The organism is Halonotius sp. F2-221B (genome assembly GCF_046719765.1).
Classification (GTDB): domain Archaea; phylum Halobacteriota; class Halobacteria; order Halobacteriales; family Haloferacaceae; genus Halonotius.
The window spans coordinates 1-41,056 of the sequence record NZ_JABEBY010000020.1 but is presented as its reverse complement, the minus strand read 5'-3'; the positions used below and the strand labels follow the sequence as shown (position 1 = coordinate 41,056).

General features: G+C 62.5%; 45 protein-coding genes, 1 tRNA gene and 1 pseudogene. 32 read left to right on the top strand and 15 right to left on the bottom strand.

What is annotated here, in order from left to right; translation table 11 throughout:
• The first annotated feature begins 599 nt into the window (after positions 1-599).
• The gene (purF, locus tag HKK80_RS13520) at positions 600-2,117 is read left to right on the top strand and encodes an amidophosphoribosyltransferase (RefSeq protein ID WP_411800116.1); all 1,518 of its coding nucleotides are present in this window, start codon (positions 600-602) and stop codon (positions 2,115-2,117) included.
• A gap of 124 nt (positions 2,118-2,241) precedes the next feature.
• Entirely contained in the window at positions 2,242-2,859 is a 618-nt protein-coding gene (locus HKK80_RS13515; protein ID WP_411800115.1) for a glycosyltransferase family 2 protein, read from the top strand.
• Positions 2,860-2,864: 5 nt separating this feature from the next.
• Here HKK80_RS13515 and HKK80_RS13510 read toward each other — a convergent pair whose 3' ends face one another.
• Positions 2,865-3,422 (bottom strand): DUF420 domain-containing protein, encoded by a 558-nt coding sequence (locus tag HKK80_RS13510; RefSeq protein ID WP_411800114.1) that lies wholly within the window; start codon positions 3,420-3,422, stop codon positions 2,865-2,867.
• Between the two features lie 170 nt (positions 3,423-3,592).
• Here HKK80_RS13510 and HKK80_RS13505 point away from each other — a divergent pair.
• From HKK80_RS13505 to HKK80_RS13490, 4 genes are all read left to right on the top strand, one after another.
• A tRNA-Leu gene (locus HKK80_RS13505) sits at positions 3,593-3,677 on the top strand.
• A 155-nt stretch (positions 3,678-3,832) separates the two neighbouring features.
• Positions 3,833-4,390, top strand: a complete 558-nt coding sequence (locus tag HKK80_RS13500) for a helix-turn-helix domain-containing protein (RefSeq protein ID WP_411800113.1) — start codon at positions 3,833-3,835, stop codon at positions 4,388-4,390.
• Positions 4,391-4,426: 36 nt separating this feature from the next.
• Entirely contained in the window at positions 4,427-5,413 is a 987-nt protein-coding gene (locus tag HKK80_RS13495; protein ID WP_411800112.1) for an AIR synthase family protein, read from the top strand.
• Positions 5,410-5,931: an HAD family hydrolase gene (locus HKK80_RS13490; protein ID WP_411800111.1), complete on the top strand. Its 522-nt coding sequence runs from the start codon at positions 5,410-5,412 to the stop codon at positions 5,929-5,931. Before HKK80_RS13495 ends, HKK80_RS13490 begins: the two co-directional genes overlap by 4 nt.
• On the opposite strand, the gene HKK80_RS13485 is transcribed toward HKK80_RS13490, so the two are convergent.
• Positions 5,928-6,224: a DUF5822 domain-containing protein gene (locus tag HKK80_RS13485; RefSeq protein WP_411800117.1), complete on the bottom strand. Its 297-nt coding sequence runs from the start codon at positions 6,222-6,224 to the stop codon at positions 5,928-5,930. The genes HKK80_RS13490 and HKK80_RS13485 overlap by 4 nt on opposite strands.
• Positions 6,225-6,378: 154 nt before the next feature.
• Here HKK80_RS13485 and panB point away from each other — a divergent pair, with 154 nt between their 5' ends.
• The 3 genes from panB to HKK80_RS13470 all read left to right on the top strand — a co-directional run bounded on the left by panB (position 6,379) and on the right by HKK80_RS13470 (position 9,859).
• Positions 6,379-7,191, top strand: a complete 813-nt coding sequence (gene panB, locus HKK80_RS13480; RefSeq protein WP_411800110.1) for a 3-methyl-2-oxobutanoate hydroxymethyltransferase — start codon at positions 6,379-6,381, stop codon at positions 7,189-7,191.
• A gap of 149 nt (positions 7,192-7,340) precedes the next feature.
• Positions 7,341-7,589: an Hsp20/alpha crystallin family protein gene (locus HKK80_RS13475; RefSeq protein WP_411800109.1), complete on the top strand. Its 249-nt coding sequence runs from the start codon at positions 7,341-7,343 to the stop codon at positions 7,587-7,589.
• The gene (locus HKK80_RS13470) at positions 7,586-9,859 is read left to right on the top strand and encodes a CDC48 family AAA ATPase (RefSeq protein WP_411800108.1); all 2,274 of its coding nucleotides are present in this window, start codon (positions 7,586-7,588) and stop codon (positions 9,857-9,859) included. Before HKK80_RS13475 ends, HKK80_RS13470 begins: the two co-directional genes overlap by 4 nt.
• Here HKK80_RS13470 and HKK80_RS13465 read toward each other — a convergent pair.
• From HKK80_RS13465 to HKK80_RS13445, 5 genes are all read right to left on the bottom strand, one after another.
• Positions 9,801-10,355, bottom strand: a complete 555-nt coding sequence (locus tag HKK80_RS13465; protein WP_411800107.1) for a response regulator — start codon at positions 10,353-10,355, stop codon at positions 9,801-9,803. The two genes, HKK80_RS13470 and HKK80_RS13465, sit on opposite strands and share 59 nt — an antisense overlap.
• A gap of 117 nt (positions 10,356-10,472) precedes the next feature.
• Entirely contained in the window at positions 10,473-11,630 is a 1,158-nt protein-coding gene (locus HKK80_RS13460; protein ID WP_411800106.1) for an MFS transporter, read from the bottom strand.
• Positions 11,631-11,724: 94 nt separating this feature from the next.
• Complete coding sequence (locus tag HKK80_RS13455; RefSeq protein WP_411800105.1) at positions 11,725-12,066, bottom strand: type II toxin-antitoxin system PemK/MazF family toxin; 342 nt, start codon at positions 12,064-12,066, stop codon at positions 11,725-11,727.
• Positions 12,063-12,419, bottom strand: a complete 357-nt coding sequence (locus HKK80_RS13450; RefSeq protein ID WP_411800104.1) for a MarR family transcriptional regulator — start codon at positions 12,417-12,419, stop codon at positions 12,063-12,065. The genes HKK80_RS13455 and HKK80_RS13450 overlap by 4 nt, the downstream gene beginning before the upstream one ends.
• 137 nt (positions 12,420-12,556) lie before the next feature.
• Positions 12,557-13,132: a hypothetical protein gene (locus tag HKK80_RS13445; RefSeq protein ID WP_411800103.1), complete on the bottom strand. Its 576-nt coding sequence runs from the start codon at positions 13,130-13,132 to the stop codon at positions 12,557-12,559.
• A gap of 132 nt (positions 13,133-13,264) precedes the next feature.
• On the opposite strand from HKK80_RS13445, the gene HKK80_RS13440 reads away from it, so the two are divergent.
• Entirely contained in the window at positions 13,265-14,986 is a 1,722-nt protein-coding gene (locus HKK80_RS13440) for a glutamate--tRNA ligase (RefSeq protein ID WP_411800102.1), read from the top strand.
• Positions 14,987-14,994: 8 nt separating this feature from the next.
• Here HKK80_RS13440 and HKK80_RS13435 read toward each other — a convergent pair whose 3' ends face one another.
• Positions 14,995-15,255, bottom strand: coding sequence for a MarR family transcriptional regulator (locus tag HKK80_RS13435; RefSeq protein ID WP_411800101.1), 261 nt, complete (start codon positions 15,253-15,255; stop codon positions 14,995-14,997).
• A 132-nt stretch (positions 15,256-15,387) separates the two neighbouring features.
• Here HKK80_RS13435 and HKK80_RS13430 point away from each other — a divergent pair, with 132 nt between their 5' ends.
• A complete protein-coding gene (locus tag HKK80_RS13430; RefSeq protein WP_411800100.1) occupies positions 15,388-15,951 on the top strand; it encodes a thioredoxin family protein in 564 nt (187 codons plus the stop codon).
• Between the two features lie 34 nt (positions 15,952-15,985).
• Here the strand turns inward: HKK80_RS13430 and HKK80_RS13425 are convergent, their stop codons facing one another.
• From HKK80_RS13425 to HKK80_RS13415, 3 genes are all read right to left on the bottom strand, one after another.
• On the bottom strand, positions 15,986-16,405 hold the full coding sequence (locus HKK80_RS13425; RefSeq protein ID WP_411800099.1) for a transcriptional regulator: 420 nt from the start codon (positions 16,403-16,405) through the stop codon (positions 15,986-15,988).
• Positions 16,406-16,418: 13 nt separating this feature from the next.
• Positions 16,419-16,733 carry a DUF6516 family protein gene (locus tag HKK80_RS13420; protein ID WP_411800098.1) on the bottom strand — a complete coding sequence of 105 codons (315 nt, stop codon included), beginning with the start codon at positions 16,731-16,733 and terminating at the stop codon, positions 16,419-16,421.
• 99 nt (positions 16,734-16,832) lie between these two features.
• Positions 16,833-17,276 (bottom strand): RNA-binding protein, encoded by a 444-nt coding sequence (locus HKK80_RS13415; protein ID WP_411800097.1) that lies wholly within the window; start codon positions 17,274-17,276, stop codon positions 16,833-16,835.
• 91 nt (positions 17,277-17,367) lie between these two features.
• On the opposite strand from HKK80_RS13415, the gene HKK80_RS13410 reads away from it, so the two are divergent.
• The 6 genes from HKK80_RS13410 to HKK80_RS13385 all read left to right on the top strand — a co-directional run bounded on the left by HKK80_RS13410 (position 17,368) and on the right by HKK80_RS13385 (position 22,632).
• Positions 17,368-18,234 (top strand): NOP5/NOP56 family protein, encoded by an 867-nt coding sequence (locus tag HKK80_RS13410; protein ID WP_411800096.1) that lies wholly within the window; start codon positions 17,368-17,370, stop codon positions 18,232-18,234.
• Positions 18,231-18,863 (top strand): fibrillarin-like rRNA/tRNA 2'-O-methyltransferase, encoded by a 633-nt coding sequence (locus HKK80_RS13405; RefSeq protein ID WP_411800095.1) that lies wholly within the window; start codon positions 18,231-18,233, stop codon positions 18,861-18,863. The genes HKK80_RS13410 and HKK80_RS13405 overlap by 4 nt, the downstream gene beginning before the upstream one ends.
• A 76-nt stretch (positions 18,864-18,939) precedes the next feature.
• Positions 18,940-20,286 carry an NRAMP family divalent metal transporter gene (locus tag HKK80_RS13400; RefSeq protein WP_411800094.1) on the top strand — a complete coding sequence of 449 codons (1,347 nt, stop codon included), beginning with the start codon at positions 18,940-18,942 and terminating at the stop codon, positions 20,284-20,286.
• 59 nt (positions 20,287-20,345) lie between these two features.
• Positions 20,346-21,419 (top strand): glutamate--cysteine ligase, encoded by a 1,074-nt coding sequence (locus HKK80_RS13395; protein ID WP_411800093.1) that lies wholly within the window; start codon positions 20,346-20,348, stop codon positions 21,417-21,419.
• Between the two features lie 64 nt (positions 21,420-21,483).
• Complete coding sequence (locus tag HKK80_RS13390) at positions 21,484-22,122, top strand: helix-turn-helix domain-containing protein (protein WP_411800092.1); 639 nt, start codon at positions 21,484-21,486, stop codon at positions 22,120-22,122.
• Positions 22,123-22,146: 24 nt separating this feature from the next.
• On the top strand, positions 22,147-22,632 hold the full coding sequence (locus HKK80_RS13385; protein ID WP_411800091.1) for a phosphopantetheine adenylyltransferase: 486 nt from the start codon (positions 22,147-22,149) through the stop codon (positions 22,630-22,632).
• Between the two features lie 8 nt (positions 22,633-22,640).
• On the opposite strand, the gene HKK80_RS13380 is transcribed toward HKK80_RS13385, so the two are convergent.
• Positions 22,641-22,949 (bottom strand): transcription initiation factor IIB family protein, encoded by a 309-nt coding sequence (locus tag HKK80_RS13380; protein WP_411800090.1) that lies wholly within the window; start codon positions 22,947-22,949, stop codon positions 22,641-22,643.
• A 58-nt stretch (positions 22,950-23,007) separates the two neighbouring features.
• On the opposite strand from HKK80_RS13380, the gene HKK80_RS13375 reads away from it, so the two are divergent.
• The 7 genes from HKK80_RS13375 to HKK80_RS13345 all read left to right on the top strand — a co-directional run bounded on the left by HKK80_RS13375 (position 23,008) and on the right by HKK80_RS13345 (position 28,378).
• Positions 23,008-23,733, top strand: coding sequence for a nucleoside phosphorylase (locus tag HKK80_RS13375; protein WP_411800089.1), 726 nt, complete (start codon positions 23,008-23,010; stop codon positions 23,731-23,733).
• A gap of 49 nt (positions 23,734-23,782) precedes the next feature.
• On the top strand, positions 23,783-24,247 hold the full coding sequence (locus HKK80_RS13370; RefSeq protein WP_411800088.1) for a hypothetical protein: 465 nt from the start codon (positions 23,783-23,785) through the stop codon (positions 24,245-24,247).
• A 147-nt stretch (positions 24,248-24,394) separates the two neighbouring features.
• A complete protein-coding gene (locus HKK80_RS13365; RefSeq protein WP_411800087.1) occupies positions 24,395-24,877 on the top strand; it encodes a hypothetical protein in 483 nt (160 codons plus the stop codon).
• Between the two features lie 84 nt (positions 24,878-24,961).
• Positions 24,962-25,519, top strand: coding sequence for a hypothetical protein (locus HKK80_RS13360; protein ID WP_411800086.1), 558 nt, complete (start codon positions 24,962-24,964; stop codon positions 25,517-25,519).
• A gap of 56 nt (positions 25,520-25,575) precedes the next feature.
• The gene (locus HKK80_RS13355; protein WP_411800085.1) at positions 25,576-26,454 is read left to right on the top strand and encodes a hypothetical protein; all 879 of its coding nucleotides are present in this window, start codon (positions 25,576-25,578) and stop codon (positions 26,452-26,454) included.
• Complete coding sequence (locus HKK80_RS13350) at positions 26,451-27,422, top strand: hypothetical protein (RefSeq protein ID WP_411800084.1); 972 nt, start codon at positions 26,451-26,453, stop codon at positions 27,420-27,422. The genes HKK80_RS13355 and HKK80_RS13350 overlap by 4 nt, the downstream gene beginning before the upstream one ends.
• A gap of 170 nt (positions 27,423-27,592) precedes the next feature.
• Positions 27,593-28,378: a hypothetical protein gene (locus HKK80_RS13345; RefSeq protein ID WP_411800083.1), complete on the top strand. Its 786-nt coding sequence runs from the start codon at positions 27,593-27,595 to the stop codon at positions 28,376-28,378.
• Here the strand turns inward: HKK80_RS13345 and HKK80_RS13340 are convergent.
• Positions 28,375-29,139, bottom strand: coding sequence for a hypothetical protein (locus tag HKK80_RS13340; RefSeq protein WP_411800082.1), 765 nt, complete (start codon positions 29,137-29,139; stop codon positions 28,375-28,377). The genes HKK80_RS13345 and HKK80_RS13340 overlap by 4 nt on opposite strands.
• Before the next feature lie 204 nt (positions 29,140-29,343).
• Between HKK80_RS13340 and HKK80_RS13335 the strand changes: the two genes are divergently transcribed.
• The 5 genes from HKK80_RS13335 to HKK80_RS13315 all read left to right on the top strand — a co-directional run bounded on the left by HKK80_RS13335 (position 29,344) and on the right by HKK80_RS13315 (position 32,711).
• Positions 29,344-30,054, top strand: coding sequence for an HD domain-containing protein (locus tag HKK80_RS13335; protein ID WP_411800081.1), 711 nt, complete (start codon positions 29,344-29,346; stop codon positions 30,052-30,054).
• Positions 30,055-30,150: 96 nt separating this feature from the next.
• Positions 30,151-31,449, top strand: coding sequence for a M48 family metallopeptidase (locus tag HKK80_RS13330; protein ID WP_411800080.1), 1,299 nt, complete (start codon positions 30,151-30,153; stop codon positions 31,447-31,449).
• Positions 31,449-31,865, top strand: coding sequence for a GIY-YIG nuclease family protein (locus HKK80_RS13325; RefSeq protein WP_411800079.1), 417 nt, complete (start codon positions 31,449-31,451; stop codon positions 31,863-31,865). Before HKK80_RS13330 ends, HKK80_RS13325 begins: the two co-directional genes overlap by 1 nt.
• Before the next feature lie 88 nt (positions 31,866-31,953).
• Positions 31,954-32,229 carry an AbrB/MazE/SpoVT family DNA-binding domain-containing protein gene (locus HKK80_RS13320; RefSeq protein ID WP_411800078.1) on the top strand — a complete coding sequence of 92 codons (276 nt, stop codon included), beginning with the start codon at positions 31,954-31,956 and terminating at the stop codon, positions 32,227-32,229.
• Positions 32,230-32,231: 2 nt separating this feature from the next.
• Entirely contained in the window at positions 32,232-32,711 is a 480-nt protein-coding gene (locus tag HKK80_RS13315) for a type II toxin-antitoxin system VapC family toxin (protein ID WP_411800077.1), read from the top strand.
• Between the two features lie 44 nt (positions 32,712-32,755).
• Here HKK80_RS13315 and gltB read toward each other — a convergent pair whose 3' ends face one another.
• On the bottom strand, positions 32,756-37,303 hold the full coding sequence (gene gltB, locus HKK80_RS13310; RefSeq protein ID WP_411800076.1) for a glutamate synthase large subunit: 4,548 nt from the start codon (positions 37,301-37,303) through the stop codon (positions 32,756-32,758).
• Between the two features lie 244 nt (positions 37,304-37,547).
• Positions 37,548-39,032: a proline--tRNA ligase gene (proS, locus tag HKK80_RS13305; protein WP_411800075.1), complete on the bottom strand. Its 1,485-nt coding sequence runs from the start codon at positions 39,030-39,032 to the stop codon at positions 37,548-37,550.
• 113 nt (positions 39,033-39,145) lie between these two features.
• Between proS and HKK80_RS13300 the strand changes: the two genes are divergently transcribed.
• From HKK80_RS13300 to HKK80_RS13290, 3 genes and pseudogenes are all read left to right on the top strand, one after another.
• Positions 39,146-39,892, top strand: a complete 747-nt coding sequence (locus HKK80_RS13300; protein WP_411800074.1) for an SHOCT domain-containing protein — start codon at positions 39,146-39,148, stop codon at positions 39,890-39,892.
• A 77-nt stretch (positions 39,893-39,969) separates the two neighbouring features.
• Positions 39,970-40,164 (top strand): cold-shock protein, encoded by a 195-nt coding sequence (locus HKK80_RS13295; RefSeq protein WP_021038510.1) that lies wholly within the window; start codon positions 39,970-39,972, stop codon positions 40,162-40,164.
• A gap of 338 nt (positions 40,165-40,502) precedes the next feature.
• Positions 40,503-40,982 (top strand): annotated as a pseudogene (locus HKK80_RS13290) (IS110 family transposase); the annotation flags it as partial.
• Positions 40,983-41,056: the final 74 nt, after the last annotated feature.

Below are 41,056 nucleotides of genomic sequence, written 5' to 3'. Positions count from 1 at the left end.
TGAACTTCCTCAGCCTCACACTCAACACTGATCGCTGGTTCGAGAAAATCTTGAGTACCGACTTCTACAGATGAGCGATCTTCTAATTGATGCAACTTTAATACTATTTCGCGCAGGAGCGGACATTCCACGCTGCAGTTTTTCGATTTTGGAGGCCTAACTACACAGGCAGCCCCGGTATCATACGGCTCCGACCGAGCTAAGGCACCGCAAAGCCATCGCACACGTCGGAGTCGCGCGCGGGTCGGCGCGGAGCGGGCAGGATAAGAATAAACAGCACCACAACAATGATAATCAAGTTATTTTGTAAGATATGCGCCCTCCATCTTGCACCGCCTATTCTGATTGAAATCCGATAAGCCTGTTTCGCTATCTATGGCAAGAATCAACTGTGTATACAGACGAGACGTTGTCGGCCAGTAGTTAGCAGTTTCAACACGATTCCGCCCGACTGAGATGATTCTGATATGGCCACCACAGAGAGGTGTGTCAGCCTGCTGTCCGACACATATCCATGATCGTGTATATATTTGAACCTATACAACGCCGAGATAGCACAAACACGGGGCTTTTTAGCGACTGAGTACGGTATGGGAGATATGGAACACGGCCGGGAGTCGACCCACCATGCGTCCGAGGGCCCAACCGAGAAATGCGGGGTCGTCGGGATCGCACTGGAAGATCGCTCCGTCGCACGACCGCTCTATTACTCGCTGTACGCGCTCCAACACCGCGGCCAGGAGTCCGCCGGCATCGTCACCCACGATGGCTTCCAACAGTACAGCCACGTCGACATGGGCCTCGTCGGCGACGCCTTCGACGAAGACGACCTCAGCTCGCTCAACGGCGCGACCGGCATCGGCCACGTCCGCTACCCGACCGAGGGCTCGATCGGCACCTGCTGTGCCCAGCCGTTTTCGGTCTCGTTTAAATCCGGCTCGCTGGGCCTGTCGCACAACGGCAACCTCGTCAACGCCGACGAGATCCGCGACGAACTCGCCAATCTCGGCCACGCCTTCACCTCCGACGGCGACACCGAGGTGATCGCCCACGATATCGCCCGCAACCTCCTTGATGAGGATCTGATCCAGGCGGTCAAACACACCATGGAGCGACTGCATGGCTCCTACTCGCTGACGATCATGCACGACGAGAGCGTGATCGGCGTCCGCGACCCACAGGGCAACCGCCCACTGTGTATCGGCCAGCTTGATGATGGCTACGTGCTGGCCTCTGAATCGACCGTCATCGACACCCTCGGCGGGGAGCTGATTCGGGATGTGAAGCCGGGTGAGCTGATCGTCCTCGACAACGATGGCACCGGCTATGACTCCTATCAACTCGTCGACCGACCCAACACGGCCCACTGCTTTTTCGAACACGTCTACTTTGCCCGGCCCGACTCAGTCATCGACGGCAGCCTCGTCTATGAAGTTCGTCGGGAACTCGGCCGCAAACTCTGGGAGGAAAGCGGTATCGAGAGCGATGTCGTCCTTCCGGTGCCGGACTCCGGCCGCGCCTTCGCCTCCGGCTACGCTGACGCCGCCAGCGAGACAACCGCGGATGGCGAGCCCCGCGCCGAAGACGACGGCGGCGTCCGCTTCGCCGAGGGCCTGATGAAAAACCGCTACGTTGGCCGGACGTTCATCATGCCGACACAGGACGAACGCGAACGCGCCGTCCGCCTGAAGCTCAACCCGATCAAATCCACTATTGAGGGCAAAACCGTCACCATAATCGACGACTCGATCGTCCGCGGGACGACCTCAAATCAGCTGGTCGATCTGCTGAAAGACGCCGGCGCGGAGGAAGTCCACATGCGCGTTGGCTCCCCACCGATCGTCGCGCCCTGCTATATGGGGATCAACATGGCGACCCGCGAGGAGCTGATCGCCGCCGACAAATCCATCGAAGAGATCCGCGCGGAGATCAACGCCGACAGTCTCGCCTATCTGTCGATCGATGCTATCGCCGAGAGCCTCGACAGCCAGCAGATCGATCTCTGTTTGGGTTGTGTAACCGGCGAATACCCCTACGACATCGAGGGCGAAACAACCGACCGAGAGGTAAATCGACCGGTCATCGGCGGGCAGGAAGCGTTCGCGGCCGACGACTAAGAGCGCTGGATCGTCCGCGGTGCGTGGTCGCACTCCGACACTACTGTTTGCTCTGCGATAAGCAACGGAGATAACACGCACTCCGTTGCATCACAGTAATGTGTGAGTAAGACAATTTTATTCTATGGGCGAGCCAACGGTCGTTGTTCCAGCATACAATGAAGCCGATCGGATCGAAGAACCACTGGAAGCGCTCGTAGAGCGGTATCCCGTTGTTGTGGTCGACGACGGATCAACCGATGATACAGCAGCAGTAGCTGAGAGTACAGGCGCAACAGTGGTTCGTCAGCCCGAGAACAAGGGGTATATCGCCGCGCTGAAACGGGGATTTCAGGAAGCATCGTCAGAGATCGTTGTCACGTTTGATGCCGACGGGGAACACCGGCCAGCTGATATCCAGCGACTCATTCGACCGATCAGAGATAACGAACTGGATCTTGTGCTTGGAGCCCGGTCGACGATCCCCCGGCCCTCTGAACGGTTTCTCAACGCACTCACACGGCTGCGGGTTGACGTTTCGGATTCGGGCACTGGACTGCGTGCGCTCCGTCGCTCACTGGCGGTTGAACTCAACCTCGACACAGCGTGTACGTGTGGGACATTCGTCCTGGAGGCAGCCGCGAAGGGCGCACGGATCGGCGAAATTCAGATCGAAACGCAAGCGGTCGAAAAGCCGCGTGGAGTTGCGTGGCAACACGGCAAACAGTTCTTCGATGTGCTTCGATATCTGCTTGTCCGTTAGTCCGATCAGTACACCACGTACAGCATCGCGTAAACGACGACCCCGAGGCTAAAGGAGATCAGCCAGAGGACGGCCGCGATCTGGCCGACACTCCGGTGCCGGCTGGTGTAGATCTCCTCGATGGGCCGACTAACCGCCAGCAACAGGGTGTAGATCACCAACGGCACACAGATGATCGCCAGCAGGATGTGCACCGCGAGGATCGGCAGATAGACGAACTGCTCGATCACCCCCGGGCCGCCGAAGTCGGTCGTCCCCGCAAGTGTGATGCGGTAGAGGTAGAACACGAGAAACGCGGCAAACAGTACCGTCGAGGCGATCATGTAGTTGCGATGGGTCGTCACCTCGTTGCGACGGATCGCCCGCCAGCCGGAGACGATCGTGCCGATCGCGGCGAGGCTGATAACGACGTTGAGCTCCGGAATCCAGGTGATCAACCCCTCGATTCGTGGAATCATTTGCGCCGGGATCACACCGCCAACGGCGGCGAAGACCGCCCCGAGGGCGAGGGCGGATAACACAACGGTCAGCAACGGCACATTGTCGCGGGCCTGCAGTTGCATACCCCTGCTTTGAGAGCGACAATCAAAACCGTTTGTTTGTCTGTCGCCGCCACGGACAAATCGAGCGTCGGCACCGGGATCGATCCGGTAGCGGCGACCCCGAAAAGAAAGGGCTTTTATTCAACCCCGGTGAACAGACGAGTGCGCGAAAGCGTACAAAACACCCGCGAGCGTGGGTAGCCAAGCTAGGCCAACGGCGCAGCGTTGAGGGCGCTGTCCTGTAGAGGTCCGAGAGTTCAAATCTCTTCCCACGCATCGCAGGCGGTTCAGCCGCCACGATGTGGTGTTGTCTCTACGACAGCACCCACGCATCATTCTCCCGAGATACCGACTGATGAGCGGCGGAACCGTACCAGCGACCAGCAGGACGCGCGTGAAGAGTTAAACCATCGACGGCCCAACCGGGAAACATGGCGAAATATTCGACCGGCGACAGCAGCGGCGGTGGTGACGGCGACAGCTGCGAGCTGTGTGGCACCGCCAGCAACCGCCTCAGCAAAGCCAACGTCGAAGGCGCGGTGTTGTTGGTCTGTCCCGACTGCGCGCCACACGACGACGCGAGAAAGACGACCGGCGACAGCGGTGGCTCGGGCGGCCAGGGGAGCCAAAGCGGTGCCAGCGGCTCCGGCGGCGGTGGCAGCGACGGGCCCAAAGACCGCAAGAAACGCGCCGCTCAACGACAGGCCGAGGTCTACGACGCCGCCAAAGGCGACTCGACCCACTGGGAGGAAGAAGGCACAAACTACGAGGGCGACCGCCTTCCGTATCTCGTCGCCGACTACGGCGACCGCGTCGCCGCCGCCCGTGAGGATGCCGACCTCTCGATTGCGGATCTCGCGGCCGACCTCGAGGTCGACGAATCGGATCTCGAAGCCGTCGAAGCCGGCCGGGCGACCCGGGCGGGCGTCGGCGGCTCGGTCGTTCGCGCGCTGGAAGACGAGTTCGACATCGACCTCGTCGATGAGTAGCCGCTCGCTCCCGCCACGGCGTTCCACCACCGCACGATGATCGGCAAACTCGATCCCGACACGCTCGGCCGCGTCCTCGAACACACGGGCGCGTCGAGCCCAGATCTGCTGACCGGCGCGGCCTACGGCGAGGACGCCGCCGCCATCGACCTCGGTGACGGCGAAACGCTCGTCGTGAGTAGCGATCCGATCTCGCTGGCGGCCGACCGCGCCGGCACGCTCGGCGTCTACGTCGCCTGCAACGACGTTGCCGCCTCGGGTGCCGACCCGGAGTTTCTGACGAACGTGATCTTCCTGCCCGAGGAAAACGACGCGACGCTGGCGACGCTGACCGACCAACTCGACGCCGCGGCCGACGACCTCGGCGTCACCATCGTCGGCGGCCACACCGAGTACGTGCCTGCCCTCGACCGGCCACTCCTCAGCCTGACGGCGTTCGGCCGCACCGACCGCTACGTTCCGACCGGCGGCGCGCAGCCGGGCGACAAACTCCTGCTCACGAAGGGTGCGGCCATCGAGGGCACCGGCATCCTCGCGACGGATTTCGCCGCCGACGCACGCGAAGCCGGCATCGACGACGCGACGCTCGACCGCGCCGCCGAGTTCTTCGAGGAGATCAGTATTCAGCCCGAAGCGACGCACCTGCGCGCGGCGGCGACCGCGATGCACGATCCGACCGAGGGCGGCGTCGTCACCGGCTGTGTCGAGTTGGCGGCGGCCTCGGGTGTCGATCTCGCGGTCGACAGCGAATCGATCCCGATCCGCCCCGAAACCGAGGCGATCTGTGCGGCGATGGGCGTCGACCCGCTTCGGATCTTCGGCTCGGGCGCGCTGTTGGCGACGGTACCGCCCGCCGCCGTCGACGACGCGCTCGATTCGCTCGCCGACGCTGGCATCGAGGCGGCTGTGATCGGCGAGGTACAGGAACGCGCCGGCGAGCCGGGCGCGCTGGTGTTGGATGGCGAGCGCGTCACCGACGCGCCGACCGACCAGCTCTACCCGCTCTGGGAGGGCGATTCATGAGCGACGAGTACGCCGCCGTTGTCTACGATCTCGACGGCACACTGGTCACGCTTGCTGTCAACTGGGACGCCGTCGCTACCGACGTGATCGGGGTCTACGACGATGCTGGGATCGACGCCACCGGAGCGGGGCTGTGGTCGCTGCTGGAGAACGCCGCCGACCACGGCATCGCCGACCGCGTCGAAGAGGCGATCAGCCGCCACGAGCGCGAGGGCGCGCGTCGCTCGCGCCGCTGTGGGCTGGCAGACGAACTCTCAACGCGAACCGTGCCGGTCGGTGTCTGCTCGCTCAACTGCGAGGCCGCCTGCCGGATCGCGCTGGAAACCCACGATCTCGCCGAGTACGTCGGCGCGACCGTCGGCCGCGATTCGGTGGCGACGCACAAACCCGATCCCGAGCCGTTGCTGGCAACGGTTGACGCGCTTGATGCCGACCCTGAAAACAGCCTCTTTGTTGGCGATTCGCCGCGCGACAAGGAAACCGCCGAGCGTGCGGGTGTCGACTTTGAGTACGTCTAATCCTCGTCGCCTGCGACTGCTTGCGTGTCTTTGTCGTCGCCTGCGGTCGCCGTGGTCTCGTTGGCTGTCGCCATCGCTCCCGCGTCGCTCTTGCCGTCGTCATCGTCGCCGGATTCCTCGCGCTTGTATTTCGCATACAGGAAGGCGGCGACGTTCGTGGTCAGCCAGATCGGCGCGCCGACCCGAACCGCGAAGTTGGCGCGTGCTCCCCACGTCGCCAGATCGACCGTCGTCGACAGCAGGGCGACCAGCGGCGCGCCCACGAGGATCGTCACGACGAAGGTGACCTGCATCACCCAGCCGAAATCAACGCCGTCGGGGTTTGTTTTGGCTACGGGATCGGCCACATGCGGGGGTTCGGTGCGGTCGGCTAAGAGGTGACGGTTCGGTGCGGTCGATCCAACGTCGGACACAGCCGATTTACCGACGCGGCGTTCACACTGACGTATGACCACGACGCGCGACCTCCGCGAGCGGGCCGGCGAGGAGCCGATCACGATGCTGACGGCCTACGATGCGACGACCGCCCGGCTGATTGATGACTGCGGGATCGACATCCTCCTTGTTGGCGACAGCATGGGTACCGAGGCGTTGGGCTACGACTCGACGCTGCCGGTCACCGTCGAGGAGGTTGAGAGCCGAACCGCCGCCGTCGCCCGCGGGAGCGATGACGCCCTCGTCGTCGCCGACATGCCCTTCCTATCGGTTGGCGTCGACGAAAGCGAGACGATCCGCAACGCCGGCCGGATGTTGAAAGAGGCCGGCGCTGACGCGGTCAAACTCGAAAGCGGGCCACACACAGTCGATGTGACCGAGCGGCTCACCCAACTCGGAATTCCCGTGATGGCACACCTTGGACTCACGCCACAGCACGTCAATCAGCTCGGCGGCTACACCCGCCAGGGAACGACCGAAGCTGCCGCCGAGGAGATTCTCTCGCTCGCTCGCGCACACGAAGAGGCCGGTGCGTTCGCGCTCGTGCTCGAACATGTTCCGGCCAATGTCGCCGCGCAGGTGACCGACGATATCGATATCCCGACCATCGGCATCGGGGCCGGCGGCGACTGCGACGGGCAGGTGCTCGTGATCGACGACGTGCTTGGGCTCAGTGAGGAGGCCCCGCCGTTCGCCGAGCAGTTCGGCGACGTGCGGGCTGCGATGACCGACGCCATCGAGGCGTACAAAGCCGCCGTCGACGACGGCGAGTTCCCGACCGCCGACCACAGCCACATCGAAGCCGGGCTTGATGACCTTTCGTGAGTCCGCTTTGGTCGCACTCCGAACCGCTCGCTAACCGGCCACCATCGCCGTGTGAACCGCAACCCCACCACTATTGTGTCAAACACTGCCGTCTTGCGGTTTTTTAGCAAAGGTTTATATAGAAGCGCATCTATTCATGTAATAGAGCGATGAATAATACCCAGATAGCAAACCGCGACGACCGGTTGCTGCGACAGTACGACTACGAGGACACGTGGGTACTCGCCGCCGACCTCCCTGTCGATGACGACAGCGTGGAGTACGACACGATCGGCGAGACGTTGATCCTCGTGATCGACGAAGCCGGCGAGGTGAGCGAGACGGAACTCGATCTGCCTGGCCCCGATGCGGACGTGACGGTGAACAACGGTGTGTTGACCGTGGAGGTAGCAAAATGAAGCTGACGGTCAAACCGATCAAACAGAAGGACGCGGGCCGACGGCTGGCAGCGATCGATCGCGTTGCCGCCGACGAACTCGATCTGTCCGGCGGCGATTTTATCCGGCTCGACAGCGACGAGGGCACCGCAATCGCTCGGGTATGGCCGGGCTACCCCGAGGATGACGGCACCGGCGTCGTCCGGATCGACGGCCGCCTCCGCAGCGAAGCTGGCGTCGGCATCGATGACACCGTCGCGGTCGAGAAGGCTGACATCCAGCCGGCCGACCGGATCACGATCGCCCTCCCCCAACGGCTCGGCATCCGTGGCAACATCGACTCGCTGATCCGCCGTGAGCTCGGCGGCCAGCCGGTCACACAAGGCCAGAGCGTCCGGCTCCCGCTGGGCTTTGGCTTCATGGGTGGCCAATCGCAGGCCGTGCCGCTGAAGATCGCCTCGACGACGCCGTCGGGAACGGTCGTCATCACCGACGACACGGCCGTCGAGATCGCCGAACAGCCGGCCGAGCAGATCGCCGACGCGCCGCCGGCAGCCGGTGAGGGATCCGCAGAGGCTCCGAACGTCGCCTACGAGGACATCGGTGGCCTCGACGAGGAGCTCGAACAGGTTCGAGAGATGATCGAGCTGCCGATGCGACACCCCGAGCTGTTCAAACGCCTCGGTATCGATCCGCCGAAAGGCGTCCTGCTGCACGGGCCGCCGGGCACCGGGAAAACGCTCATCGCCAAGGCCGTCGCCAACGAGATCGACGCCTCCTTCCACACGGTTTCGGGCCCGGAGATCATGTCGAAATACTACGGCGAAAGCGAAGAACAGCTCCGTGAAGTCTTCGAGGAGGCCTCCGAGGAGGCACCCGCGATCATCTTCATGGACGAACTCGACTCCATCGCGCCCAAGCGGGAGGAGGCCGGCGGCGACGTGGAGCGCCGCGTCGTGGCCCAACTCCTCTCGCTGATGGATGGGCTCGAAGAGCGCGGCGAGGTCGTCGTCATCGGCGCGACCAACCGCGTCGACGCCATCGACCCCGCCCTGCGCCGTGGTGGCCGGTTCGACCGAGAGATCGAGATCGGCGTCCCGGATCGGGAGGGCCGCAAGGAGATCCTCCAGGTGCACACCCGTACCATGCCGCTCGACGAGGAGATCGATCTCGACGTCTACGCAGAGAACACCCACGGCTTCGTCGGGGCCGACCTCGAAAGCCTCGCCAAGGAGGCCGCGATGAACGCCCTCCGGCGGATCCGCCCGCGGCTTGATCTCGAAAGCGACGAGATCGATGCCGAGGTACTGGAATCCATCGAGGTGTTGGAATCCGATCTGAAGGCCGCGCTCAAAGGCATCGAACCGAGCGCGCTGCGTGAGATCTTCGTCGAGGTTCCCGACGTGACCTGGGAGGATGTCGGTGGGCTCGAAGACACCAAAGAGCGGCTCCGAGAGACGATCCAGTGGCCGCTTGAGTACCCCGAGGTCTTCGAGGAGCTCGATATGGCCGCCGCGAAAGGCGTCATGCTCTACGGCCCACCGGGGACTGGCAAAACGCTGCTCGCCAAGGCGGTCGCCAACGAGGCCGAATCGAACTTCATCTCGATCAAAGGCCCCGAACTGCTCAACAAGTTCGTCGGCGAAAGCGAGAAAGGCGTCCGCGAGGTCTTCAGCAAGGCTCGGGAGAACGCCCCAACGGTGGTGTTCTTCGATGAGATCGACTCGATCGCCAGCGAGCGCGGCCAAAACTCCGGTGACTCCGGTGTCGGCGAGCGCATGGTCAGCCAGCTGCTGACCGAGCTTGACGGACTGGAATCGCTAGAGGACGTGGTCGTCATCGCCACCTCGAACCGGCCTGACCTGATCGACTCCGCGCTGTTGCGCCCCGGTCGCCTGGATCGCCACGTCCACGTGCCGGTGCCCGACGAAGACGCTCGCCGGAAGATCTTCGCCGTCCACACGGCCGAAAAGCCGCTGGCCGACGAGGTCGACCTCGACAAACTCGCCCGCAAAACCGACGGCTACGTCGGCGCGGATATCGAAGCCGTCTGCCGGGAGGCCTCGATGGCCGCCAGCCGGGAGTTCATCGACAGCGTCCCCCGCGAGGAGGTTGGCGAATCTGTCAGCAACGTCCGGGTGACGATGGCCCACTTCGAGCACGCACTCGACGAAGTCCAACCCAGCGTCACCGAGGAGACGAAACGTCACTACGAGGAGATCGAGCGCAAGTTCAACCAAAGCGACGTTGGCGACGCCAGCGATGGCGTGGTCGGCGAAGCGTTCCAGTAACCCCGTCGCCCGGACTCGATTTTGATTGTTTCGGGGCCGTGTGATCTACTGGTTCTGTGATGTGAGTACACCGCCGGTGTCCGCGGAGCGCGCGCCGGTCGACGTGGGTAGCGACTGTGTTGGCCAACAGCGTGTACTGCTCCCTGATCCGGTGTGTGATCACGTCATCGGAGCCACCGGCGGAGATGGCTTCGGTGGCGATAGATCCACTGCCGCTGTCGGTAGAGCGGATAGGGAGATGCGGGTCAACCCCGTGAACGTCGTCGAGGACATCCAACCCGGTCTTCTCCAGCATCCTGTGGTCGCTGATGACGCAGTCGACGGTGCGGTCGGCGACGATGTCGGCAACCTCGTGGATATCAGTCGCCCGCGCAACGGTAACCCGATCGTGTTTACCCCCGAGATTCTTCGTCACCATCCGGACGAAATCTGGCTCGTCGTCGGCGTGAAGAGGATGGATTGCCTTCGTTTGGGTGGTCGATGAGAGATCGATCATACTGGTGAAGTTGCTCACTGCCGATCGGCGGTGTTGCGGAGAGGGTGAACACAGGGTAGATATCTTGATGGGGTTGACACGGTGAAAACACGGGACAGCTCCTTATCCAGGTGACAGTTACGCCGGCAGCCGGCCAGCGCGTTCGAGCCCACCGAGCACAATGACCGTCACAATAAGCACGAGTGCCGCGGCGGTGAAGACCGTCCCGTAGGCGAACCCACGTTCGATCAGCTCACCGACAACCGAGGAGCCGCCCGACTGGGAGAGCATCCACGCGGAGCTGAAGACGGCATACGCGCTCCCGCGAGCCGAGTCCGGCAGCGCGGTCAGGATGTAGGCGTCAGTCGCCGGGAACAGCGCGTGGATCACGAAGCCGATCAGCGCGGAGCTGATCGCCAAGGCGACGAGCCCGTCGAAGGCAACGACAAAGAGTAGACACCCCGCAAAGGAGGCGACGATGCCGAGCAACAGCGGCACCGACGGGAGGTCGTCGGCCAACTCGCCGGCGATAAAGAAGGCGGGGACACCAGCCGCAAATACGATCGTCAGCATCGTCGAGGCCTCGTTTGGCGAGAGCCCCCGGGACTGCATATACAGCTCGTAGAAGTTGAACACGCCCTGCCAGACAAAGACCGCGACGCCGGCGAGTCCGAGCGCGGCGAGGATGATCCGCCACTCCGAGCGCGCGCCGGCCAGCAACGACCGGTCGTTTTCGCCCGCCGCGGGCATCTCCGTCCCCCGGGCGACGATCACGGTGGCAACGGTGACGACAGCGGTGCCGACGGCGATCGCCCACAGCGCGAACCGCCAATCGACCCACAACGAGACGGCGACCAGCGGCGCGGCCGCGACAGCCGCCACCTGGTTGGCCGCGCCGTGAATCCCCATCACGCGGCCGACCCGATCCGGGAACAGCTCGCTCAACAGCGGGTTCGCCGACACGAAGTAGACGCCGGAGGCGGTGCCCATGAAGAACGCGCCGATCATCAGTTGGCGGACGGTTACCGCCGCGCCGGCACCGGCGGCCGACAACGCGAGGATTGTCCCCGAGATGATGACGAGATAGTGTCGTGGGACTTTGGTGAGCAGCCAGCCCGCCGGTAGCCGGAGCGACGCGCTGCCGACCCACGCGAGCGTGACGATGAGGCCGGCGGTCGCCTCGCCGATGCCGAACTCGGCGATGAACACGTCCAACAGCGGCGCAAAGACGATTCTGGCGAGATTGAGGAAGAAGACGAGCCCACACAGCGAGCCGAAGAGGCGTCGGCGACTCACAGCGAGGCTTTGCTCGTGAGGGTTTCAAGCGTTCCGGATGCAGGATGCGTCACTACGACGACGTGTCTTCTCTCGGCTACTAATACTGCTCACATCAGTCCTCAGTCGGTGGTTCAAGATAGGTTTCTACCGCAGCAACAACGCGCTGGACGAACGATTCGGTGAGTCGGCCCTGTCGGCGGACGAGTGCGGCGTGTTTCGGCGAGGCAACCGTCCACGGGGAGGCGTAGCTCTGGCGTGGCATCCCACCCTCGATCCAGTCGGTGTCGTCGATCGGAATCCCCGCATCGTGTGCGGTCGTGGTCAACGTGACGGTCATGTACTCCTCGTCGCCGAACGGGTGGCGGTCGTTGTTCAGAATGAGCCACGGGCGGGGGTTTTCGACTGATTTGAACGGGTCTGGGCCCCAGACAACATCGCCCCGCTGGTAGCTCATTCAGGCTCCTCCTCGACAGCGTGTTCCAACCATTCGTCCATCTCCTCGGCACCAAAGCGGTCGTTCGCGGTTCGCGTACTCTCGGCGAAACTGGTGTAGGCCGCCACGTCGTCGGCCTCACCCAGTGCCCAGTAGGTGCCCCGGTGTCGAACGAGCCCGCGATCTTCGAGCCGCGAGAGCACGACGCTGATGCTCCCGGCTTTGACCTCGGTCGCCTCGCGGATCTCACTCTGGGTGAACGCTTTGTCGGGATGGGCGGCGAGAAATTCCATGACGCGGTCGGCGTTGGTCTTGCCGTCGTGCTGGAGGCGGTCGTCGGGTGCTGATTCGAACGTCTCGATGTCGATTGGCATATGTATTTCTTTGTCATTTTGTGTATTAGCTGTATTGGTCACGGAGCAGTTCTTCGAGGGTACTGTGATACGTCGCCCGATGTACTTCGAATGCCCACAGCCAACAGTGAACAGTCGGCCACGGACGACTTCCGAACTCAGCGCAGTGAGCGCTCGTACAGATACCCCGATAGTAGCCCGGCAGGAACAGTTGCCCAGACGGTATAGGCAGAGATGAAGCCCAGCAGCAGGACGAACTCTAGCATTGATCCGGCGACCGTGCCCACCGAGGGGTCGACGGCGATACTATAGACGCTGGCGGGCAGGAGGAGCAGTGCCCAACTGAACAGATATCCGACGAGTGTTGCCAGCAGCCCGCCGACGAACCCACCGAGGCGGAGCGATTCGGGAACGATCCGCCAGACGGTGACGCCGCCAACGAATCCACCGGGGACGACGACAGCGAGCGACATGCCTGCTGCCGACAGCCAACTCAGCCCGGCCGCCACACCGATCGCCACAACAGCGAACGGATTCGTGATGTTGCCAACACTGAAGAACAACACCGCGACAGCCACGCCGGTGAGCAGTCCTGTGATGATCCCGAAGCCGACGGCGGCGATTGTGGCGGCGGCTGCCATCACATACCCCGCACCGATGGCAGGATGGTCGCCCTTCGGGAGGTGGTCGAGAATCTGTGTGAGCCGCAGCTCGACCTGCGTCAGGAGGGCCATGGATTCGCGTTACGTGTCAGTTGATTTTGTATTTCCGGCTCATTTAGACCAAACCCGATAGCCGATTCGGTGCGTCGCACCGATACCACCGATCCACGCCGCTTTTGACGAGTCACGCGAAACCAACGCACAATGGATGACGAACTCCGCGAGCGCGTCAAACAGGAAGCCGAGAAGCACGCCCTGTTCAACGCGCTCAAACACGACAGCGACCCCGACGTGGGCGCGATCATGGGCCCACTGATGGGCGAGAATCCCGATTTTCGCCCTCACGGCGACGAGATCCCGGGCGTCGTCGGCCAGGTCGTCGGCAAGGTAGGAAATCTTGACCGCGAGGCCCGCCGCGAGCGACTCGCCGAACTCGATCCCTCACTCATCGACGAACTCGACGCCGACGACGAGGACGACGAGCACACACTACCCGATCTACCGAACGTTGACGACTACGATACCGTCCGCTTGCGCGCCGCGCCGAACCCCAACGGCCCGTGGCATCTCGGCCACGCCCGCATGCCCGCGGTCATCGGCACCTACTGCGACCGCTACGACGGCGAGTTCGTCGTCCGATTCGACGACACCGACCCCGAGACCAAACGCCCCGATCTCTCCGCCTACGACGCGATTCTCGACGATATTTCCTATCTCGGTTTCGAGCCCGACGAGGTGCTGCGGGCCTCCGACCGCGTCGAGACCTACTACGAGTACGCCCGCGAGCTGATCGAGATGGGCGGGGCCTACACCTGCGATCTACCGGCCGAGGAGTTCTCGGAGCTCAAACGCGAGGGCACGCCCTCGCCCAACCGCGACAAGGATCCCGACACCGTCGCCGAGGAGTTCGAGGCGATGATCGACGGCGAGTACAGCGCGGGCGAAATGGTGCTCCGCGTGAAAACCGACATCGAACACAAAAACCCCGCCCTGCGCGACTGGGTCGCCTTCCGCATGATCGACACGCCGCACCCTCGCGAGGAAGCTGAAGACTATCGCTGCTGGCCGATGCTCGATTTCCAGTCCGGTATTGACGATCACCTGACGGGGATCACGCACATCATCCGCGGCATCGACCTGCAGGACTCCGCGAAACGCCAGCAGTTCCTGTATGACTACTTCGACTGGGAGTACCCGGAGGTGCTCCACTGGGGCCACGTCCAGATCGACGCCTACGATATCGACATCTCGACCTCAACGATCAAGGAACTCATCGACGCCGGCGATCTCGACGGCTGGGACGACCCGCGCGCGCCCACCCTCCAGTCGATCCGCCGCCGCGGGATTCGCGGCGAGGCGGTCGTCGAATCGATGATCGACCTCGGGATGTCGACCTCGGATGTCGATCTCGCCATGTCGTCGATCTACGCCAACAACCGTGATCTGGTCGACGAGGAGGCCAACCGCTACTTCTGCGTCCGCGACGGCCAACAGGTTCCGGTCGTCGGCGACGAGAAACCGGCTGCCGGCAGCCCGCCGCTGCATCCGAACCACGAGGATCGCGGTCGACGAGAGATCCCCGTTGCCGACGCCGTGCTCGTCGAACCGGACGACCTGCCGAGCGACAGCGAGCGAATCTGGCTGAAAGGCTACGGCTGCGTGCGGTACGAGGACAGCGCGTTCGTCGCCACCGGCGACGACATCGACGCAGTACGTGAGGAGGGTGTCGATGTGATCCACTGGGTGCCGGCCGACGACACCGTCTCGGTGGCGATGCGAACGCCCGACGGCGACGTGAAAGGCGAGGCCGAACCAGCGTTTGCTGAGACCGACGTTGATGAGATCATCCAGTTCGAGCGGATCGGCTTCGTTCGGGTTGACGACCACGCTGCCGACGACTCAGTTGTTTACTACAGCCACGACTGAGGCGGCGGCTACAGCGTCAGCGTATAGAGCTGTTTTCTGGCATCGCGGAAGGAAACCCGAGATTCGACGGCCTCAACATCCTCAAGCCGGCTGACAGCCTGCCGCACTGTCCGGGTCGAGAGCAGTGTCGCCTCAGCAAGCTCGGTCTGGGTGAGTTGCTCGTGGCGATCCAGCTCCTTGGCGACGAGCTTCGCGCTCGGCGGCAACTCGCGGACAGGTTCCCAGCGGTCGGACGATTCCTGTGTGCTCGCAGCGATAGTGGCACTCATCGTAGTCTCCGATAGTGGATTCTCTGTAATAATACTTTCTACTTATAATATAACTAATAGGCATTTTTTGCCACAATCATCGGAGGACACAGAGCCGTAATGGATTTGCTCGTGGCTCCCTCAGTTTCCGACATGACGCTCAAAGAGTCCGACTCGGAACTCGCCCGCGGTGACATCGCCCCCGATTTCGAGCTTCGTGGCACCGACGGCGACCACTACAGCCCAGCCGACTTCGCCGGCAACGACGCCCTCCTCGTCGTCTTTACCTGCAATCACTGCCCGTACGCCCAAGCGAAATTCGACCACCTCAACGAACTCAGCGACGCGTTCGACGACGCCGCAGTCGTCGGTATTAACCCCAACGCCAACGCGGAGTATCCCGACGACTCCTACGAGAACATGGTCGAACTCGTCGCCGACGGAACGATCGATTATGACGCCTATCTCTACGACGAAACCCAGAACGTCGCCCGCGAGTACGGCGCGGTCTGTACGCCCGATCCGTTCCTCTTCCGCCGCGAGGACGACGACTGGCAACTCGCCTACCACGGCCGCCTCGACGACGCGCTCGATCCCGACTCGGAGCCCACGGAGTTCTACGTCCAGGAGGCCATCGAATCGATCCTCGCCGGCGAGGAGGTCGACCACCCGGATCGACCCTCCCGCGGCTGTTCGATCAAGTGGCGCGAAGAATAGCCGATCGGAACAGCAAACGGCGACTCACCACCAATCAGTCCGCGCTGGCTGGCGTGCTGTCAGCGTCACCGTCGGCCAGTAAGGGATACTCGATGTGCATTTCGATAGCATCGAACGGGACTGACGGCCGTATTGCTCCACCGGAACCCCCTTCTTCGAGTTCGAGAATGCCCAGCACTTCTAACTGCTTGAGATCGGCATGGACATCGGAAACATCGCGGTCGACGAGCCGTGCTGCCTCGCGCATACTCTCGGGGGATTCCGACGCAATCGCTTGGATCAGTTCGAGCCGGAGCGGCGTGAGGCTGTCGACGAGATCACTGTAGCTACCGAACTGGAGGACGGCCCGCTCGTCGTCCGCGTTGAGTTCGCCAGTGTCGGCCTGCTGGATGAACTGGAGTGTGTCGTTCCGAAGCTGTTCGCGGTCGCCGACTGTGATGTGTAGTGAGGTCATGGTGTAGGGATCGTTAGTAGGGTCGTGGTGGCGTGCCGTCGGTTGGCTCCCAGTACTCGTCCGCACTGGCCCAAAATTCGACGATGAGAGCCTCCATGCCGGGAAACTCGACGCTTGTCTCGTCGTCGCCGGTGTGGCGTTCGTGGCCCTTCGTGTCTTCGTGGGCGTTGTCATAGCGGATGAGTGTCAGGTCGCCCAGCGTTCCCAAGTGGAGCGTGTACTTCCAGCCGGACGGGTAGGTTTCGGTGTCGCTCGTCCGCCGGATCACGACATTCTCGACGAGCCCGGCCTCAACGTGGGTGTACCGATACGTGAGGTCGTGACCCATCCGTAGTTGTTGGGACGGGGCCCAACAGTAAAACTGTGTTGGGCAGACCACCAACAGCAGCAAACGAAGCTATCGAATGAACAAATACTCCGAACGTGCTTACTCGTCGGCGTCGCCACCGGCCAGCTCGATTGCTTCGCGGGCGTTCGCAACCGCTTTCTCGTGTTTGGCCGGATAGGCCTCGACTTTCGCACGCAGGGTGATCCCTTCGCCCAGCCGAACGAGGCCGTTGAACGCGGCCTGTTTGTCGAGTCGGAGGAAAAACGAGCAGTTGTCGTCGACGCGCTCGTCGAGTTCCTCCAGCACGCGGTCGATGGAATCGAGTGCGGCCAACTGATCGAGGACGACCCGCATCCCGTCGGCGTTCTCGACGCGCGCCGAGAGGACGACGATCCGGTCGCCGTGGTGGCCCGTGTTCGTGACGCGGTCGAGTTCGAACTCCTCGGGCAAGAAGTGTCGCAGGGCGTCCTCGACCCGCTTTTCGTCCTCGGTCGCATAACAGAAGGTGCGGAGATCAATATAGTGAAACGGGACTCGCGGCATACTCACTCTTCGAGAGCGGCCGGAAAAAGGACTCTCATCCGCCGCGAGCGAAAGGGGAGGGATATAGGCCCCCAGGGGAGCAACGCCCTGTATGAGCGATCAGTCCACCGACGCGGGGTGGTTCGCCGGCCACACAGCCGATGACGACCTCCGGGCGGCGATCAGAACCGGCTCGGCCGACGCGCCCGCCGACTGGCCGACCGCCGCAGTCGAGAGCGGCTTCGCAGACGACACCGACGACTACTACGCAAGGCTGCGCGAGGCAACCATCGACGCCGCCCGCGAGGCCGTCGCCGAGCGCGAGGGAGCCGACGACCAGCAACTTCTCCACGCCGTCCGTGCGATGGACGACGCGACCCGGACGGCCAACGAACTCGCCGAACGCTGTACGGAGTGGGCCAACACCCAGTTCGACGACGTCGATAGCGGCATCGAGGGAGCCCGCGAGGTCGCCACCCGCGAGCCGACCAACCCCGTCGAATCACGTGTCGTCGCACTCGCCGAACGCATCGACGACCTCGCAGGTGAGGCCGACGAACTCCGCGGCTTTATCGAACGACTCGCCCCCGAAGTCGCCCCCAACCTCGCCGAGATGGCCGGCCCCGTGCTCGCCGCGCGGCTCATTTCGCTAGCCGGCGGCCTCGATTCGCTGGCGAAGCAACCCAGCGGGACGGTGCAAGTCCTCGGCGCGGAGGACGCGCTGTTCGCCCATCTCGCCGGCCGCGGCCCCTCGCCGAAACACGGGATCATCTACACCCATCCCGCTGTCAACGGCACCCGGCCGGAAGATCGCGGCTCGGCAGCCCGCGCGCTGGCCGGCAAACTCTCGATCGCCGCCCGGATTGACCACTACAGCGGCGACTTCCGGCCCGAGATCCACGACGAACTCGACGACCGAATGGCGACGATCCGCGCACGAGCGGCCGATGGCGACGGCGACACGGAGGAATACCAATGACCGACCTCCCGGACGGCATGCAGCGACGCGAGTTCGACGGCCGAACTCGGCTGGCGACGCGCGGCCAGCCAGTGTACGGCGAGCCGACCGACGGCGAGTGGCGGTGTTGGGATGCCGGCCGCTCAAAGCTCGGCGCGATGCTCGAAAGCGAGATGGAGATTGACCTGACCGGCGGCGAGGGTGTGCTCTATCTCGGTGCGGCCAGCGGGACGACCGTCAGCCACGTCGCCGACATCGCGGGGCCGACCTACGCCGTAGAGTTCGCGCCGCGCCCGATGGGCGACCTGCTCGCTGTCGCCGAGGCCCGCGGAAACCTCTTTCCGCTACTGAAAGACGCCCGCAAACCCGACACCTACAGCCACGTCGTCGAGAGCGATCTCGATCTGCTCGTCCAGGATGTGGCCACCCGCGGGCAGGCGCGTGTCGCTGTCAACAACGCCCGATTTCTCGGCGAGGACGGCCAACTTCTGTTGGCGATCAAGGCCCGCAGCGAGGACGTGACCGCCGACCCCGAGACCGTCTTCGATTCGGTCTGCGAGGCACTACAGGCGGCCTACAAGATCATCGACCGCCAGCGGCTGGAGCCGTCCCACGACGACCACCTCGGGGTCGTCGCACGCAAGCGGTGAGGGCATCACGACCGGCGGCCGCTCAGTGGTAACACCAAGTAATAACGCTTTAGCCGATCCGGTTGTAGCGGGAGGTATGAGCCAGAGATCAGCCGGGAACCGATCGATCAGCGAAAAGATCTCACAGTTGGGCCCGACATGGCTAGCCGGTGCGATCGCCGCAGGGCCGGCGTCGATGGCAAGCCTGCTCAGCGGCGGGGCAAGCTTCGGCTACACGCTGCTGTGGGTCGTTGTGATCTCAGCGATCTTCGGTGCGTTGGCGCAGTATCTCGCGACGAAACTGGCGTTGGCGACCGAGGAAGGGCTCGTCGAAACAGTCGAACGCCGGCTCGGCAAACCATGGGCGTGGCTGTTGGTCGCAGATGTCGTCCTTGTCGCCGGGTTTGCCCAGCTGATCATCATGAAAACCGTCGCCAGCGTCTCGGGGCTGTTGACACCGGTCGGCGCGCAGGTTTGGGGCGTCGCGTGGGCGGTCTTCCTCGCAGTCGGGCTAGCCGGCGGGGGGTACCGGATCGCCGAACTCGGCGCGAAAGTCGTTGTCACGGCGGTCGTTATCGCCTTTGTCGCATCGGTGTTTGTCATTCCGATCGATGCGGGGGCCGCCGCGGGCGGCCTGCTGCCGACGATCCCCTCCGGCGGGGCCATCGCCGCTGCTGGCATCCTTGGCGGCGCAGTGCATATCACGATCATCACGATGCAGACCTACACGGTGAAAACACGCGGCTGGACACGCGGCGATGCCGATCTCGCGCGGTTCGACATCAGCGTCTCCATGCTCGTTGCCTTCGGGATTTTCAGCATCGCCACCTTCCTTGTCGCCGCCGGCGCGCTGTTCGGCAACGTCGACGGCCAAGGATTACAGGCCATCGGTGCGGCCCAGGCACTCGAACCCATCGCCGGGCCGTTCGCCCAGCGGCTCTTCCTGCTCGGCTTGCTCGGAGCGGCGGTCTCGACGCTCGGCGGCAACACGCTCGTCCCGCCGTACGTCGTCGCCGACAAACTCGGGTGGGCAACCGACGTGAGCGACACACGGTATCGCGCACTGCTGGCCGGCACAGCACTCGTGAGCGGCGTCGGCGCGTTCATCCCCGGTGGGTTCCTCGGGCAACTGGTGCTCGTGTTGGCGGTCGGCACCGTCGGGACGCCGTTCGCGCTCGCGCTCGTGGTTGTCCTTCTGAACGATCCCGAAACCGCCGGCGAGGCACCGAGCGTCGCGCTCAACCTCGGTGGCGTCATCGTCTTTGGCGTGGCCAGCGTGTTGGCCGGCAACTTCGTCGCCGGACAGCTTGGCAGCGGACTCACCCTGCTGTCGGGCAGTGTGTTGGCCTTTGCGGCGGTGCTTGCGTTCGCTACGCTGTTGTTGGTCGGCTCACACCTCCGGGCGCAGTTCGGCGATAGCAACACGGCAGCCGTCTCAAAGTAGCCTCGCCCATACCGCCGACTTCAGGAGGTATTTAGGAATCCGTTTCCTACGGCGGCCTAATGGAGACAGGCTCGGGCGACGTATTCAGCCGATCGGGAACCATCGGCATCGAAGAGGAGTTTTTCATCGTCGATGAGGCCGGCCGACCCGTCTCAGGGATTCAGGAGCTGATCTACGACAGCGAGCCGCCGGAGATACTGCAGGATCGGCTCGATCACGAACTCTTCCAGTGTACGATCGAGACGCAGACGCCGGTTATTGAGTCGACGAGTGAGGCACGATCTACCCTGTTGGCGGTTCGTGAGGCGCTGACTGACCATGCCGAGACCCATGGCTTCCGGATCGCCGCTGCCGGGCTACATCCGGCCGCCAACTGGCAGGCGCTCGATCACGCAACCAAACCCCGATACAAAGCACAGCTCGATCGGATCCAGTACCCCCAACATCGCAATACGACATCGGGGCTACATATCCACATCGGCGTCGACGACGCCGACAGGGCGGTCTGGATCGCCAACGAACTGCGGTGGTATCTCCCGCCGCTGCTCGCGCTGTCGGCGAATTCGCCGTACTGGAACGGGTTCGACACCGGGCTGGCGTCAGCACGGGCGAAGATCTTCGAGAACCTCCCAAACACCGGCATCCCGACCCGGTTTGCGGATTTCGCGGCCTACGAGCGGTATGAGCGACGGATGGTCGAGCAGGGATCGATCAGCGACCGCGGGGAGCTCTGGTTCGATGTCCGACCGCACACCGGTCACGGCACCGTCGAGATCCGAACCCCCGACGCCCAGTCAGATCCGGATGTCGTCCTCGCGTTCGTCGAATACATCCACGCGCTCGTCGAGGATCTCACAGCACGCTACGAGGACAACGAGACACCCCTACGCTTGCGCCGCGAACTCCTCGATGAAAACAAATGGCGGGCGATCCGCCACGGCCACGAGGCGAGTTTCATCACCCCCGACGGTGGGGATACCATCGCGCTCGCCGAGTTTGTCGAGCAGGAGTGTGATCGCCTCGGCGTCGACGGGCTTCGGGCCGTCTTCGAACGCGAAAGCGGCAGCCAGCGACAGCGACGACTAATGGAGGAAGAGGGGATGGACGCGCTGTGTGCCGATCTCCGTCTGTGATATTTCGTCGTTTTGACGACGACACGAACCCTTTTGTTGGCTCAGGCCCAACACAATAGTAGCTATGAGCGACGAGACTGATATCGGCGACGACACAGAAAGCATCGGCGAGGAGATAACGGAGCCAGCAGGCGGCGAGGAGGGGCCACGAGCCGAGCTCCGAAAGACGAAAGAACGGCTCGAAGCCGAGGCCGACCGGGCGGTCTCCGAGTTCGACGAGGGGATCGTCGACCTGTTGGCGTGGCTGTTGGATACCGAGACCCGCGCGCGGATCTATGTCTACCTCCGCCAACACCCCCACAGCACGAGCGACGAGATCGCCGAAGGCACCGGCCTCTACCCGAGTACTGTTCGGGAGGCACTGGCCGATCTCCACGACGAGGACGCGCTTAACCGCCGAAAACGCGACAGCGACGGCGCGGGCAACAACCCCTACGAGTACGAGGCGATCGCCCCCAGCAGCCTCGTTCGCGGCGTGATTGGTGAGGTACAACGGGAGCTCAACACGGTCTTCACGCTCGAATCCGACGACTCAGACGCCACAACCGACGACGGCCCGGTCACGATCACGATCGACAGCCCAAACGACGCTGACGGCGACGCTGCCACCGGCAACGCCGACGATGCTGATGGCGACGCCGCCACCGACAACGCCGGCGATGCTGACGGCGACAGCGGCGACGCCGAGAGAGAGGACGTTTAAGTCTACACGCCTGCAGGCGGAGGTATGAACGTGGCACTGGGCGGGACGTTCGATCCCGTCCACGACGGCCATCACGCGTTGTTCGAGCGGGCGTTCTCGCTGGGCGATGTGACCGTCGGGCTCACCTCGGATTCGCTTGCGCCGAAGACCAGAGCCGTCGACCGACCGGTTCGGGACTACGAGACGCGAAAGGCCGCACTCGCCGAGGAGCTTGAACCGGTGGCAGCAACCCACGACCGCGAGTTTACGATTCGCACCCTGACCGAGCCGACCGGGATCGCCACCGAGCCGAAGTTCGATGCCATCGTCGTCTCACCGGAGACGGTTGCGGGCGCCAAGCGGGTCAACGAGCGACGCGTCGACGACGGGCTCGACCCGCTGGAGATCGAGGTTGTCGACCATGTGATGGCCGAAGACGGCGAACGCATCTCCTCGACCCGAATCTTGAACGGCGAGATCGACCGCCACGGCAACCTGACGCCGGCAGCGAGCGGTCGACAGTCCGAGTAGCGAGCGAGCTACCAGCTGGGAGCCTGAAACCCGGCGGACTCCAACAGCGATTTCCACCGCGAGTGAACGCTGAGCCGGGAGACACCCATCGCGTCGGCGACGGCCTGCTGGGAGCGTTCCTCGCCGGCGATGAGCGCGCCGGCGTAGAGGCTGGCGGCGGCGACCGCCGGCTTCGATCGATCGTCATCGGGAATATGAGAGAGAAAGAGGTCGCCAGCGGTGGTGCGGGCTTCCTGGCCGATATCGAGCTCCTCGGCCGCCGACTCGATGCGATCGAGCCACGGCTGGTTTTCGACCTGTTCGCGCGCACTGTACATACCGACCAGTTTGGCGGCTACACAACAAAGCTTTGCCCCCTGCTGGGCAACCCTTGGTATGGCGAGTCAGCCGCATCTGTTGGTCGAACCGGGCGACTGTCACGAGATCGCACTCATCCCCGGCGACCCCGGCCGCGTCGATCGCATCGCCGATCAGTGTACAAACGTCGAGCCCCTCGCGGAAAACCGCGAGTACACGCTCGTCAACGCCACCTACGACGGCCAGCCGCTGACGATCTGCTCGACGGGGATCGGCTGTCCCTCCGCCGCCATCGCCATCGAGGAGCTCAACGCCGTCGGCGTCGAGACCGTCATCCGCTGTGGGACGACCGGCGCGCTCCAGTCGGGCATCGAGATCGGTGATATGGTCGTGGCGACCGCGGCCGCCAAGGAGGAGGGGACGACCAAACGCTACGAGTCGGCTGTCTATCCCGCCGTGCCGGACTACGATGTGGTGAGCGCGCTTGTCGACGCTGCCGAAGAAAACGACGAGGAGGTACACATTGGGCCGATCGTCTCCGATGACGCCTTCTACGCCGAAACCGAGGCGTATGTCGACGACTGGGAGGCCGCAAATCTGCTGGCCATCGAGATGGAGGCCGCCGCCGTCTTCTCGCTGGCCCGCCGGAAGGGGATGCAAGCAGGGGCGATCTGTACGGTCGACGGCAATCTCGTCGAAGGCACCCAGAAGGGAGCCGACGGCGACGAGGAGCTCCCACCGAAGGCGCGAAACAACGTCGAACGCGCGATCACGATCACCCTGGAGGCCGCCGCAAGCCTGTGAGCACTCGGTAATCGGATCCTTTCGGCTGTCGCGGTGCGGTGAGAACAGTATGACACCGACCCGGCGACAGTTTGGAGCGACGGTGCTGACCGTCAGCGTGGCCGGCTGTCTCACCGGTGAGCCGGGAACCGGCTTCGACGAAGGCGACACGACCGAAGCATCCACCGCCGACGACACCGAGGACGAACCCGATGAGACGACCCAGCAGGTAGTTGAGGATCTTGACGAGCGGGGCCTGGCCGTTCAGTCGACGACAACGACCGAACACGCGATCCAACTGACGGTGCAGACTACCGGCGACAACCATAGCGACATCGAGATCGCCGCCGGTGCGTTTGCGACGCTGCGCAACAGCGAGCCAACCGGTGACCACGACCTGCGGGTACGCGTCGAGGATCGCGGCCTCGGCGAAGGGCGGTTCCGGATCGAGGCCGCGTGGGCGCGGGGGTTCCTCGACGATGAGCTCAGTGACAGCGAGTATCGTACGCTGATTGCTGACACGCGACGCGAATAGCTGATTTTTGCAAATCGGACGACTGCGGCGACTTCAGGCATCGCCTGAGCCGCACTCAGGGTGTGCCAGCCGATATTCAGGCACGGCCAGCCGGCTGATCAGGCAGCGTGATACAAAGATGGTAGGGGTCGTACAGTAGGATGTACTATGAGACTCACACGACGCAACGCACTCATCGGACTCGGCACGGCTGCGGCAGGCGCGGGCGTAATCGGCGGCACGGGCGCGTTTACATCTGTGGAAGCAGACCGTGAAATATCAGTCAGTTCAGCTGGTGACAGCTCAGCAAACGTTCAAATAAATGTAGTTCCAGTTCAGGGATTGGCCGACAGTACGGGAGATAGCGATAGTGTCATTGGGCTTGACTTCAACAGTCTTAATCAAGACGCTAAGACGACATTCAACAACGTCTTGGAGATCACTCCACAGGGAGGCAATGGGCCTTACGATGTTACAATAAATAGTGCTCCAACTAACGTTAGCTTCGAGGTAGGTGACGGTGGTAATTCGCTTCCTGTTAACGATGGCGCAACAGTCGCGTTCGATGTGATAATCGATCTCAGAGACGGTGCAAGTGCAAGTGAGATTGGTACTGAAGAAGAGATCACCGTTAGCGTGACTCAAAACTAAAGATTAGATAATCTAGACAAATAGCTACGTACAGCAGTTGTACCGTATTACCAGCTATTTCGCACACGAATAAACAACTAAATTATGAAACTAACACGACGAAACACACTCATCGGGCTGGGAACAATCGCCGCAGGCGCAGGCGTGATTAGCGGTACCGGTGCCTTCGACTCTGTCGAGGCAGACCGCTCATTCGAGGTTAGTGTCTCCGGCGACGCCGGGGCACTCCTTGGACTTGAAGCGACAAATGATACGATTGCCGGCACGCAGGAGGGCGGAGCTGGGGATAACGACGTTATCTACTTTGAAATCAGTTCGAGTGAAACTACTGGGAATGCGTCTATCAACGAAGATGCAACTACCGAGTTTTTCGATGCGTTCTCGGTGACAAACAACGGTAGCGAAACGGTGGATCTGAGTATCGAGCTTCCTAATACGGTCAATGGACTTTCATTCATTGTGGCCGACACACGAAGTGATAACAACCCATTAGATCTAGTGGGAGGAAGCTACGAACTCACATCAGGGGAATCAATTTCAGTTGATCTGGGTATCGACACCACAAGTGGTGGGTACGATGATTCAGGAGCTCCATACCAGATTACTATCCGGGCACAGACTGCAGCCGCTGCACAAGCTTAAATTTACAGCCGCTGTAAAATTGGTCTCGAAGCAGCGAATCTGACAGAAGATTTATAATGCCAAACAGGAACCGCCGGCGGACGCTTATCGGACTCGGGACGCTGGTCTTCGGGGCCAGCGGCCTTGTCGCCAGCGGTGCGTTTACTACGGCCTCGCAGGGTAGCCTTGGTGCTGGATGGGTGCAGGTCGCTGGAACGAACCAAGCAGTACGCTTCGCGTCGCCAGAGCAGTTGGCGGGTCTAGAAGCGAGTGACGGCAGTGGCGATGATGAAACCGGTAGCGAAGGGACGACAGACTCCGACGGCGACGGTGCCACCGGTGGCGATGACGGGACAGACACCAACGATGGAACCGGCGGTGGCGGCGACGATGAAACGGATGACGATGATGGTGAAGTCGCCATTCGCGTGCAGGTAGTGACTGATCCGAACAACGCCGGCAACGCGGTCAACGGCAGCGGTTCAGCCACATGGAATGGAACGATTGTTCCATCCAGCGTGGTTCGTGGGACTGTGGATGGGTTCTTCGGTGGCCTGAGAGCTACCGATGCCAACAAAAATGCCGTCTCGACGGTCGGGAGACTACAAGATAGCTATCCAAACGGTGACGTTGCATTCATCATCGCCAATGTTGGGCCAGCCGAAGACGGGGATCCCACCGGATCGGTAAGTGTGAACGCGACACTATTCGCTGATGAGGATGTGCTAGAAACAGATCAGCTCCGGTTCCCATACAGAGTTGTCGACGACAGCGGGATGACAGTTTCTCGCGGCGAGAATCTGTTTTCCGCTGGCGGTGTCACGCTGGCCGATGGCCACGTCATCGAGGTTGTGATCGTCATCGATACCCGGGACATCGTCCTCGAAAATGAAGATCTCAGACTTGAGCAGATAGATACCATTCAGTTCACTGCAACAGAGGTGGAAAGCCAATGACGAAGAAACGTGGCGGCAGCGGTGGACTCAGCCGGCGAGCAGCCTTGGCCATGATCGGCGGCGGCGGGCTGTTGGGTGTCAGCTCGACGGGCGCGTTCGATCAGGTGCAGGGCCAGCGACCGTTTGATCTCTCGGTCAGCGACGACAACGCATTACTCGGCATTGAAGTGGTTAGTCCGATCGAGATCAACAGCTCGCCGGCAACCGTCGACATCCTGGAGTTGCAGAATCGATTTCCGGATACGGAACTGACAGAGCTAACGGTCAGCAGCGACAGTACGATACTCTCAGTAGAATCGCTCGACGGGGTGACACTCCAATCTGGAAAAACAGAAATGGTACGTGGAACGATCTCCGTGAGTGAAAGCGGACAATCGGTCGTTAATCTGACCGTCACAGCAACGACCGGGACGGAACGGATCGAGATAACGCGATCGATAGAGATCAATGCGACCGTCACCGGCTACGAGCCCGGAACCTGCCCGGTGTCGGTCAACGTCGGGGCGGACGCGCTGCCGGAGCAGGAAAGCGATGGCAGCATCACGGTCACCGATCAGGATGTTGCCGACGGGATCGAGGCCGGCGGGAGCGTCAGCATCAATTCGACTGGCAACCGATTTGTCATCATCGGTGGCGATGTGGAGGCCGATGGAGCCATCTCGATAACAGCAAACAGCAACGATGCCACAGTGATCATTGATGGAAGTGTTGAATCCGGCGGCACAATCGATATCTCTGCTGGTGGAAACATCACGATCGGTGGCGATGTGGGGGCCGAGGGGAATATCACGATCACCGCAAGAGGGAAGGGGACGATCACCATCTGTGGTGAGGCCGAATCCGATGACGGCGATCTCACGATCAACGAAAACGGCAACAATGCCAGCGTGACGATCAATAATGGTGAGGAGGATGATGACGAGGAGGATAACGGGCCACCGGGACAGGGACGAGGGCCACCGGGATAGCAATAAGAAATCTTGGTCATTCGTTCCATCGGTATGAGACACCGCTCGGAATGGGCAATCAACACAGTGATCCGCAGGACTATTTGCGTCGCCCCCTAGTTCAGATCGTGGACTGTTGTGTCGACACCGATGGCTCACCCACGCCCCACGGCAAAGCCACGGTGATCTAAATGGCCGGCGACGACGATCCGACAGAGACACCAACGCCGGCTGAGGAGTCAACACGCCCGCTCAGCATCGGTCTCTGGGAACCCGACGAAACACCGATCGAATCTGAGCTTAAATACGGACTCCCCGAGGCCGATCTCAGTGTTGTCGGCCGCGATGTGAATCCACTGGAGGTACACGCGGTTGATTGTCTGGTCGTTGACTGCTCTCCAGCCGACCCGGAGCCGGCAACGATCTACGAGGAGCTCCGCCAGCGGTATCCGGAGAAACCGCTTGTCGTGATCACCACAGGCGGCGACACAGATGTTATCGAACAGATAGAGGCCGCAACACACACGGCGCATGTTCCACGGACAGAAACAGGGATCCCAACCGCGCTGGTGTCGGCACGCTGTAAGCGACTGGCGGCACGGTCGTTTGCGACCGGTGAGAGCGACTCCGGCGACACACCGACGGCCCGATCGGTGCCACAACAGCTCGGGCTGTGGGTGCTGTGGGCGATCGCAGTCGCAACCTACGGGATCGGCGACTCGCTGTCGACGATCATCGCGGTCTACTTTGTTGATGGCCTCGGAGAGGGCAACCCCCTTGTTGCGGTGCTGCTCGCGGAGTTCGGGATTCGCGGCCTCTTCGGGCTCAAGCTCCTCGTTTTCGTGATCGCCGTCGGCATCAACCTCCAGTCGAGAAACCGCGGCGATTGGCTCGGCTACTACGGCCCGCCAGGCTTTGTCGCGTTGCTCGGAGCCGTGCTGACAGCCTCGAATCTCATCGCTATCGCAACCGCCTAGGTATCACCGTCGTCGACGGGTTCCGCACGGAGTGTCCACGTCGTGTTGCCATCGACTGCGAGATAGCCGATCCCGCCGACTTCCCGTTGTTGTGGATCTGTTCGCCCGACAAGACTCTGGATCACCGGTTCGACAACCTCGCCGTTGCTGTCAACAAGCGATAGCGAGTAGTCGATATCCTCATCGCCGACGGAGAGACTAAATTCGATCGCCTGCTGGCTGCCGAAATCGATCGGGCCGATCACCGCATCGAGCCCATCGCTGAACACGATCGGGGGCTCAAGTTCCAGATCGATCTCGTCGGTGTCGTAGGCCGGCACATCGTACACCGTGGCCGTCCAGTCGGCACTGGCCTCCTGTACTGCCAACTCGTACTCTCCCGGCGGTGGGTTGAGCAGATTGCGCCCGGTAAACGGGCCAAGCACCTCGATCACACGGTACTCCTCCTCGTCGTCGGCTGTCGATACCAGCACCACCCGAAACCGCTCATCGTCGGCCGCATCGCCGGCATCAGTGTCGATGATCGTCGGCCCCCCACGCACCAGCTCGAAGGCGTCGGTCGTCGCTTGCCCCGATCCCGAAAGCGAGATCGGCTCGATCTCACCCTCGCCGTCGGCGGTCGGATACGGTGGGTAGGGTGCTGTCGGCACCCCCGGCGGCCCAAAGCCGACATCATCGCTCAACAGCACGTAGCCACCGACCCCCCCAACGCCGATGGCACCACCCGCCGCAGCCGCCGCAAGATACTGTCTGCGTTCCATACAGGCCGCAGACACCCCCACCCCCTAAGTTCACTGCTTTGATTCTCAGATCTGAGAGCCGTTGTAGGTGGCTGATCGGCAGCGTCGGCGCGCGAAACACCAAAATCCGTCACCCTGCGGTCGGAGTGTCGTAACGCCTAAGAGTCAAACGGCCGTTTCTCCCAACAATGAATCAGTTACCACAGTGCGACCGGGGGTGGCTCCATGGGTGTTGAGATCAAGGAGTCACCGGTCAGCGACGACGCCCGCGCGGAAATGGAGCAGTTTGTCTACGATTATCTGTCCGCCAGCGTCGAAACCGAAGACGACGGCGGGCGCATGCGGTGGTATCCGTGGCACAGCGCGGAGTACCGATTTAATCATATCCTCAATGTCGCTGAACTCGCCGAAACGATCGCCGAAGCAGAGGGGGCCGACACCGATATCGTCGTTGTCGCCGCGCTGTTTCACGATGTCGCAAAGCTTGACGCGCCCCAGGATCGACACGCCGAGGAAGGGGCAAACGTCGCCCGCGAGTATCTCGAAAGCCGCGGTGAGTACCCCGCATCGTTTATCGATGCGGTCTGTCAGGCGGTCGCAGACCACTCCTTTCAGGGGCCGCTCTCGGAGGTCTCGCTGGAATCCCGCTGTCTGATGGAAGCCGACGTGCTCGATAAGGTTGGGGCCAACGGCACCGCCCTCATGCTGTTGCGGATGGGGTATGAGTCCCGAACCCACATGGATGCCGCCCGGATGGTCGACCGCGTGCTCGAACGCGGGAAAGATCACCTCGACCGCGTCGAATCCGATACCGCCGAAAGCATCGGCCACAAGCGGCTCAAACGCGTCAAATGGTTTCGGGAGTGGCTGGAAAGCGAGGTTGCTGAGATGACCGCCGATCGCCCCGAAGACCCAGCCGACGGTAGCGACGACTGACGCCTACCGGCAAGCGGTCACACACAGTCGCGGAGACGATAGCCACCCGACCACAGCGCGTCACCGTTTAGCCCATCGACCGCGTTGACATCAATAATGCAACTGTCAGCGATCACTATCGGGGTGTTCCTGCTGTTAGTGACGACGCGAGCGGTCTTTTCGTTCCTGGCGATCAGGAACGTCCAGTATGCCGATCGGCTGGTGGGCCAACACCGCGAGTGGCTTAGATCAACCCTCGGCATCGAAGACAGCGATGAGCTCCGGGACTACCACCGCCTCACCACGGCGATGGACGAACTGGAGTCCTGGATCGGGCTCGCCGCGGTGATAGGTATCCTCTATGGCGGCGGCCTCTCGTGGGCTGTCGACCTGTTGGCGGCGACCGGCCTCTCGGTCGTCCTGCAGGGCGTCGTCTTCGTTGTCGGTCTGGCGGTCGCCGCCCAACTGGCGTCGATCCCGTTCAGCCTTGTCTCGACGTTTGGGATCGAGGAGATCTTCGGGTTCAACAACCAAACACCAACCCTGTTCGTCCGTGATACGCTGGTGCAACTCGCCTTATCTGTCGGGTTCGTGGCGATCCTGGGCGGCGCGGTGTTGGCCGCGATTGAGCGACTGCCGATGCTGTGGCCCGCGGCGGCGTGGGGACTGTTCGTTATCTTCTCGTTGGTAATGCAGATACTCTATCCACGGGTGATCGCGCCGCTGTTCAACGATTTCGAGCCGGTTGCCGACGGCGAGTTGCGCGAGGCTATCGAAGCTGTCTTCGAACGTGCTGGCTTCGAGACCAGCGACATCTACACCATGGACGCCAGCCGGCGATCCACACAGCTCAACGCCTACTTCATCGGCTTTGGCCGAACGAAGCGTGTCGTGTTGTTCGATACGCTTGTCGAGAAGATGGAACAGGCCGAGCTACAGAGCGTTCTCGCCCACGAGTTAGCCCACTGGAAGGAGGCCCACATCTGGAAACAGTTCGCCGCGGGTGCCGTGCAGATGGCCGTTGTCGTCGCCGCCCTCGGCTGGCTGATCGATTTCGAGCCGCTGTATGCGGCCTTTGGGGTTCCAGCGTCGGCAACGTACGCCGGCCTGTTGCTGGCCGCTCTCATTGTCGGGCCACTGCTGCAGTTTACCGCGCCGCTGTCGAACGCGCTCTCGCTGGCCCACGAGCGGGAGGCCGACGCCTACGCCGCCGAGGTGATGGGCCCCCAGCCGATGATCGACGCCTTGGGCCGGCTGGCCGGCGAGAACCTCGCCAACCCATTCCCACATCCGTGGTATGCGAGATTCCACTACAGCCATCCGCCGATCCCCGAGCGGATGCGGCTGTTGAGCGACCGCACTGACGGCGAGACGACAGACTCGACACCACAGCCGCCGGCGACCGGAGACGACTGATGGCCGACCCCGGCAGCTACGTGTTGGTCATCGCTGTCGAATCCCCGACCACGATCGAGGTCGGCGCGCTCGGCGACCGCGAATTTACAGCGGGAGGGTACGCCTACGTCGGCAGCGCGTTCGGCCCTGGCGGGCTCTCGCGGGTCGATCGTCACCGCCGGGTTGCCAGCGGCGACCACGACACCCGCCACTGGCATATCGATTATCTGCTCGGTGCCGATTCGGTCCGGCTTGCGACAGTTGAAACGTATCCCAACGAGGACATCGAGTGCGCGCTGGCGACGGCGTTCGCTGACGCCGGCTGTGAGCCGGTGGCTGCGTTCGGGGCCTCAGACTGCGACTGCGGCAGTCATCTGTGGGGTGGAGACGACCCATCGACGATTCAAAAGATCGCACGGTCGACCCGGTGGGAGTAGCACCCATTCGGTACTGTCGGCTGCTGAGACCGGCACCGACAGAAAGCTTTTGTCTGTCAATAAGATAGTGGGAATTACGGTGAATAAAATGGGAACGAACGCAGCCGATGAGGAGACCGAACAGCTCACGTTACAGGTCGACGACCGCGGGCGGGTGACGATCCCGAAGGCGGTTCGGGAGCGACTCGGAATCACGGCCGGCTCGGAGGTGCCGGCGTATCTCAGCGGCTCGGTGTTGACAGTCGACCCCAAGCCGAGTGGGAAGCTCCAGCCGGCGACAGCCGGCCGCGAGGAGTGGGCTGACACGACACCGACCGACGCCGGCGAGGCGTTGTTCGGGCCGACCGACACCGGCGACGAGTAGGAATGCCCGACACCATCCCAAGCGGTACACGGATTCTGACCGATGTCAACATCCTCGCCATCGGGTTGACCGCCGATCACCCGGCCTACGAGGCCGTCCGGCCATGGCTCACCGACGCCCTCGATGGGCCAAACGTGCTTCTCGTCCCCGACTACTACCCGCTTCGCGCCCAGTATATCATGACGACGAACTTCGGCGTTGCGGCGACCGACGCCCGCAACGCGGTGGGATCGCTACTCGACAGCCCCGCACGGATCGTGGGCGCGACCGCCGCGGCGCTCCAGGATGCCTACGAGATCAGCGCGGCCAAAGACCACGATGTGTACGACGCGTTTGTGCTCGCGGTGGCCCGTGCTCACGACACCGACTATCTGGTGACAACCGACCGTGATGTCGACGCGTTGTGTGCCGACGAAGCGGTCACCTACCGGAACCCCATTCCGGACGATGAACTCGATTCGCTCTCGACGGTTGACGGCTGATACCTCGGTTTAAAAAAGCAAAACGGCTATCGTCGCGGGAGGGCTTAGTCGTCGCTTGAGACAGCCCCGGTGTCGGGTTCGGCCGCGGCCGCGGCGGCCGGCGTCTCCGGGAGCTCCTCGCGCACGTCGTCGGCACCCTTGTTCTCAATGGAGTTGCGGTAGGCATCCGGGAAGACTCGAACGAAGTTGCTGACCTCGGCGGCCCAGTCATCGAGCAGCTCGGCGGCGCGCTCGCTGTCGGTGTACTCGGCGTGGTTTTCGACCAACCGAGTCAGCATGCGCTCGTCTTTCTGTGTCAGCTCCTCGGAGAACGTAACCATCTCCCTGTTGAGCTTGGACTCGAACTCGCCGTCGGGGTCGTAGACATAGGCAACGCCGCCGGACATCCCCGCGGCGAAGTTGCGACCGGTTTCACCCAGCACGGCGACGGCACCGCCGGTCATATACTCACAGCCGTGGTCGCCGACGCCCTCGACGACGGCTTTCACCCCGGAGTTGCGAACGCCGAACCGCTCGCCAGCGACGCCGTTGATGTAGGCCTCACCCTGGGTTGCCCCGTAGAGGGCGACATTGCCGATGAGGATGTTTTCGTCGGCGGCGTAGGCCGCCGTCGGTGGGGTCTGGACGACGAGTTTCCCGCCCGAGAGCCCCTTGCCGAGGTAGTCGTTGGCCGCGCCGGTGAGCTGCATCGTCACGCCGTCGGCGAGGAACGCCCCGAAGCTCTGGCCGGCGATTCCATCGAAGTCGATGGTGATCGTATCGTCGGCCAGCCCCGCGCCGCCGTACTGTGTTGAGATCTCGTGGGAGAGCGTCGCGCCGACCGCGCGGTCGACGTTGGAGATCTCCTTATCGAGTGTTATCGGCTGGCCGGATTCAAGCGCGGGTTCGGCCTCGTCGATCAGCTCCCAGTCGAGTTGGTCGTCGATGTCGGCGTGTTGCTGCTCGCGGGTCTTCCGCCGCTGGTCGCCGGCGGTCGGCGCGATGACCGTTGAGAGATCGAGATGTTTGGCCTTCTCGTGGTCGGTTTCGCGCTGGCTGAGCAGTTCCGGTCGGCCGATCATCTCATCGAGGGAAGTAAAGCCAAGCTCGGCCATGATCTCCCGAAGCTCCTGGGCCATGAACGTCATGTAGTTGATGACGTGCTGTGGCTCGCCGGGGAACCGCTCGCGGAGGTCTTCGTCCTGTGTCGCCACACCAACCGGACAGGTGTTGGCGTGACACTGCCGGGCCATCACACAACCCGCGGTGACGAGCGACGCGGTGCCGAAGGTATACTCCTCCGCGCCGAGCAGCGCGGCGATCGCCACGTCGCGGCCGGTCTTCATCCCACCGTCGGCGGTGATCTTGATCCGGTCGCGCAGCCCCGTGGCACACAGCATCTGGTTGGCCTCGGCGACGCCGAGTTCCCACGGCAGACCGGCGTTTTTGATCGACGTTTTCGGGGAGGCACCGGTGCCACCTGAGTCCCCGGAGACGTGCACTACATCGGCGTTGGCCTTGGCGACGCCTGCCGCGATGGTGCCGATGCCGGCCTCCGAGACGAGTTTGACGTTGATGTCAGCGTCCGGGTTGGCCGCCTTGAGATCGTGGATCAGCTGTTTGAGATCCTCGATGGAGTAGATGTCGTGCAGCGGCGGCGGTGAGATGAGGCCAACGCCTGGCGTCGCATACCGGACGTGGGCGATCATCTCGTTGACCTTCTTGCCAGGCAGGTGGCCACCCTCGCCGGGCTTCGAGCCCTGTGCCATCTTGATCTGAATCTCCTCGGCGGAGGTCAGGTAGTGAGACGTGACGCCGAAGCGGCCGGAGGCGACCTGTTTGACGTTACACTCCTTTTCGGTGTCAAACCGTTCCGGCGGCTCGCCACCCTCGCCGGTGTTGGATTTGCCGCCAAGGCGGTTCATGGCGATGGAGTTGGTCTCGTGTGCTTCCGGCGAGAGGCTGCCGAGACTCATCGCAGCCGTCGAGAAGTTCTCGACGATCTCGTGGATCGGCTGTACCTCCTCGATGTCGACTGGCTCGCGGTCGGCATCGAATTCGAGCAGCCCCCGGAGCGTCTGGAGGTTCTCGTTTTGATCGTTGATCAGTTCGGCGAACTCCAGATACCGGTCGTAGTCGCCGCTGCGGACGGCCTGCTGGAGCGTGCCGACCGTCTCGGGGTTCCACTGGTGGTAGATCCCCGACGAGCGGTGTTCGTACTCGCCTTGGGTTTCAAGCTCTGGATCGCTCCCGAAGCCGACGGCGTGTCGCGTCCGTACGTCGTCTTCGATCACGTCGAGACCGATCCCTTCGGTTCGGATCTCGGTGCCCTCGAAGTATTCGGCGATGAGATCGGAGCTGAGGCCGACGGCCTCGAAGATCTGGGCACCCTGGTAGGATTCAACCGTTGAGATCCCCATCTTCGCCATGATCTTCAGCAGGCCGTGTTCCAGCGCGTGGATGTAGCCCTCGATGGCCTCCTCCTCGTCGGCGCCGTCAGGGCCAGCACACAGATCCGAAATGGTCTGGTAGGCGAGATATGGGTTGACCGCGCCCGCGCCGTAGCCGACCAGCGTGGCGAGATGATGTACCTCACGTGGGTCGCCGGACTCGACGACAAGGCCAACATCGGTTCGCAGGCCGTGGCGGACGAGATCGTGGTGGACGCCACCGGTCGCAAGCAGACTCGGGATCGGAATCCGCTCTTCGTTCGTGCCGCGATCCGACAACACGATAATGTCCGCGCCGTCGTCGATGGCCGCGCGGGCGTCATCTCGAAGGCGTTCGATCGCGGCTTCGAGATCCGTGTCTGGGTCGTACGTCATATCCAGCGTCGTGGTCTCGAAGCCGTCGCTCTCGCGGTCGAGATTCTTGATACTCGCTGTCTGCTCGTCGGAGAGGACAGGCGAGTCAAGCACAAGCTGGTGGGCGTGTTCCGGCGACTCGGTCATGAGGTTTCGCTGCTTGCCGAGCCGCGATTGGAGACTCGTCACCAACTCCTCGCGGATGTAGTCGATCGGCGGGTTCGACACCTGGGCGAACAGCTGTTTGAAATAGGTGAACAGCGGGCGGTTGAACTCCCCGAGGACTGACAGCGGCGTGTCGTCGCCCATCGAGCCGACCGGATCCATCCCCTGGTTGGCCATCGGCTCCAGCAGGTGTGTCAGTTGATCCTGGGTGTAGCCGAATGCGGCCTGGTGAGCGCGCAGGGAGTCGACATCGCCGTGTGGTTCGAGGCTATCGCCGGCGATGTCGTCGAGTTCCTGTTGGTGTTCGTCGACCCACTCGCCGTACTTGTCGTCGGTGAGCTCGTCGAAGACCTCGGCGTCGGGGATGACCTCGCCTTCCTCGGGGTCAGCGACGAAGATCTGACCGGGCTGGAGGCGGCCGCGTTCGCGGATCTCGCTTGGGTCGGTCTCGATCGCGCCGACCTCGCTGGCGGCGATCAGGGTGTTGTCCTCGGTGATGTCGTACCGGCAGGGCCGGAGCCCGTTGCGATCGAGCACGGCGGCGATCTTGTCGCCGTCAGTGGCCGCGACGAGCGCGGGGCCGTCCCACGGCTCGACGAGACTGGCGTGGTAGTCGTAGAAATCCTGCCGGTCGGGATCCATCGAGTCGTCGTTCTCGTGGGCCTCCGGGATCAGCATCCGGAGAATGTGCGGCAGGTCGCGGTCGGAGTGCATCAACAACTCGATGGCGTTGTCAACGCTGGCGGTGTCGGACTGGCCGGCCTCGGTGACGGGTTTGAGCGTCTCGATGTCGTCGCCGAAATCCTCGTGGGCCAGCTGGTTTTCGCGGGCGCGCATCCAGTTGATGTTGCCGCGGATCGTGTTGATCTCGCCGTTGTGGATGATCCGCCGGTAGGGGTGGGCGAGATGCCACGCGCCGAGCGTGTTCGTCGAGAACCGCGCGTGGACGAGCGTCAGCGTCGTCTTCAGGCGCTCATCGGTGAGATCCGGGTAGTAGCCGGCGAGCTGTTCACCCTTGAGCAGCCCCTTGTAGACCAGCGTTTTGCGGTGGAGCGAACAGACGTAGAACCGGCCTGCACCGTCGATCTCCTCGGCGGCCGCTTCGAGCTCGCGGCGCGCAAGGAACAGTCCGCGGTCGAAGGCGTCGTCAGCCATCGACTCGGCCGGGGTCACGAAGACCTGCCACACATCGGGTTCAGAGTCGAGTGCGGTCTGGCCGAGATCGCTGTTGTCGGTCGGGACATCCCGCCAGTGGAACGCCTCAAGATCGTACTCGGCGAGCGTCGACTCGAAGAGTTCGACAAGACGATCTCGAACAGTGTCGTCCTGTGGCATAAAGACCGAGCCGACAGCGTAGGTCTCCGGCAGGTCACCGACGACCGCCTCGAAGAACGCGTCGGGGCGTTGGATCATGATGCCGGCCCCGTCGCCGGTGGCTTCTTCGGCACCGGTTGTCCCGCGGTGTTCGAGGTTACAGAGTAGTTCGATGCCGTCAGCGACGACATCGTGTGAGGCACCGCCGTCGAGGTCGACGACCGCGCCAACGCCGCAGTTGGATTTGGTATCGGTCGGGTCGGCGAGCCCGACGGGTTCACCATGCGCATCGTCCGCTTGCGCATGCGACTCACTGTGATACTTGGCCATACACGAACCGAGCAATCGCCCGAATAAATGCCTACTGATGCAAAAATAAGGGTTCCTAATTCCCATATTAGGAAGTATTAAGAATTGATAGTTAGGACGTTGAAACGATCACGCCCAACCAGACCAAACAATCATGTGGGATTCGATCCGTAAGAGCCACCATGCGCAGATCGAAAGCTACCCGATCGTCAACTCCGAGACGGTGATCAGCAAGAAAATATGGACACATGACCGCACTGTACGATCAGTAGTTCTTTGCGAAGTAAGCGGTCTGGGTGGCGTCATCGCCACAGATCGCACACGTCGTGCTGGCGTCGGCGGACGCCCCGTCGTCACCGACCGTCTCCTCGTCGTCAAACGGGCACATCACGATCTCGGCCGCCAGCGGCTCCTTGATCGGCTCCTCACACTCCTCGTCGCCACACCACGGGGCTTTGACGTAGCCGCCGTGTTGGCCGAGCGTGCCGAGAATCTCCTCGCGTGAGTCGGCTTCCCGGACGCTGTCGTCGAGGTTCTCTTCGGCAGCCGCGTAGAGTTTGCCGTACACCTCATCGAAGTGCTCCCGAATCGTGTCGCCGATATCGTCGCGGCCGGCGGTGATCGACTCGCCGTCGGGCCGGTGGATGATGGTGACTTCGTTGTCCTCGACCTCGTGGGGGCCGATCTCGATGCGGACGGGAACCCCTTTCAGCTCCCATTCATTGAATTTGAAGCCGGGATTGCGCTCGTCGCGGTCGTCGAGTTCGACGCGGACGCCGGCATCGGCGAGGTCGTCGGCAACGTCGCTGGCGTACTCAAGCACGTCGTCTTTGGTGTCTTCCTGCCAGATGGGGACGATGACGACCTGTTCGGGGGCGATCGTCGGGGGGAGGACGAGGCCCTGATCGTCGGAGTGGGTCATGATCAGCGCGCCGAGTGCACGCCACGACAGGCCCCACGAGGTCGTATGGGCGGGCTGGGTTTCCTCGTCCTCATCGGAGAAGGTGATGTCGAAGGCTTCGGCGAAGGAGGTGCCGAGGTGGTGGCTGGTGCCGGCCTGCACCGATTTGCCGTCCGGCATCAGGGCTTCGACGGTGGTTGTCTTGTGCGCACCCGGGAACTTGTCGTGATCCGGTTTTTGGCCCTTCAGGACGGGGATCGCAAGCAGATCCTCGTAGAGCTCAGCGTACTGATCGAGTCGCGTCATCGTTTCCTCCCACGCCTCGTCGTGAGTCTCGTGGGCGGTGTGACCCTCCTGCCAGAGGAACTCCTTCGTTCTGAAGAACGGTTTCGTCTCCGTTGCTTCCCACCGCACAACCGAACACCACTGATTGACTCGCAGCGGGAGGTCGCGGTGGCTGCGCACCCACTGGGCCATGTAGGGCGCGATGATCGACTCGCTGGTCGGGCGGACGGCGAGTCGCTCGTCGAGTTCGTCGTGGCCGCCGTGGGTAACCCACGCCACTTCCGGGTCGAAGCCCTCCACGATGTCCTTTTCGCGTTCGAGATAGCTCTCGGGGATGAACATCGGGAAGTAGGCGTTCTGGACGCCCGTAGCCTTGAATTTGCTATCGAGTTCCGCCTGAATCGCCTCCCAGAGGGCGTAGCCACGCGGGCGCGTGACGATGAACCCACTCATCCCGTCGGGGCCGTAGTTTGCGAGGCCGGCCTTCCTGACGACCTCGGCGTACCATTCGCCCGTGTTGTGCTGTTTGCTCTCAGTAATTCCGAGATCTTGCTCGCTACTCATTGCCGGCACTCCGCAACCGGGACAAATAAACGCAGTGTGTTTCGAATCAGCCGACGTTCCGACACCAGAGCCGCGGCGACAACCTTGTTGCACCAGGAGACGTAGCTGACGACATGCGTTCAGCAGATCGCCGCACTGATTCGGACGGCGAGACGCCCGATTCAGCAAGCGACGCCTGGCTGCCGACGACCGTGCCGGTACTCGGCGGCCTCCTGGCGATCGTGGTGCTGGTCTTTTTCGGCTTGCTCGCAGCACTCTCCGGGCCCGGCGGCGGGATGATGGGTGGCGGCATGATGGGTGGGGGTATGGGCGGTGGGATGGTTGCCAGCCCATGGCTCTGGCTACCGCTGTTTATCCCCCCGATCGTCGGGTTCGCTGTGCTCCTCTATACGCTCCAGCGACGGGGTCGGTCGGGGTCGACGCCGACTGACTCGGAGGCAACAGCCGACCCCTTGGAGATACTCGAAGCACGGTATCTCGACGACGAGATCGATCTCGCGGAGTACGAACGGCGACTCGACCAACTCTTCGATCTCGATACCGACGGCGACAGCCACCCACGGGTCAGTCGCCTGGCGATCCAGTATGCCCGCGGCGAGATCGACCGCGAGACGCTCACCGACCGGCTCGAACAACTTCGAACGGCGGACGACTCGGTCGGCGCGGTCGACACCGAAACAGTCGTCCAAAGCGCGGCCGCCCTTGACCAACAAGACACCCACAGCGCGGTCACACTGGATACCGAGCAGTCGACCGCAACAGAGCGGCTGCGGCAGCGATACGCCGACGGCGAGGTGAGCCACGAGGAGTACAAACAACGGCTCACGACGCTGCGAGAGACTGCAACGGAGGAATCGTAAGCAAAACTCGCCGCGACGGTCGTGGTACCACGACTCTCGGAAGGGTTATCCCCCGACGGGCTGTACGTTTGATTGCAATGGCACACGGCAAAGTTGATTTCTTCAACGACACTGGCGGCTACGGATTTATCGACACGGACGATGCTGACGACGACGTTTTCTTCCACATGGAGGATGTCGGCGGCGAGGATCTCACAGAAGGCGAGGAGATCGACTTCGATATCGAACAGTCCCCGAAAGGCCCGCGCGCGACGAACGTCGTTCGCAACTAACTACAGTCCTCGCCTCACGGCGATACTGCAATTTTCCGATTTTTCACCCGCTGAGCTGACAGCTTGGCAACCGCACCCCTACAACATACCTAGCAGCCGAGGCCCTGGCGGACTGATTCGATGGAAACGCTGCTATCCCAAGAGCGCGTGATTCAAGATATGGGGCGCAAGAGACCGAAGCCCTTTCCGCACCGTAGAGTGCGTCGGACTGACTGGTTCATGTGCGAAAGAAGCCGAGTCATGGGCGGTACAGCCCGGATGCCGCGCGGCGCGGCATCCGGGAAAGCCCGAATAGGTGAATCTCTGCTTCACGCACTGGCGTCCCGGGTGAACAAACAATGTACCTCGGAATTGATGTCCACAAACGGTACGCACAGGTGGCAGTAATTGATGAAGCTGGTGACCTCATTGAGGAGGTTCGCGTCGAGAACGCGAACCTCGATGAGCTTGCCCAGCAATATGCTGGTTCGCAAGCTGCGATTGAGGCGACCAGCAATTACTACCACATCCACGATACGCTGTCTGAACATTTGGATGTAACTGTTGCTCACCCGAAAGAGCTGACACAGATCGCCAACACCGACAAGAAAACTGATCGCGTTGACGCCAAAGAACTCGCACGAATGGTGCGGCTAAATTCAGTTCCGGAAAGCTATGTTCCGACCGACAAAATCAGAGAAGCCCGCGCACTCGTGCGCGGGCGACAGACTCTCGTCGAAACCCGCACCAAGTACGCCAACAAAATTCATGGACTCCTCGCCGATCACGGCCTCACTGAAGACGTGAAACCACTGTCAGTTGAGGGCCGAGAGTTCCTGTAATGATTAAGATAACTTTTGAAAGTCAAGGAATTTCTCACACCACCCCCTTGCGAAGCTGATTCGGTGCGTTA

Excerpts from the sequence above, each read along its gene's own strand:
- purF (WP_411800116.1), top strand. The coding sequence starts at position 600 with ATGGAACACGGCCGGGAGTCGACCCACCATGCGTCCGAGGGCCCAACC.
- HKK80_RS13515 (WP_411800115.1), top strand. The coding sequence starts at position 2,242 with ATGGGCGAGCCAACGGTCGTTGTTCCAGCATACAATGAAGCCGATCGG.
- HKK80_RS13510 (WP_411800114.1), bottom strand. The coding sequence starts at position 3,422 with ATGCAACTGCAGGCCCGCGACAATGTGCCGTTGCTGACCGTTGTGTTA.
- HKK80_RS13500 (WP_411800113.1), top strand. The coding sequence starts at position 3,833 with ATGGCGAAATATTCGACCGGCGACAGCAGCGGCGGTGGTGACGGCGAC.
- HKK80_RS13495 (WP_411800112.1), top strand. The coding sequence starts at position 4,427 with ATGATCGGCAAACTCGATCCCGACACGCTCGGCCGCGTCCTCGAACAC.
- HKK80_RS13490 (WP_411800111.1), top strand. The coding sequence starts at position 5,410 with ATGAGCGACGAGTACGCCGCCGTTGTCTACGATCTCGACGGCACACTG.
- HKK80_RS13485 (WP_411800117.1), bottom strand. The coding sequence starts at position 6,224 with ATGCAGGTCACCTTCGTCGTGACGATCCTCGTGGGCGCGCCGCTGGTC.
- panB (WP_411800110.1), top strand. The coding sequence starts at position 6,379 with ATGACCACGACGCGCGACCTCCGCGAGCGGGCCGGCGAGGAGCCGATC.
- HKK80_RS13475 (WP_411800109.1), top strand. The coding sequence starts at position 7,341 with ATGAATAATACCCAGATAGCAAACCGCGACGACCGGTTGCTGCGACAG.
- HKK80_RS13470 (WP_411800108.1), top strand. The coding sequence starts at position 7,586 with ATGAAGCTGACGGTCAAACCGATCAAACAGAAGGACGCGGGCCGACGG.
- HKK80_RS13465 (WP_411800107.1), bottom strand. The coding sequence starts at position 10,355 with ATGATCGATCTCTCATCGACCACCCAAACGAAGGCAATCCATCCTCTT.
- HKK80_RS13455 (WP_411800105.1), bottom strand. The coding sequence starts at position 12,066 with ATGAGCTACCAGCGGGGCGATGTTGTCTGGGGCCCAGACCCGTTCAAA.
- HKK80_RS13450 (WP_411800104.1), bottom strand. The coding sequence starts at position 12,419 with ATGCCAATCGACATCGAGACGTTCGAATCAGCACCCGACGACCGCCTC.
- HKK80_RS13445 (WP_411800103.1), bottom strand. The coding sequence starts at position 13,132 with ATGGCCCTCCTGACGCAGGTCGAGCTGCGGCTCACACAGATTCTCGAC.
- HKK80_RS13440 (WP_411800102.1), top strand. The coding sequence starts at position 13,265 with ATGGATGACGAACTCCGCGAGCGCGTCAAACAGGAAGCCGAGAAGCAC.
- HKK80_RS13435 (WP_411800101.1), bottom strand. The coding sequence starts at position 15,255 with ATGAGTGCCACTATCGCTGCGAGCACACAGGAATCGTCCGACCGCTGG.
- HKK80_RS13430 (WP_411800100.1), top strand. The coding sequence starts at position 15,388 with ATGACGCTCAAAGAGTCCGACTCGGAACTCGCCCGCGGTGACATCGCC.
- HKK80_RS13425 (WP_411800099.1), bottom strand. The coding sequence starts at position 16,405 with ATGACCTCACTACACATCACAGTCGGCGACCGCGAACAGCTTCGGAAC.
- HKK80_RS13420 (WP_411800098.1), bottom strand. The coding sequence starts at position 16,733 with ATGGGTCACGACCTCACGTATCGGTACACCCACGTTGAGGCCGGGCTC.
- HKK80_RS13415 (WP_411800097.1), bottom strand. The coding sequence starts at position 17,276 with ATGCCGCGAGTCCCGTTTCACTATATTGATCTCCGCACCTTCTGTTAT.
- HKK80_RS13410 (WP_411800096.1), top strand. The coding sequence starts at position 17,368 with ATGAGCGATCAGTCCACCGACGCGGGGTGGTTCGCCGGCCACACAGCC.
- HKK80_RS13405 (WP_411800095.1), top strand. The coding sequence starts at position 18,231 with ATGACCGACCTCCCGGACGGCATGCAGCGACGCGAGTTCGACGGCCGA.
- HKK80_RS13400 (WP_411800094.1), top strand. The coding sequence starts at position 18,940 with ATGAGCCAGAGATCAGCCGGGAACCGATCGATCAGCGAAAAGATCTCA.
- HKK80_RS13395 (WP_411800093.1), top strand. The coding sequence starts at position 20,346 with ATGGAGACAGGCTCGGGCGACGTATTCAGCCGATCGGGAACCATCGGC.
- HKK80_RS13390 (WP_411800092.1), top strand. The coding sequence starts at position 21,484 with ATGAGCGACGAGACTGATATCGGCGACGACACAGAAAGCATCGGCGAG.
- HKK80_RS13385 (WP_411800091.1), top strand. The coding sequence starts at position 22,147 with ATGAACGTGGCACTGGGCGGGACGTTCGATCCCGTCCACGACGGCCAT.
- HKK80_RS13380 (WP_411800090.1), bottom strand. The coding sequence starts at position 22,949 with ATGTACAGTGCGCGCGAACAGGTCGAAAACCAGCCGTGGCTCGATCGC.
- HKK80_RS13375 (WP_411800089.1), top strand. The coding sequence starts at position 23,008 with ATGGCGAGTCAGCCGCATCTGTTGGTCGAACCGGGCGACTGTCACGAG.
- HKK80_RS13370 (WP_411800088.1), top strand. The coding sequence starts at position 23,783 with ATGACACCGACCCGGCGACAGTTTGGAGCGACGGTGCTGACCGTCAGC.
- HKK80_RS13365 (WP_411800087.1), top strand. The coding sequence starts at position 24,395 with ATGAGACTCACACGACGCAACGCACTCATCGGACTCGGCACGGCTGCG.
- HKK80_RS13360 (WP_411800086.1), top strand. The coding sequence starts at position 24,962 with ATGAAACTAACACGACGAAACACACTCATCGGGCTGGGAACAATCGCC.
- HKK80_RS13355 (WP_411800085.1), top strand. The coding sequence starts at position 25,576 with ATGCCAAACAGGAACCGCCGGCGGACGCTTATCGGACTCGGGACGCTG.
- HKK80_RS13350 (WP_411800084.1), top strand. The coding sequence starts at position 26,451 with ATGACGAAGAAACGTGGCGGCAGCGGTGGACTCAGCCGGCGAGCAGCC.
- HKK80_RS13345 (WP_411800083.1), top strand. The coding sequence starts at position 27,593 with ATGGCCGGCGACGACGATCCGACAGAGACACCAACGCCGGCTGAGGAG.
- HKK80_RS13340 (WP_411800082.1), bottom strand. The coding sequence starts at position 29,139 with ATGGAACGCAGACAGTATCTTGCGGCGGCTGCGGCGGGTGGTGCCATC.
- HKK80_RS13335 (WP_411800081.1), top strand. The coding sequence starts at position 29,344 with ATGGGTGTTGAGATCAAGGAGTCACCGGTCAGCGACGACGCCCGCGCG.
- HKK80_RS13330 (WP_411800080.1), top strand. The coding sequence starts at position 30,151 with ATGCAACTGTCAGCGATCACTATCGGGGTGTTCCTGCTGTTAGTGACG.
- HKK80_RS13325 (WP_411800079.1), top strand. The coding sequence starts at position 31,449 with ATGGCCGACCCCGGCAGCTACGTGTTGGTCATCGCTGTCGAATCCCCG.
- HKK80_RS13320 (WP_411800078.1), top strand. The coding sequence starts at position 31,954 with ATGGGAACGAACGCAGCCGATGAGGAGACCGAACAGCTCACGTTACAG.
- HKK80_RS13315 (WP_411800077.1), top strand. The coding sequence starts at position 32,232 with ATGCCCGACACCATCCCAAGCGGTACACGGATTCTGACCGATGTCAAC.
- gltB (WP_411800076.1), bottom strand. The coding sequence starts at position 37,303 with ATGGCCAAGTATCACAGTGAGTCGCATGCGCAAGCGGACGATGCGCAT.
- proS (WP_411800075.1), bottom strand. The coding sequence starts at position 39,032 with ATGAGTAGCGAGCAAGATCTCGGAATTACTGAGAGCAAACAGCACAAC.
- HKK80_RS13300 (WP_411800074.1), top strand. The coding sequence starts at position 39,146 with ATGCGTTCAGCAGATCGCCGCACTGATTCGGACGGCGAGACGCCCGAT.
- HKK80_RS13295 (WP_021038510.1), top strand. The coding sequence starts at position 39,970 with ATGGCACACGGCAAAGTTGATTTCTTCAACGACACTGGCGGCTACGGA.